Here is a 57,364-nt window from a genome sequence, read left to right as displayed (position 1 = left end):
GTTGTACGGGCTCTTGGTCTTCGTCTCCGGGATCGAGGCGGCCGTGCCGTACTTGTTCAGCGCATACATGACCGTGCTGTCCATCTCCAGCTTCATCTGCGGCTTGCGCTCCAGCCGGTTGTAGATGACGCGGGCGATCTTCGGCATGTCCTCCTGGCGACCGGCCTCGGCCTGCACGATGCTGGCGATGACCATGATCTCGTGCGGCGTGTGGCCGAGTGCCTTGGCGCCGCCCTCGAGGTCCATCTGCTCAGCCGTCTGGTTGAACCGCTTGACCATCGCTCCCAGGATCTGCGACGCCGTGGTCTTGGGCTGGACCTCGTACGTGGCCGGGAAGGCGTATCCCTCCAGCTTGCCCTTGGCGTATTTCGGCAGGTCGAGCTGATCCACGTCCTTGGCCGCCGCGGCGAAGTCCTTGACGGGTTTGCCGGTCTCCTGCGCCAACGTCTTCAAGGTGTCGGACAGGCGCAGGCCCTCCTTGAGGGTCACCGTGGCGCGCATCCGGTTGTCCGGGATGAGCAGCGCCACCGCGCTCGCGGCCGACATGTTCTTGCGCAGCTTGTACGAGCCGGGCTGCAGCGAGCCGCTCCTGTTGGCGTTGGCGATCGCGTTGGTGAACGCCCTGGCGCTGGCCACGACCCCCTGCTTCTCCAGCTCCTGCGCCACGTCCGAGGCGCTCTGGCCGTCCTTGATCTCCACGACGACCTCGCCGGTGCCCTGACCGGTGTAGTCGTCGGGCACGAGCGCGTCATTGAGCCACATGTAGCCGTAGTAACCGCCGCCGCCGATGATGCCCGCCAGCACGACGAAGGCGAGCAGCGGCGCGACGAAGCCGCCACGGTTGCGGCGTCGGCGCCGTCGGCGGCCGCCACGGCCGCCGCGAGTGCGCCGGGTACGACCGCCGTCGTCCTCGGCGCCGAGGAGAGTGTTCAGATCGAGATCGTTCATAGGTGCGCTGGCCAATCTCCCGGTATGACCGGCCGGGCGTCAAGCGAAACCGCCAAACCGGCTTGGGTCACCGAGCGGAACTGGGGGGTCCGCCGGACATGCTCCCACGACCAGCGGAGATCACTCTGGGTAGCCATGCTAAGGGATGGAAAGAGGACGCATGACCCGTTTTGGGGCATTTGCGCCGGGATGGAGGGGGTCCCGCCGAACATCAACTCGTCCCGAGGTTCTTATTCAGCTCTTCCCGGTATCTCACGAACTCGCTCTCTTTGTCGGTGAATTTGGTGATTCTATGCGCCGGATCTGTCGTCACAAACCAGTGCCAATCGCCTTGGGCTGGGTTCAGGGCCGCCATCAGCGCCTTCTCCCCGGGATTCGCGATGGGCCCGGGCGGCAGCCCTTTGTGCTGGTAGGTGTTGTAAGGAGAGTCGACCTTGGTGTCACGCTCCGTAATCTTCAGACTCCGCCGGTTCTGCGCGTACAGGACGGTGCTGTCGATCTCCAGCGGGGTGCCCTTCTGGAGGCGGTTGTAGATCACCCTGGAGATCTTCGGGTAATCCGCGTCGACCCCGCCCTCGGCCTGGATCATGCTGGCCACCGTGACCGCCTCCAGCGGCGTCACGTGCTTGCGGGCCGCCTCCTTCTCCAGGCCGATCTGGCGGGCCGCGAGCTGGAAGCGCTCGACCATCGCCGCGAGCACGTCCACGGCCGTGTCGCCGGGCTCGATCTCGTACGTGGCGGGGAACAGGAACCCTTCGAGCCCCTCCGCGTACGAGGGCAGGCCGACGAGAGCCTTGTCGACGCCCTGCAGCTCCTTGAGCGGCAGCCCGGCCAGTTTGGCGACGCGGGCCAGCACCTCGGACGTCCGCAGACCCTCGGGGACGGTGACGCGCCGCACGACCCTGGACGAGGGCGCGAGCAGCAGGTCGAGCGCCGCTTTGGCGGCCATGCCCTTGCGCATCCGGTAGTGCCCGGGCCGCAGCCGGTTGGTGACCGCGCGCTCCTCCGTCACCCGTACGAACGACTGCGCGCTCGCCACCACCCCGGCCTCGGCCAGCACGGAGCCGATGGCCTGCGCGCTCGAACCCGGCGCGATCCGCACCGTCACGGCGCCGCTGCCGGGCCCGTCGAAGTCTTCGGGGCTCAGGTACGGCTTGAGCACCGCGATCCCACCCGCCCCCAAGGCCACCAGGGACACGATCAGGCCCGCGGAGACCATCCCGGCCTTGCGCAAGGCCCGCTGGCGGGGCGCGGCCGGCACCCCAACCTCCGCCTCCCCCGCCGTCCCGGCCTCCACCGTCCCGGCTTCCGCAGCGCCGACCTCCGCCGCGCCGACCTCCGCTGTGCCTACTTCCGCCGCGCCGACCTCAGCCGCGCCTACTTCCGCCGTCCCGGCTTCCGCTGCGCCGACTCCCGCCGCCGCATCAGGCCCCGCCGCCGCATCAGGGCCGGCCGTCGCATCAGGGCCAGCCGTCGCATCGGGCTCGGGCCGCTGTCGCTCCGGGTTCGGCTCGCGCGCGGCCGGGTCCTCCGGCCTGTCCTGCTCGGAGTCACCGGAGGAGAACGGGATCATGTCGCCGAGGTCGTCCTCGCCATCGGGCCTGCCGTTCACGCGGCCACCCCACCGTCAGCGACGCGGACGGCCAGAACCCTCACAGCCGCCGAGCCGTCAGCCCTGCGATCGACCCGGCAGCGGACCTGCGGCCACGTCGTGGCCATGCGTCCTGCCGTGTACTCCGCCTGCGCGGGCGCGACCCCCGTGTCGCGCGCGCTCATGAGGCAGGTCCGTCGGCCGCTGGGGGCGGTACGACGGGCCTGCCTGGGGGTCTTTCGGTGGCGCGTTCGGAGTCGAGCGCGTCCTGCAGCAGCACGACGGCCGCGGCCTGATCCACGACGCCGCGCTGCTTCTTGGCTTTCATGCCGCTGGCACGCAGCCCATGCGTGGCGGCGACCGTGGTCAGCCGCTCGTCGAACAGCCGCACGGGCGTCGGCGCGAGCCGGACCGCGAGATCGGCGGCGAACTGGCGGGCCAGCCCCGCCGCCTGCCCCTCGCGTCCGGACAGCGAGGTGGGCAGCCCCACGATCACCTCGATCGCCTCGTGCTCCGCGGCGATCGCGGCGATGCGGTCGAGGTCACCCTTGCCTCGCCTGACGGTCTCGACCGGCGTGGCCAGAAACCCGGAAGGGTCACTGCGGGCCACGCCGATACGTACGGATCCGACGTCCACGCCGATCCGCGTGCCGAACCTCATATCAGCCGAGCTGATCCGCGACAGCCTGCTCGACCTGCTGCAGCGCGTCGCCGATCGCGTCCGGCCGTGTGCCGCCGCCCTGCGCGACGTCGTCCTTGCCGCCACCGCCACCCCCAAGAGCCTTGGCGGCGACGCCGACCAGCTTCCCGGCCTTGAGCCCGCGCTCGCGCCCCGCCTCGTTGACCGCAGCAACCACCACAGGTCGGTCGGAGGGGACGCCGGCGATCACGATGACCGCCGGCCGGTCCGCCGGGAACCTGCCACGCACATCCAGCGCGAGCTTACGCAGATCATCCGCACCGGTGCCATCAGGCGCGCGGTGTGTCACAACGGAGACTCCACGCAGGTCGCCCGCCTTGGCGGCGAGATCACCGGCCACCTGGAGCACCTGGGCGGAGCGGATCTTCTCCAGCTCCTTCTCCGCCGTGCGCAGCCGGGTGACGATGCCGTCGATGCGCTCGGGCAGCTCCTCGCGGCGCGCCTTGAGCTGCTCGGTGAGCTGCGCGACCAGCACGCTCTCGCGGGCCAGGAAGCGGAAGGCGTCGATGCCGACGAGCGCCTCGACGCGGCGCACGCCCGCGCCGACCGACTGCTCGCCCAGCACCTTGACCAGGCCGAGCTGGCCCGAGCTGTGGACGTGGGTGCCACCGCACAGCTCTCGCGAGTAGTCGCCGATCTCGACGACGCGGACCTCGTCACCGTACTTCTCGCCGAACATCGCCAGCGCGCCCATCGCCCTGGCCTCCGCCTGCGAGGTGTAGAAGGCGTTGACCTTGAGGTCGTTGATGAGCACGGCGTTGACCTCGTCCTCGACGTCGCGCAGCACGCTGGCCGGCACCGCGCCGGCCGCGGTGAAGTCGAAGCGGAAACGGCCGGGCGAGTTCTCCGAGCCGGCCTGGGCCGCCGTCTCGCCGAGCGCGTTCTTGAAGCCGCGGTGGACGAGGTGGGTGGCGCTGTGGCTGCGCGAGATCGCGCGGCGGCGCTCGAGGTCGATCTCCGCCTGCGCGTCGTCGCCGACCTTGAGCTCGCCACTGCGGATCTTGCCGCGGTGCACGACCAGGCCCGCGAGCGGCGTCTGCACGTCGACGATCTCGACCTCGGCGCCGCTGGTGCGGATCACGCCCTGGTCGGCGAGCTGGCCGCCGCCCTCGGCGTAGAACGGGGTGCGCCCGAGCACGACCTCCACGGTCGCGCCCGCACCGGCCGCCGGGACGGGCACGCCGTCGACGAGGATGCCGACCACGCTCGTGTCGGCCTCGGTCTGGTCGTAGCCGAGGAACTCGACCTTGCCCGCCTTCTCCAGCAGCTGCCCGAAGACGGAGATGTCGGCGTTGCCGGTCTTCTTCGCCGCGGCGTCGGCCTTGGCGAGCTGCCGCTGCTCCTTCATGAGCCGGCGGAAGCCCTCCTCGTCGACCTTGAGCCCGTGCTCGGACGCCATCTCCAGCGTCAGGTCGATCGGGAAGCCGTAGGTGTCGTGCAGCTTGAACGCCTGGTCGCCGGAGAGCGTGGTGCCGGACTTGCGCTTGGTCTCCTCGACGGCCACGTCGAAGATCGCGGTGCCGGTGCGCAGCGTGCCCAGGAACGACGCCTCCTCGGCGTCGATGACCGCGTGGATCTGCGGCGCGTCGACCTTGAGCTCGGCGTACTGCTCGCCCATGACGTTGATGGCGACGTCGGTCAGCTCGTGCATGTAGCGGTCGTCGCCGGAGCCGAGCAGGCGCAGGTTGCGGATGCTCCTGCGCAGGATGCGGCGCAGCACGTAGCCCCGGCCCTCGTTGCTGGGCAGCACGCCGTCGGCCACCAGCATGGTGCCGGTGCGGACGTGGTCGGCGATCACGCGCAGGCTCACGTCGGCCCGCGGGTCGCGCCCGTAGCGGGTCTTGGTGAGCTCGGCCGCCTTGTCGAGGATCTTGTACGTGGTGTCGATCTCGTAGATGTTGTCGACGCCCTGCAGGATCGCGGCCATGCGCTCGAGGCCCATGCCGGTGTCGATGTTCTTCGCCGGCAGCTCGCCCGCCACGTCGAAGTCGACCTTGGTGCGGACCTGGCTGAGCTGGTACTGCATGAAGACGAGGTTCCACACCTCGAGGTAGCGGTCCTCGTCGGCGACGGGGCCGCCCTCCTTGCCGTATTCGGCGCCGCGGTCGTAGTAGATCTCCGAGCAGGGGCCGCCGGGGCCGGGCACGCCCATGTGCCAGTAGTTGTCCTCCAGGCCGCGCCGCTGGATGCGGTGCTCGGGCAGGCCGACGCGGTTGCGCCAGAGGTCGTAGGCCTCGTCGTCGTCCTGGTAGACGGTCGCCCACAGCTTGTCCTCGGGGAAGCCGAAGCCGCCGTCGGACTCGGAGCGGGTGAGCAGCTCCCACGCGAACGGGATCACTTCGGCCTTGAAGTAGTCACCGATGGAGAAGTTGCCCAGCATCTGGAAGAACGTGGCGTGCCGCGTGGTCTTGCCGACCTCGTCGATGTCGGGGGTGCGCACGCACTTCTGCGCGGTGGCCAGCCGGGACGCCGGAGGCTTGCGCTGCCCCAGGAAGTACGGCTTGAACGGCACCATACCGGCATTAACCAGGAGCAGCGTGGGGTCCTCAGCGATCAGGCTGGCCGAGGGCACTACCTTGTGCCCACGCTCCTCGAAGAAGCGCAGGAAGCGGCGGGCGATCTCTGCCGACTCCATGTTGGCCATCCTTTGCGTTAGTTGTTGTCTTCAGCGTTGCCGAGCCCGAAGCGGGCTCGCAACTCGGTTTCGCGCTCCGCGGCCTCGCCGAGCGCGTCGGAAGTAAAGTCTCTCACCTGCCGGAGCATCCCCGCGGCGCCGTTGGCCGTCCTGCGGGCCACGTGATCGGGGTGGAGCGCCTGCAGCCTGCGCATCACCCAGAAGGTGAGGAACGCGCCCAGCGACAGGTAAAACAGCCGCCTGATCATCGCGCCTGCCCCTGACGCGTCCTCGGGACGGCCTTGCGGGGCCTGCGGGCCTCGATGGCTCGGCGGACGCCGTACGCGAGCGAGGACACCTTGATCAGCGGCCCGGTGAAGATGGTCTGCGTCACCGCGCTGAGCTTGGCCGCGTGACCGCTGACCTGCTTGACGTCCTTGGTGATGGCCTCGACGGCGATCAGCTGCCGGTTGGTCTCGTTGACCGTGACGCTCATGTCGTCGAGCAGCGGCGTCAGGCGGTCGTTCAGGTCGGAGACCGCCTTGGTGGTTTCGGTGAGCAGCCTGGCCAGCTTGATGAGCACCATGGCGAGCACGCAGACCAGGACTATCCAGCCGGTGGCCGCGATCAGGCCGGCGACCTCTCCAGCGGTAAGCATGCGCTCATCTCCCTCGTACGCTGGGCCGGAACGGCAAGACCTTATCGCGTTCGAGTGACAACCTTGGTGAGGACGCCGGCCTTGACCGTGCTGCCGCGTCGGTGCCCGGCGCTCCCACGACCGCCCGCGTGCCGCCCCGATCCCGTGCGCCACCAGCCGTCCCCGGCCCGGGCCGTGTCCCAACGCCCGCGCACCCCAAACCTACGCCATCCCCCACCCTGCCACACACGCCTCCCCCAACGGCCTCCACACTCCCGGACGTCTGGAACACCCCGGCCACCGGCTCCGACCCACCCACCGCACGACCTTTCGCCGCCCGCCACCGCACCGCACACGTTGCGCCGAACGCCATTGCACCCCGACCCGCCGACCCGGCGCCGGGAAAGTGAAAGCGGCGGCTTCAGCGGCCCTGACCCGCCACGCCGGCACCACCACCCCGCCGCGCGTGCACCAGCACCCCACCGACCGCATTGCGCCGAACGCCACCGCACCACCACCCCGCCGAGACGGGGGTCAGGAGCCGCGGAGGAAGTCGCGGATCTTGGCCCAGCGGTCCGCGACCGGGCCCTCGGCGCCGTGGCGGGTCGGCTCGTAGTAGCGGCGATCCCGCACCTGCTCGGGCGCGTACTCCTGCCGCACCAGCCCATGGTCGAAGTCGTGCGGGTACTTGTAGCCGTCCCCGTGCCCCAGCTTGGCCGCCCCCGGGTAGTGGGCGTCGCGGAGGTGGCCGGGGACCTGGCCGATGAGGCCGCGGCGGACGTCGCCGATGGCCGCCCCGATGGCCTTGACCACGGCGTTGGACTTGGGGGCCATCGCGCAGTGGATGACCGCGTGCGCCAGGTTGATCTGCCCCTCCGGCAACCCGATGAGCTGCACCGCCTGGGCCGCGGCCACCGCGGTCTGCAGGCAGGTGGGGTCGGCCATGCCGACGTCCTCGGAGGCGAAGATGACGATGCGGCGGGCGATGAAGCGGGGGTCCTCCCCGGCCTCGATCATGCGGGCCAGGTAGTGGAGGGCCGCGTCGGCGTCGGAGCCGCGCATCGACTTGATGAACGCGCTGATCACGTCGTAGTGCTGGTCGCCCTGCCGGTCATAGCGTACGGCCGCCTTGTCGACGGCCTTCTCCACCACCTCCACGGTGATGTCGTCGGCCAGCAGCGCGGCCGCCTCCAGGTACGTCAGCGACCTGCGCGCGTCGCCGCCCGCCAGGCGTACGAGATGCTCCAGGGCCTGGGGCGCGAGCGTGGCGCGCCCGCCGAGGCCGCGCGGGTCGGAGACGGCCCGCTCCAGCACGGCGCGGATGTCGTCCTCTGTCAGGGACTCCAGGGTGAGCAGCAGCGAGCGCGACAGCAGCGGTGAGATGACCGAGAAGAACGGGTTTTCGGTGGTCGCGCCGATGAAGGTGACCCAGCGGTTCTCGACGGCGGGCAGCAGCGCGTCCTGCTGGGCCTTGTTGAAGCGGTGCACCTCGTCCACGAACAGCACCGTCTGCCGTCCGCTCATGCCGAGCTCGCGCCGCGCGTTGTCGATGGCGGCGCGTACGTCCTTGACGCCCGCCGACACGGCGGAGACCTCGACGAAGCGGCGTTCGGTGACGTTGGAGACGACGTAGGCGAGCGTGGTCTTGCCGGTGCCGGGCGGCCCCCACAGGAACAGCGACATGGGAGCCTCGCTCTCGACCAGGCGCCGCAGCGGGGTGCCCGGGCCGAGCAGGTGCCGCTGACCGATCACCTCGTCGAGCGTGCGCGGTCGCATCCGCACCGCCAGGGGCTGCGGGGTGGCCTCTTCGGCCGCGGAATCGAACAGGCTATCCACATCATGAGATTACACGCGCGGACTACGCTCCCCAGACCGCTCGCGCGCCCGAGTCCCCTGCGCGGAAGACGTAGTAGCCCGCCACCGCGGCCAGCACCAGCGTCAGCGCCGACAGGGTCAGCGTCGTGGCCCGGCCGAACCGGTCGCGGCCGACCGAGTCGCGTGCCGGGCTGGTGGCGTACACGAGCAGCAGCGCGGCCACGGCCAGCCCCAGCACCGACAGCAGCAGCGGGTTGGCGAAGCTCTGGTGCGTGGTGATGCGGGACCCCAGCGCGCCGTCCGCCGTGGCGAAGCGGGCCGCCTTGAGGCTCTCGCCGCTCTCCTTGGCCGCGAAGACCGCCACCGGAGAGGCCAGGGAGAGCAGGACCACCGCCCACGCCACGTACGTGCGCCAGCGCGAGACGATCGCGTAGACGGCCGCCGCGGCCACCAGCAGCGGGGTCAGCACGACGGCGAAGTGAATGATCAGTGGATGCGCCGGCAGGCCGAGGATCTGGTCGAACATGAGGTGCTCCTTAGTTCTCATTTCAACTACGAATCTCAGCACCATATGGTTCGCGACCTCACATGTCGTCCTCTGCCGCTTTCACCACTTACGTCCGGCACATATCGAAGGCCGGTAGCATGCGCGGAGTTGTTTGGTCATGCACGGGCAAAGTGAGAGGACATAGCGGTGAGCGGCGACGACCGCCAGAACGAGGAAGACCGCCAGAGCGAGCTGGCGCGGGAGCACAAGGAACGGCAGGCGAAGCGCGCCGCCGCCCAGACCACCAAGTCACGGCGGAACACCTTCATCGGCGCGGGCGTGGCCGTCGTCGTGGTCGCGGGCGGCATCTTCGCCGCGACCACGCTGGTCAACAAGGAACCCGGCAAGGCCTCGGCGGAGAGCAGCCCTTCCGCCTCCGCTTCCGCTTCCGCCTCCACGGAGCCGTCGGCCACGCCGACGGCCAAGACCGGCCCGGTCTCCTGCACCTACAAGCGGGAGACGGGGGTGCCGAACAAGTTCGTCGGCCTGCCGGGCAAGAAGCCCAACATGAAGCTGAAGAAGATGACGATCGTCACCAACCGCGGCACCGTCGTCGTCGATCTCATGACCGACGCCGCGCCGTGCTCGATCAACTCGCTCAGCTTCCTGGCGAAGAAGAAGTTCTACGACAACATGAAGTGCCACCGCCTGGTCACGCCCGACGTGTCCGGCGTGCACCTGCTGCAGTGCGGCGACCCGCAGGCCAAGGCCGACGGCAAGAACCCGACCGACGGCCAGGGCACCGCGGGGTACGTCTACGGCGACGAGAACACCGAGATCCCCCTGGTCAAGGGCGCGGTGTTCATGACCCAGGCGGGTGACGCGATGGGCCAGAACAACAGCCAGTTCGCCATCTCGCTGTCGGACGAGAACACCCAGCTCAACGTCGGCTACAACGTCGTCGGCATGGTCAGCGAGGGCATGGACATGCTGCTGGGGCTGGCCACCAGCGGCAAGGACCTGATCATCAACGAGGCCGACATCACCGGCGACGGCGGCACCACGGCGCCCAAGAACCCGGTGATCATCAAGAACATCACCTTCAAGTAGGGCGACAACGAGAACGGCGGGCACCGGCTCCGGTGCCCGCCGTTCTCACATGCCTAGACCTCGGCCTTGGGCTTGGCGTCGACGCCCGCCTCCTTGCGCTGCTCGCCCGTGATCGGCGTGGGCGCGCCCGTGAGCGGGTCGAAGCCGGAGGCCGTCTTCGGGAACGCGATCACGTCACGGATCGAGTCGCCGCCGGACAGCAGCATGCAGATGCGGTCCCAGCCGTAGGCGATGCCGCCGTGCGGCGGGGGCCCGTACTTGAACGCCTCCAGCAGGAAGCCGAACTTGCTCTCCGCCTCCTCCTTGGAGATGCCCAGCACGTCGAAGACGCGCTGCTGCATCTCGGCCCGGTGGATACGGATCGAGCCGCCGCCGATCTCCATGCCGTTGCAGACCATGTCGTACGCGTACGCCAGCGCCTCGCCCGGGTGGTCCTGGAAGTTGTCGGCCCACTCCGGCTTCGGCCCGGTGAACGGGTGGTGCACGGCGGTCCAGCCGATCTCGCGGCCCACCTCGTCGTACACGGGCTCGAACATGGGGGCGTCGACGACCCACAGGAACGCCCACGCCGACTCGTCGATCAGGCCGCAGCGGCGGCCGATCTCCAGGCGGGCCGCCCCGAGCAGGTCGCGCGAGGAGTGCTTCGGGCCGGCCGCGAAGAAGATCGCGTCGCCCGGCTCGGCGCCGACCTTGGCCGCGAGCCCGGAGAGCTCCTCCTCGGTGAGGTTCTTGGCGACCGGGCCGCCCAGCGTGCCGTCCTCCTGGACGAGCACGTAGGCCAGGCCCTTGGCGCCGCGGCTGCGCGCCCACTCCTGCCAGCCGTCGAGCTCCTTGCGCGTCTGCGAGGCGCCGCCCGGCATGACCACGGCGCCGACGTACTCGGCCTGGAAGACGCGGAAGGGCGTGCCGGCGAAGTAGCCGGTCATCTCGACCAGCTCCTGGCCGAAGCGCAGGTCCGGCTTGTCGGAGCCGTAGCGGGCCATCGCGTCGGCGTACGTCATGCGCGGCAGCGGCGTCGACAGCTCGTAGCCGGCGATCTCCTTCCACAGCCGGCCGATCAGCTTCTCGCCGACCTCGATGACGTCTTCCTGGTCCACGAAGGACATCTCGACGTCGATCTGCGTGAACTCCGGCTGCCGGTCGGCCCGCAGGTCCTCGTCGCGGTAGCACTTGGCGAGCTGGTAGTAGCGCTCGAGGCCGGCGACCTGGAGGAGCTGCTTGAACAGCTGGGGCGACTGGGGCAGGGCGTACCAGTTGCCGGGCTGCAGGCGCACCGGGACCAGGAAGTCGCGCGCGCCCTCGGGCGTGGAGCGGGTCAGGGTCGGCGTCTCGACGTAGACGAAGCCCAGCTCGTGCATCACCTCGTTGGCGAGGTAGGTGGCCTTGGAGCGGGTGCGCATGGCGCTGGCCACCTGCTGGCGGCGGATGTCGAGGTAGCGGTACTTGAGCCGGGCCTCCTCCGAGACCCCCACGTTGCCCTCGATCGGGAAGGGTAGCGGCGCGGACTCGCTCAGCACCTCGACCTGCTCGGCCACGACCTCGATCGCGCCGGTGGGCAGGTCGGGGTTCTCGTTGCCCTCGGGGCGGACCCTGACCTGGCCGACGACCTTCACGCAGTATTCGGCGCGCAGGTCGTGGGCGTGGTCCTCCTCGCGGAAGACCACCTGCGCCGAGCCGGAGGCGTCGCGCAGGTCGATGAAGACCACGCCGCCGTGGTCACGGCGGCGGGCCACCCATCCTGCGAGCGTCACCTGCTGCCCGGTGTGCTCCTCGCGGAGCGACCCGGCCTTGTGCGTGCGGATCACTGCAGTTTCCCTTTCAAAACGTCGACGACCTCGGCCAAGGGCACCTCGGTCTGCTCAGCGGTGGTCAGGTCCTTCACTTGCACGGCCTTGGCCGCCAGGTCACGCTCGCCCAGGATCAGGGCGAAACGGGCGCCGGAACGGTCGGCCCCCTTCATCGCGCCCTTGAGCCCCTTGCCGCCGAAGGACATGTCGGCGGCGACACCGGCCGCGCGCAGCTCGCTCACGAGCTTGAACATGGTCCGCGCCGCCTCGTCGCCCAGCGCCACACCGTACACCTCGCAGCGGGCCGGGGTGTCGAGCACGATGCCCTCCCGCTCCAGGGCGATGACGGTGCGGTCGAGACCGAGCCCGAAGCCGATGCCGGGCAGCGCCGGCCCGCCGATGGCCTCGGAGAGCCCGTCGTAGCGGCCGCCGCCGCCGATGCCGGACTGCGCGCCCAGCAGCGGGTGGTCGAACTCGAAGGTGGTGCGGGTGTAGTAGTCGAGCCCGCGCACCAGCCTGGGTGTGTCCTCCCACGGGATGTCCAGGTCGGCCAGGAGCTGCTTGACCCGGTCGTGGTAGTCCGTGCAGTCGGCGCAGAGGTGGTCGCCGATGAGCGGCGCGTCCTCGAGCTGGGCGCGCACCTCCGGACGCCGGTCGTCGAGCACGCGCAACGGATTGATCTCGATGCGGGCCCTGGTGGCCTCGTCGAGGTCGAGCGCGCGCAGGAACTCCTGCAGCCGGGCCCGGTAGATCGGGCGGCACTCCTTGCAGCCCAGCGAGTTGAGCAGCAGCCGCACCCGGGTGAGGCCGAGCGCGGTATACCACTGCCAGGCCAGCGCGATCGTCTCGGCGTCGACGGCCGGGTCCTCGCTGCCGATGGCCTCCAGGTCGAGCTGGTAGAACTGTCGGTAGCGGCCCTCCTGGGGCGCCTCCGCGCGGAACACCGGGCCGTCGGTCCAGACCTTCGCCGGGAGCTGGCCGCGGTGCAGGCCGTACTCCAGGACCGCGCGCAGCACGCCGGCGGTGAACTCCGGGCGCAGCGTCAGCGACCGGCCGCCGCGGTCGGTGAAGGTGTACATCTCCTTGCTCACGACGTCGGTGGACTCGCCGACGCCACGGGCGAACAGCTGGGTGTCCTCGAAGACCGCGGTCTCCAGGTACGAGTATCCGGCCCGCCTGGCCGTCTCGGCGAAAGCTCCGCGAATCGCGTAGAACGTCGAGGCCTGCGGTGGAACGTACTCTTTGACACCTTTAGGTGCTTGGAAGCTCATTAGATCCCTCGTGTGGGACCGGACTGCGGCGCCGCTTCCTTCAAATATGGGTTGGTAGCGCGCTCGCGGCCGATCGTCGTCTGTGGTCCGTGGCCCGGCAGGACGACCGTATCGTCAGGCAGCGTCAGGCACTTGGCAGCCAGGCTGCGCAAAATGGTCGTGTAGTCACCGCCGGGCAGGTCGGTGCGGCCGATGGAGCCGGCGAACAGCAGGTCGCCCGAGAACATGATCTCGTCGCCGGGCAGCCGGAAGCTCACCGACCCCCTGGTATGGCCGGGCGTGTGGTCGACCACGAGCTCGAGGCCCGCCAGCTCCAGCACGGCCCCGTCGGAGAGCTCGCGCACGTCGTCGGGCTCGCTCAGCGTCAGCCCGCCGAACATCGAGGCGCTCGTGCCCGACCAGCCGGCGGCCGGGTCGCTCAGCAGGTGGCGGTCGTCAGGGTGGATCCACGCGGGGACGTCACGCGCGCCGCAGACCGGGGCCACCGACCAGACGTGGTCGAGGTGGCCGTGGGTGAGCAGGACCGCGACCGGCTTGAGCCGGTGCTCGCGCAGCAGCTCGTCGACGCCCTCGGTCGCGTCCTGACCTGGATCGACGATCACGCATTCCTCGCCGGCCGCGGGCGCGACAACGTAACAATTGGTCTGGAAGGCCCCTGCGGGGAAGCCGGCGATGAGCATCTGCCTCAGGTGATCTCGTCGAAAAGCCAATGGGAATGTAACCGAAGGGTACCGGTGCGGGTCGCCGGGCTGCGAATCATTACCCGTTGGCCGATACGATTCGCCCACCTCAGTTGATTGACTATGGGAGGCAAAGCGGTGGCCACGGGGAAGGACCGGCAGAGGCAGCTCGCTCGTGAGCACTACGAGCGGCAGATGCATCGCCGGGTCGAACGCGAGCAGAAGGCCAAGCGCACGGCGATCATCGGCTCCTCGGTGGGCGTCGTGATCGTGATCGGCGGCATCGTCGCCGCGGTCGCGCTGCTGGGCGGCAACGACGCGGGGACCGACGCGGCCTCCTCGCCCACGGCGTCGGCCGCCGACACCGCCGCGCCGTCGGCCTCGGCCTCGGCTTCGGCCGCGGCGGGGCCCAAGCCGTACGACGCGGCGACGGGCACGTGCGACTACGTCAAGGACGCCGGAGGCGGGCAGGTCAAGGACGTCGGCATGCCGCCGGCCAAGGTCAAGACCACGCCGGCGACCAAGACGATGACGCTCAGGACCAACCAGGGCGACATCGTCGTCGAGCTGAACAACGCCAAGGCGCCCTGCACGACCAACTCGCTGGAGTTCCTGGCGAAGAAGAAGTACTACGACGGCAGCAAGTGCCACCGGCTCGGCAGCGCCCAGTTCCCGATGCTGCAGTGCGGCGACCCGTCGGCCAAGGCCGACGGCAAGAGCCAGGACGGCACCGGCGGCCCCGGCTACGTCATGGCCGAGGAGAACCTCCAGGGCGCCCAGTACAAGCGCGGCGTGATGGCCATGGCCAAAACGCAGGCGCCGGGCAGCACGGGCAGCCAGTTCTTCCTCGTTTTCGGAGACATCGGACTCACGCCGGATTACACGCCGGTGGGTACGATCACCAAGGGGCTCGACATCCTGGACAAGGTGAACAAAGCAGGCGTCATCGGCGACGCCGGCGACGGGACGGGGGCGCCGAAGCAAACCGTCGAAATCAAAGACGTGACAATCGCCAGCAAGAGCTGACGTAATACAAACTAGGGACGAAGTAGTCCCGAAGGGTCTGATGGAAAGTGCGGGAGGACACGGTGAGCACCGACCCGTGGGGCCGGGTAGACGACGACGGCACCGTCTACGTGCGTACGGCTGAGGGAGAGCGGGCCGTCGGCTCCTGGCAGGCCGGTGAACCCGAAGAGGCACTGGCCTACTTCCATCGCAAGTACGACGAGCTGGCCGGTCAGGTGCAGCTGCTGGAACAGCGCGTCAAGGGCACCGACCTGGCTCCTGCCCAGGCCGAGGCGAACATCGCCAAGCTGCGTGAGGCCGTCGCCGACGCCCACGCCATCGGCGACCTCGACGCGCTGACGGCCCGGCTCGACGGCCTGACGGAGCTGGTCGCCCAGCGCCGCGAGGAGGTCAAGGCGGCCCGCGAGCACGCGCGCGCCGAGGCCAGGTCGGTCAAGGAGCGCATCGTCGCCGAGGCCGAGCGCATCGCGGACGAGACCACCCACTGGAAGTCGGGTGGCGAGCGGCTGCGCCAGCTCGTCGAGGAGTGGAAGGCCGCCGACCGCATCGACCGGGTCACCGAGGCCGCGCTGTGGAAGCGGCTCTCGGCGGCCCGTACGGCGTTCGCCAAGCGGCGCAAGACGTACTTCGCGGGGCTCGACGAGCAGCGCGAGGGCGTGCGGGCGGCCAAGGAGCGCATCGTCGCCGAGGCCGAGGCGCTGGCCGACTCGACCGACTGGGGCCAGACCGCGGCGATCTACCGCGAGCTGATGCAGCAGTGGAAGAGCGCCGGCCGGGCCTCGCGCGAGGCCGAGGACGAGCTGTGGGCCCGCTTCAAGGGCGCGCAGGACCAGTTCTTCCAGGCCCGTTCCGCCGTCTTCGCCGAGCGCGACGCCTCGCTGGCCGCCAACGCGGAGGTCAAGGAGGTGCTGCTGGCCGAGGCCGAGAAGATCCTCCCGGTCACGGACGTGCGCACGGCCCGCTCGGCGCTGCGGAACATCCTGGAGCGCTGGGAGGCCGCCGGCCCGGTGCCGCGCGAGCAGCGCGACCGGCTCGAAGGCGGGCTGCGCAAGGTGGACGATGCCGTGCGCAAGGCCGAGGACGCCGAGTGGAAGCGCTCCAACCCGGAGGCCAGGGCCCGCGCGCAGAGCACCGTCGACCAGCTGCGCACCTCGATCGATCAGCTGGAGAAGCGGCTGTCCAAGGCGCAGACGGCCGGTCGCGCCAAGGACATCAAGGAGACCGAGGAAGCGCTGATCGCCCGGCGCTCGTGGCTGGAGGAGGCCGAGCGCACGCTCGCCGAGTTCAGCTGACCCAGTGGAAATGCCCGTGGAGGCCTCTTCGGGCCTCCACCGGGCCCTGCCAACCGTGCGCCGACCGTGCGCCGACCGTGTGGCGACCGTGCGCGAGCGAGTGGCGGCGGTGCGTGAAATGGGGCGGCGGCGGAAGGGGCTGAGACCTAGGCTGGCGGGCATGGATCCCGTCAGCGCCGCACGTGCCCTCGTCGAGGAGATGTTCCCGGGGGCCCTGTACGCCTTCGTCGGCGGCAGCGCCCTCACCGAGCGCCGCACCAGCACCTCCGACCTCGACGTCGTCGTGGTGCTCGACGGCCTGCCCACCCCCTACCGCGAGTCGCTGCGGTGGCGCGAGTGGCCCGTGGAGCTGTTCGTGCACAGCGAGACCAGCCTGCGCGCCTACCTCGACAAGGACTTCGACCGGCGCCAGCCGAGCCTGGCCCGGATGTGCGCCGAGGGCGCGGTGCTGACCGACCGGACCAGCGGCCGGGCCAGCGACCTCCAGGCGGCGCTGAGCGAGCGCCTGACGGCCGGACCGGGCGGTCTGACCAGCTCACAGGCCGAACGGGCCAGATACGCCCTCTCCGACCTCCTGGACGACCTCTCGGGGGCCACGGACGCCGGCGAGCGGACGTTCATCCGGTGGCAGGTGGCGCAGGAGACCGCCAGGATGGCGCTCGGGCTGGGGCGCAGGTGGCAGGGGAGCGGCAAGTGGCTGCTGCGCGAGCTGCGCGCCCACGACCCGGTGCTGGCGGAGGCGCTGCTCGGCGCCGTCGACGACTCGGCACGGCTGGCCGCCGTCGCCTCGGACGTCCTGGAACGCGCTGGAGGGCGTCTCTGGGAGGGTTACAGGGCCGAGGGTGACCCGTTCCACCAGCCGCTGCGTCACGTGCCCTCAGGGGAGCTCTCGGGCGAGACGGCGCAGAGCTCCGGCATGCACAGGCTCGCGGCGATCAGCGGGGCCACGGCCGGGTCCGTCCGCCTCTGGATGGGCCAGACCCACGTCGCGCCCGCCACGCGCTCGTCCGACCACCACCACGGGGCCTCGGAGACGGCCATCTACGTGGTCAGCGGCACGCCGTCGTTCGTGTTCCTGGAGGACGGGCGGGAGGTGCGGCTGGACACCAAGCCCGGCGACTACATCTTCGTGCCGCCGTACGTGCCCCATCGCGAGGAGAATCCGGACCCGTCGCAGGAGGCCGTGGTCGTCATCGCCCGCAGCACCCAGGAGGCCATCGTCGTCAACCTCCCCGACCTCCGCCCCCGCTGACCCGCCGCCGGGGCCCGGCGCCCCGGAGCGGTCAGTTGCCGGCGCCGCTGACGCGGTAGACGTCGAACACGCCCTGGATGCTGCGCACGGCCTTGAGCACGTGCCCCAGGTGCTTGGGATCGCCCATCTCGAACGTGAACTTGCTGATCGCCACCCGGTCCCGGGACGTCGTGACCGACGCGCTCAGGATGTTGACGTGCTGGTCGGAGAGCGTACGCGTGACGTCGGACAGCAGGCGCGGCCGGTCCAGCGCCTCCACCTGGATCGCGACCAGGAACACGCTGTCGTCGCTGGGCGACCAGCTGACCTCGACGAGCCGGTCGGGCTGCTCCTTGAGCTGCTGCACGTTGGTGCAGTCGCCGCGGTGCACCGACACCCCGTGCCCCCTCGTGACGAACCCGACGATCTCGTCACCGGGCACCGGGGTGCAGCACTTCGACAGGCGTACCCACACGTCGGCGTCGCCCGCCACGACCACGCCCGCGCCGCCACCGCGGGGGCGGCCGCGCAGCCGGGTGGGCAGCGAGGTCTCGGCGATGTCCTCCTCGGCGCTGTCGACGCCGCCGATCGAGGCCACCAGCTTCTGCACGACGGCCTGCGCCGCGATGTGCCCCTCCCCCACGGCCGCGTAGAGCGCGGAGACGTCGGGGTAGCGCAGGTCGCGGGCGAGCGCCAGCAGCGCCTCGCCGGACATCAGCCGCTGCAGCGGCAGGCCCTGCTTGCGCATGGCCCGCCCGATGGCCTCCTTGCCCGCCTCGATCGCGGTCTCGCGGCGCTCCTTGGAGAACCACTGCCGGATCTTGTTACGGGCCCGGCCCGACTTGACGAACTTGAGCCAGTCGCGCGACGGCCCGGCGTCCGGCGACTTGGAGGTGAAGATCTCGACCGTGTCGCCGTTGCCGAGCCGCGACTCCAGCGGCACCAGCCGCCCGTTGACCCGGGCGCCGATGCAGCGGTGGCCCACCTCGGTGTGCACGGCGTACGCGAAGTCGACCGGCGTGGCCCCCTCGGGCAGCGCGATGACCTGCCCCTTCGGGGTGAACACGTAGACCTCGGACACCGACAGGTCGAACCGCAGCGACTCCAGGAACTCGCCCGGGTCGGAGGTCTCCTTCTGCCAGTCGAGGAGCTGGCGCAACCAGGCCATGTCGCTGCCCGGCTTGACCTTGCCGGTGGGGCCGGGGCTGCCGACCTCCTCCTTGTACTTCCAGTGCGCGGCCACGCCGTACTCGGCCCGGTGGTGCATCGCGTGGGTGCGGATCTGCAGCTCCACCGGCTTGCCCTCGGGACCGATCACCGTGGTGTGCAGCGACTGGTACATGTTGAACTTGGGCATCGCTATGTAGTCCTTGAACCGCCCCGGCACCGGGTTCCACCGGGCGTGGATGGTGCCGAGCGCGGCGTAGCAGTCACGCACGCTGTCGACGAGGACGCGGATGCCCACCAGGTCGTAGATGTCGTCGAAGGCCACGTCGCGGGCGATCATCTTCTGGTAGACCGAGTAGTAGTGCTTCGGCCGGCCCTTGACGACGGCGCGGATCTTGGCCTCGCGCAGGTCGCCGGAGACCTTCTCGATGACCTCCTGCAGGAACAGGTCGCGGCGCGGCGCCCGCTCCGACACCATGCGCGCGATCTCGTCGTAGCGCTTGGGGTAGAGCATGGCGAAGGCCAGGTCCTCGAGCTCCCACTTGATCGTGTTCATGCCCAGGCGGTGGGCCAGCGGGGCGAAGATCTCCAGCGTCTCGCGCGACTTCTGGTGGCGCTTGTGCTCGGGGAGGTAGCGCATGGTGCGCATGTTGTGGAGCCGGTCGGCGAGCTTGATGATCAGCACGCGGATGTCGCGCGACATGGCGACGACCATCTTGCGCACGGTCTCGGCCTGCGCGGCGTCGCCGAACTTCACCTTGTCCAGCTTGGTCACGCCGTCGACCAGGGAGCCGATGGTGTCGCCGAAGTCGCCGCGCAGCTCGTCGAGGCTGTAGGCGGTGTCCTCCACCGTGTCGTGGAGCAGCGCGGCGCACAGGGTCTCGTCGTCGGTGCCGAGCTCGGCCAGGATCGTGGCCACGGCCAGCGGGTGGGTGATGTACGGGTCGCCGGACTTCCGCTTCTGGTCGCGGTGGTGGTAGGCGGCGACGTCGTACGCACGCTCGATCACGCGCAGGTCGGCCTTGGGGTGGGTGGCGCGGACCGTGCGGAACAACGGCTCCAGCACCGGATTCATGGCCCCACCCCCAAATCGCCTTCGACGCACCGCAGGAACGCCGGACGCCTCGGCGTTGCCGGAGTCGGTTACGTCGGGCACGACCACATCACGGGGCACACAGACTCCTCACGCAATGGCTCCTCACGTTCGAGTCCAGATCCCCCAGTGTATCCAGGCGGCGAACCTGGGCCGTCGCGGGGCGGGCTCAGACGATCACGAGGGAGTGCAGGTCCACTCCCGTCACCCGCTCACGTCCCTTGAGAAAGGCCAGTTCCATGAGCACGGCGATGCCGACGACCTCGGCGCCGGCCCTCTTCACCAACTCCACGGCAGCCCTCGCGGTGCCACCCGTGGCCAGCACGTCGTCGACCACGAGAACGCGGTCGCCGGGCGTGAAGGCGTCACGGTGGACCTCGATGGTCGCGGAGCCGTACTCCAGATCGTAGGACTCTTCGAGGGTTTCGGCGGGCAGTTTCCCCTTCTTCCGTACCGGTACGAAACCCGCCCCCGCCCGGTACGCCACCGGAGCCGCGAGGATGAACCCGCGCGCCTCGATGCCCACGATCTTGTCCACCTGGTGGAGCCCGGCCAGCTCGTCCACCACGGCCGCCATGGCGACCGGGTCGCCCAGCAGCGGGGTGATGTCCTTGAACATCACGCCCGGCTTGGGGTAGTCGGGCACGTCCCTGATCCTGTCCAGGATCATCGTGCTCAGCTCGGTCATGGCGTCTCCTCGCAATCGTGCACCGGCGGTGTGCCGGGCTCCATGATGGTGCATCTTGCGCGCACGCAACGACGCCCCCGACCCCGTGAAGGGCGAGGGCGTCGTGGCGTACGCGTGCTTGCTATCCCTTGGCTACGGCCGCGCTTTTGGAACCCTTCGGCCCCTTGCCGCTTCCCGTCGAGGCCAGCCTCCTGGCGATGGCCTGGTACTTCGGCTCCCGCTCCTTCAACGTCACCAGCAGCGGCGTGGCGACGCACAGCGAGGAGTACGTACCGACGATCATGCCGACGAACAGCGCCAGCGACAGGTCCTTCAGCGTGCCCGCGCCGAGCAGCGTGGTGCCGATGAACAGGATCGCCGCCACCGGCAGGATCGCGACCAGCGAGGTGTTCAGCGACCGGATCAGCGTGTGGTTGAGCGCGTTGTTGGCCGCCATCGAGTACGTCATCTTCGACGTGTGCCCCAGCTTGGCCGTGACCTCCTTGATCATGTCGAACACCACGACCGCGTCGTAGAGCGAATAACCGAGGATGGTCAGGAAGCCCAGCAGCGTAGCCGGCGTGACCTCGAAGCCCGACCAGGCGTAGATGCCGGCCGTGATGACGAGGTCGTGGATGAGCGCGACGATCGCCGACATGGCCATCTTCGGCTCGAACGCCATCGACAGGTACAGGATGATCGCCAGCATGAACACGCCCAGGCCGATCCAGGCCTTCTGCGAGACCTCACCGCCCCAGGACGGGCCGATGGCCTGCACGCTGACCTGACCGACCGGAGTGTTGAAGTCCTTGGCGATCTGGGACTGCACCTGCTCCCTGGTGTTCTCCGGCAGGCTCTCGGTGGTCACCCGCCAGCCGCCGGTGCCGGCCGACTGGACGATCGCCTGGTGCGCGCCCTGATCGAGGACGGCCTCGCGGACCTCCTGGACGGTGGCCTGCTCGGACTTGAACGAGAAGACCGTGCCGCCCCTGAACTCCACGCCCAGGTTGAGCCCGTTGATCAGCAGACCCGCGATCGAGATGAGCAGCAGAATGCCCGACAGGCTGTACCAGAGCCTCCATTGGCCGACGAAGTCGACATTGATCTCGCCGCGGTAGAGGCGACGCGCCAGTCCCATCTCAGGCCTCCTGCGGAGTGGTCGGGCGGTCGGACGAGCCGACCTCGCTCATGCGCTCGGCGTCGAGGCCGGACAGCGGGTGCCCCTTGGCGAAGAACTTCAGCCTCGCCAGCAGGGCGATGAACGGCTTCGTGAACAGGAACACCACCACGATGTCGATCAGCGTGGTCAGGCCCATCGCGAAGGCGAACCCGGCCACACCGCCCACCGCCAGGAAGTAGAGCACGATCGCGGCGATGAACATGACGGCGTCGGCGATCAGGATCGTGCGCCGGGCACGGACCCAGGCCACCTCGACGGCCGCGCGGAGCGTCCGGTGACCCTCCTTCATCTCGTCACGTATGCGTTCGAAGTAGACGATGAAGGAGTCGGCGGTGATGCCGATCGAGACCACGAGGCCGATGATGTGCGGCAACGAGAGCCGGAAGTTGGCGTTGTGGCCGAGCACGACCACCGCCGTGTACGTCAGGATCGTGGCGACCACGAGGCTCAGCACCGCCACGATGCCGAGGCCGCGGTAGTAGAGCATCGAGTAGACCACGACGAGCACGAGGCCGATGAGGCCCGCGATCAGACCGCCCTGCAGCTGGTCCTGGCCCAGCGTCGAGGAGACCGTGTCGACCGAGCTGCGGTTGAACTTCAGCGGCAGCGCGCCGTACTTGAGCTGGTCGGCCAGCGCGGTGGCGCTGAGCTGGTCGAACCCGCCGGTGATCTCGGCCCGACCGCCGGGGATCGGGCTGATGATGTTGGGGGCGGTGATGACGACGCCGTCGAGCACGACCGCGACCTTGTTGCGCGGCTCCTGGGAGTTGTAGGCGGTCGTGGTGAGCTTGCTCCACTCGGCCGCGCCCTTGCTCTTGAAGTCGAGCTGGACGACCCACTCGACGGTGCCCTGCCGGACGCCCGCCGAAGCCGTGTCGATGTCGGTGCCGACGACCTTGGCGACGTCGAGGACGTACTTGTAGCTGCCGTCGGTCTCGCAGCCGGCGAACTGCTTCTTCGGGTCGTCCTGGACGCCCTGGCCGCGGTTGGCCGGGTTGGCGCAGTCGAGCTTGTTGAACTGGGCCAGCACCGCCGGGTCGATGCCCTGGGTGTTGACGCCGGCGTTGGGGTTCTGCGCGGGCGGCGTGCTGGGCTGGCCGGACGGGGCCGCCGTCGGGCTGGCCTTGGCGTCCTGGCCCTTCTTCTGCTGCTTCTGAGGGTTGTCCGTGGCGGCCGGCTGCTGGGGGTTGTCCGTGGCGGCCGGCTGCCCCGACGCGGCGGGCGTCGGCGCGGTCAGCGCGGACGACAACGCCTTGCCCGTCGGCGACGCACTGGGCTTGGGCGTGGAGACCGCGGGCGAGCCGGACTTGTCAGACTTGGGGGTGGCGGACTGGCTCGCCGAAGCCGACGGGTTCGGCGTCGGCGCGTTCGTGGCCAGGTTCTGCGGAACCTGCGTGGCCTCCATGGCCAGCACCTGGCGGAAGCGCAGCTCCGCGGTGGTGGCGACCAGCTTGATGGCCTCGCTCTGTCCGACGCCCGGGATCGAGATGATGATGTTGCTGCCGGACCTGGCGACCTCCGCGTCGGAGATGCCGTTGCCGTTGACTCGATCGCGGATGATGTTGACTGCGCGATCGAGAATCTCATCCGGCGGTGCCGTGTTGTTCTGGGTCACCGGGGACAGAGTCACCGTCGTGCCGCCGGCGAGGTCGAGACCCAGCTTGGGCGTGAACGCCTTCTGCAGGAACATCGTCCCGCCCAGGGCGAGGATGAGCGCCAGCAGCACCAGGAGCGTTCGCCCCGGTCGGCTGTGGCGGCTGGTCGGTCGGGCCACTGGTCGTCAGTTCTTTCAGATAGAGGTTTGTCGCAGAGCTTAGTCAGGACTGCTTGGTGCTGGAGTCCTGGTCGTCGTTGCGATCCACGGTGGCCTCGGACTCCTTCTTGCCCTCCTCACCCGGTGCGGCGTCGTCGTCGGAGGACTCGTCCGCCGCGGGAGCGTCCCCGGGCGTGACCACACGGCCGATCGCGGCCTTCACCCAGCGGGTCTCGATCCCCGGTGCGATCTCGAGGACCACGTCCTCATTGTCCACCGACACCACGGTGCCGAACAGCCCGGTCGTGGTCATGACCCGGGCGCCCGGAGCCAGGGAGTTCTGCATTTGGATCGCCTCTTGCTGACGCTTGCGCTGAGGGCGGATCAGCAGGAAGTAGAACACCACCACCAGCAGAATCAGCGGCAGGATGCTACCGAGTTGTCCCATGTCCATAAGGGGCGACCTTCCATTGTCGTACAAGAAGTTGACACCGGCCTCGCGCCGGAAATTCCGTGCGTTGCGTCGGGGCCGCGCCGCTCAGCCCGTCAGCCTACACAGCCAGCCAAGCCACGGAGTGTAGGCCGTTGTTGCGAAACGCGGCAACGAGGCAGCGTTTCGGCGCGCGGGGAAGTTCCCATTTTGAAACGGTTGCAACCGTTCTGTGATCAGCCGTCTGAGTCGAATACCGCTGCTCCGAACGCGTCGGGGGGCGGGGTCATGCCGAGATGGCTCCAGGCGGCCGCCGTCGCGACCCGGCCGCGCGGGGTCCTGGCCAGCAGGCCCTGGCGTACGAGGAACGGCTCGGCCACCACTTCGACGGTCTCCGGCTCCTCCCCCACGGCCACGGCCAGCGTCGACAGGCCGACCGGGCCGCCGCCGAACTTCTTCAGCAGCACGTCCAGGACCGCCCTGTCGAGCCGGTCGAGCCCTTCGGCGTCGACTTCGTACAGATTAAGGGCCGCCGCCGCTATTTCCCGGTTTATCACCCCGTCGGCCCTTACGTCCGCGAAATCCCGCACTCGCCTGAGCAGCCGGTTCGCGATACGGGGCGTCCCCCGGGACCGCCTGGCGATCTCGTGCGCCCCGTCCCCGGGCAGGACCACGCCGAGCAGCCTGGCCGACCGGTAGAGCACCTGCTCGAGCTCGCCGACCTCGTAGAAGTCCATGTGCGCGGTGAACCCGAACCGGTCGCGCAGCGGCGCGGGCAGCAACCCGGCGCGGGTGGTGGCGCCGACGAGCGTGAACGGCGCGATGTCGAGCGGGATGGCCGTGGCTCCCGGGCCCTTGCCGACGACGATGTCGACCCTGAAGTCCTCCATGGCGAGATAGAGCATCTCTTCGGCGGGCCTGGCCATCCGGTGGATCTCGTCGATGAACAGCACCTCGCCCTCGGCGAGCGTGGACAGGATGGCGGCCAGGTCTCCGGCCCGCTCCAGCGCGGGGCCGGAGGTGATCCTCAGCGGCGCGTTGAGCTCAGCGGCGATGATCATGGACAGCGTGGTCTTGCCGAGCCCGGGCGACCCGCTCATCAGCACGTGGTCGGGCGGCCGCTGCCTGCGCAGGGCGCTCTCGAGCACGAGGGAGAGCTGCTCGCGCACCCGGCCCTGGCCGATGAACTCGCCGAGCCGCTTGGGCCGCAGCGCCGCCTCGATCTGCAGCTCGTCGCCACCGGCCTCGGACGACACCAACTCCCGCTCAAACCCCACCCCCACACCCCCTCACACCGGCCGCACCGTCAACGTCGCACCACACCTTCACACCGGCACCCACCCACCGCGACGGCGCCGTGACGAGCGCTCCCTGCACCCGGCCGGAGCCCACCGCGCCGCGACGGCGGGACGTGGTGCGGTGGAGACCGGCGCAACGCGGTCGGCGCCCGGCCGGGCCACGGTGCCGGGCCTGCGACTCGCTCGTCACGGCGAGCAGCCCGTGAGCCTTCACGACCGGCCATGACAGACGGAAACCGGCGTCGGCGCGTGCGGTTACCTTGGCCCCGCCGTAAAAACCGGGCTTGAGCGCGGCACGCGCGGTCACGCTGGCGAGCGCGGCACACGCGGGCACCTTGGCCAGCGCGGCGCACGCCGTCACCTCGACGAGAACGGCACGCGCGGTCACGTCGGCGGCAGCGGCATGCGCGGTCACATCGGCGCGAAAGAGCGCGGCGCGCGGACGGACGGGGCGGCGGGTCATCGGACGCTCAGGGATTGCAGGGCGGCCTTCAAAAGCGCGGCGACCTGGGGACGGCGTCCGGCGGCGAGGTCGGCGTCGGCGACCGGCTCCACGACGGCGACGGCCTCGTCTGCGTCCTTGCTGGAGTAGCCCAGCCCCACCAGCCCCGAGTGGACCTGATCGCGCCACGCCGCCACGCGCCGCTCCCCGTTGAGCGCGGCGTTGACCGCCTCCTCCGGCGTGCCGAGCCGGTCCTTCAGCTCCAGCACGATCCGCTGCGCCCCCTTCTGCCCGATCCCCGGGACCTGCGTGAGCGCCTTGAGGTCCGCACTGGCCACGGCGACGCGCAGCGCGTTGGGCGGGTGGACGGCGAGCATCGCCAGCGCCAGCTTGGGCCCGACCCCGCTGGCCGTCTGCAGCAGCTCGAACACGGCTCGCTCGTCGTCCGTGGCGAACCCGTAGAGGGTGAGCGACTCCTCCCGCACCACCAGCGACGTGGCCAGGCGCGCTTCCTCCCCGATCCGCAGCGTGGCGAGCGTGCCCGGAGTGCAGTGGGTGAGGATGCCGACGCCACCGACCTCGATCACGGCTCCGTCGGGAGCGATCGCGGCCACCTTGCCCGAAACCGACGCGATCACAGCCCACCATCCTTCCACGCCGCCGGGGCCCGCACACCACCGGCGAGGGTCACAGCCCGACATCCTCCCGCATGATCACGGACGACACGCCGCGGGCGCGCGGACCGGCCGCGCGGCGCGCCATCCCCAAAGCCGCCAGAGCCCCCGAAGCCCTCAGAGCCGCCAGAGCCCTCAGAGCCGCCAGAGCTCCCGAAGCCGCCCCCGAAGCGGATGATCACGGCCGGGTGTCCTTCCGGGTGGCCTTGGCGAGGGCGGCGGCGAGGCGGTGCTGGGCGCCGCCGCGCCACACGTGGCAGATCGCCAGGGCCAGCGCGTCGGCCGCGTCGGCGGGCTTGGGCATCTCGCTCAGGCGCAGCAGCCGGGTGACCATGGCGCCGATCTGCTTCTTGTCGGCGGTGCCGCTGCCGGTGATGGCCGCCTTGACCTCGGACGGCGTGTGCAGCGCCACGGGAAGCCCGCGCCTGGCCGCGCACAGCACGGCTATCCCGGCCGCCTGCGCGGTGCCCATGACGGTGCGTACGTTGTGCTGGCTGAAGACGCGCTCGACCGCCACCGCGTCGGGCCGTACGTCGTCGAGCCACTGCTCGATGCCGGCCTCGATGCCGACGAGCCGCGCGCCGAGCTCCTCGTCGGCCCCGGTGCGCACCACCCCGACGGCCACGAGCGTCAGCGGCGCGCCCGGCCGCCCCTCGACAACGCCCAGGCCGCACCGGGTCAGCCCCGGATCGACGCCCATCACCCGCACCGGCCCGCCCTCCCGTCGCCGAACACCTGTTCGGCACGAGACTTTACCCCGGCGGGGGCGCCCACGCACCGGTAATCGCCCGCACGCCGGGGAAGGGAGCCGCCGGCGCGCCTCCGATCAGAAGTAGTCCAGCATGTACGGCCTGGCGGCGAAGGCCGCGTCGAGCGCCTCGTCGTACCGGTCGTCACCGGACATCAGCCCGCTCAACCGCAGCGTGGCCGTCGGCACCCCCGCGTACAACGCCGAGAACCCGTTCACCGAGAGCGTGACCCCGGGCTCCTCGACGGGCGTCACCGCACCGGACCCGCCCGCGACCTCCAGCCGCCACGACCCCCCGCCGCTCAGCGGATCGTCCACGGTCACCACGGCCTCGCAGCTCACGTACGCCGGATAGCCCCGCCGCTCCACCGCGGCGGCCACGTCCAGCACCCTGAACATCCACCGCGACTGCCGCACCTCCTCGTTGGACCGCTCCCGCAGCATCCACAGCACCGGGTCGTCCGGAGCCACGGCGGCGACGACATGGCGCGCGATCGACGACGCGCTGCCGACCAGCGACCACAATGCCCGGGCGGTCTCCCCCGACCCGGCGACCAGGTTCTCCACCTGCATGTCGTCGCCGCGCCACCGGTAGACGACGAAGCCGTCCTCGGCCAGGTAGAGGAAGTCGTCCTTGTTCTCCAGCCACAGGGCCCAGGTGCCCTCGTCCCAGGAGATGGGGCCGCTGGCGCGGGTGGCCGAGTGGACGCGGTGCAGCAGGGAGACGACCTCGCCCGCGTCGTCCGGGCCCATCCTGCGCAGCTTGACCTGCCCGGACGGCCGGATCTGGCGCAGCCCCTCGGCCGGGAGCCGCACCTTGTACTGGCCTCCGGCGTGCTCGTAGCCGATCGAGCGGTAGATCGGCGTGGTGGCCGGAAAGAGCGCGGAGACCGCGTCGCCGAGGGAGGCGGCCCGCTCCACGACGGCCCGCATGAGCAGGCTGCCGACACCACGGCCACGATCCTCGGGATTGACGGTGACGCCGGCGACGCCCGCCATCGGCTGCGGCCTGCCGTGCCACCACTGCGTGAACCGGCGCAGCCGCGCGGCCCCGGCGAGCCTGGAGCCGTCGAACGCGCCCAGATAGCGGCCCTCACCGAGCGCCGGGAGCACCGCCCGGCGCCACTTCTCGTTGTCGCCGGGGGGCAGCGGCCCGAAAGAGCGCCTGCGCAGGTCAAGAACGTCGTCGAGGTCTTCGGCGATCAGGTTGCGAATCTCCACGAGGACCCAACCTATGGCGGGCCGCGCCGCCGGTCCACTTTGGGCGGCGGGGTGCCGCGCCTACGCGGCGGCGGTGCGCGCCCGCGAGCCGTTCGTGGTGATGGCGAGCCTGTCGAGGTAGAGCAGCTGGGCGGCCACGACGGCGACCAGCGCGACGGCGACGACGAGCAGCGGCGTGGCGGCGCCGACGTCGGGCTTCGCCGCGGTGAAGGAGCCGAGCTGGGCCATCTGCGCCACCGGCGCGGTGAACAACGTCGGCTTCTGGGCGACCAGCAGCGGCCAGAGCAGGTCCTGGGCGTTCATCAGGGCGACGGCCCCGGCGAGGATGCCCGCCATGGGGAGCGACGGGAGGAACACGCCGCCGAAGAAGTCCTTGTCGGTGCGCTCGGCCAGCCCCTTGCACAGGAGCGTGAGCACGAGCAGGGCCGGGACGCTGACGAGAAGGGGTGGGACGAGGGCCAGGAAGGAGTCGATGAGGCCCATGTTGCGCATGTTCTGCCAGTTGGCGACGCCGAGGGGCCCCGTACCGACGAACAGCCACGGCGCGAACACCAGCAGCAGCCACTCGCTCCCGCGCCCCAGCGGTCGCAGGCCGCCGATCCCGAGCGCGGCCAGGTAGGCGACGCCCACCGAGACGACCGCTCCGCCGATCGCCGGGACCCACGTGTTCACCTGGGAACGCAGGGAGCCCGCCTCCGAGGTGGGCGAGGCGAGCACGCCGTCGATCCACGGCCAGGCGCACACGAGCGCGACGGCGAGGAAGACCACCAGCGCCACGATCCCGACGGCCATGCCGACGGTCCCGGCACCACGTCCAGCGGCCGCGCCCGGCGCCACCACAGGAGCAGCCACAGGAGCCGCCCCCGGCACGATCGGCCCCGCCGCAGGGGCGGTCGGCACTCCCGCAGGGGGCGCAGGTGAGGTCGGCACGGTCGTGCCCGGCTCAGGCGCGGTACGCGGGATCAGCGTGACGCTCAGCCGGGAGGCCGCCACGACGACCGTCGCGACGATGCCCAGCACGCCGAGGATCACCCCCGTGAGGGTCGCAACGGACGCGCCAGGGCCGAACTCGGCCATCCGGAAGGCGGAGTCGTACTCCAGCCCTGCGAGCGTCTCTGTGGAGCGCTCAGGGCCGCCCCGGGTGAGCACGAGGCCGAAGGAGAACGTCTGGAGCCCGACCGCGACCGTGGCGATCGCGACGAGCACCCCCACCACGAGCATCGCGGGCCCCACACCACCGCGAGACGGCCCGGAAAAGCCCCGCGCATCGGAGAAGCCCTGCGGGGCGGAGCCGGCGCGCAGGGCGGGCAGGAACGCCATGACCGCCAGCGCGCACACCACCCCGAAAGTGCCGGCCGCGACGATCAGCCGGAGCGTTCCAGGCGCGGTCGCGGGATCGCGCAGCCCTTCGGCCAGCCCCGCCAGACCCGGCGCGTCCGGCGCCAGCCCGCGCATCCAGGCCGCCGCCACCCCCACCGGCGAGAACGTGACGATCGCCAGCGACAGCGCGATCCGCCCGGTCCTCCGCGGCCACGTGCCCGCCCGGTCGAGCGCCACCGCCAGCAGCGGCGCCACCACCACGGCCACCAGCAACGGGATCGCGACCAGCGACAGCGTGAACCACGCCGCCCGCCAGAACTCGCCGTCGCCCAGCAGCCTGCCGTAGTTGGCGAACCCCACGTACGTGCTCTCGCGCAGGACGCCGCCCCTCTGCAGGCTGAGCCAGATCGTCTGGGCCGTGGGCAGCACGAGCGAGATCAGCGTGCCGAGCAGCGCTGGCACGGCCAGCAGCCAGCCGAGCGCCGGAGAGGGGGCCTGTGGAGGGGTGGGGGAAGTCACGTCGCCCGACCCTACGCTGCCCCGTCCCTTCTCGCACCCGAAGAAAGCCCCGGAACCCACCCGCGCCGAAGAAAGCCCCGGAGCTCCTCTCACGCCCGGAGGAAGCCCCGGAGCGCCGCACGAGGGCGGGCACGCATGAGTAAGGGCCCGGCGTGGCCGAGCCCTTACGTCGTGCGATCGCTAGTCCAGCGCCGCCAGCACGTCGTCCGGCACGTCGAAGTTGGCGAAGACGTTCTGGACGTCATCGCTGTCCTCCAGCGCGTCGATGAGGCGGAACACCTTCTTGGCGCCCTCCTCGTCGAGCGGCACGCTCATCGTCGGCAGGAAGCTCGACTCGGCCGAGTCGTAGTCGAGCCCGGCCTCCTGCAGCGCCTTGCGGACCGGCACCAGGTCACCGGCCTCGGAGACGACCTCGAACGACTCGCCCAGGTCGTTGACCTCCTCGGCGCCCGCGTCGAGGACGGCCATGAGCACGGTGTCCTCGTCGAGCCCGTCCTGCTTGGGCACGATCACGACGCCCTTGCGGTTGAACATGTAGGAGACGGACCCGGGGTCGGCCAGCGAGCCGCCGTTGCGGGTCAGCGCGACGCGGACCTCGGAGGCGGCGCGGTTGCGGTTGTCGGTGAGGCACTCGATGAGCACCGCGACGCCGCCGGGCGCGTAACCCTCGTACATGATGGTCTGCCAGTCGGCGCCACCGGCTTCGAGGCCGCCGCCGCGCTTGCGGGCGCGCTCGATGTTGTCGTTGGGCACGGAGTTCTTCTTCGCCTTGAAGATGGCGTCGAAGAGCGTGGGGTTGGCGTCCGGGTCGGGGCCACCGGTCCGTGCCGCCACCTCGATGTTCTTGATGAGCTTCGCGAACAGCTTGCCGCGCTTGGCGTCGAGCGCGGCCTTCTTGTGCTTCGTCGTCGCCCATTTGGAGTGGCCGGACATTACCTAGAGCTCCCTCACCATGTCTACGAAGTAACGGTGCACGCGCGCGTCCCCGGTCAGCTCGGGGTGGAACGACGTCGCGAGCAACGGCCCTTGACGGACCGCGACGATCCTATCCCCAGGCTCGCACCTGCCCAGCACTTCGACGTCGCCGCCGATGGATTCGACCCAGGGAGCGCGGATGAACACCGCGTGCACCCGCTCCCCCGCGAAGTCCAGGTCGGACTCGAAGGAGTCGACCTGGCGGCCGAACGCGTTGCGCCTGACCACCATGTCGATGCCGCCGACCGTCTGCTGTCCGGCGACGCCGTCCTCGATCCTGTCGGCCAGCATGATCATGCCGGCGCAGGACCCGTAGGCGGGCATGCCTTCCTTGATCCGCATCCGCAGCGGCTCCAGCATGTCGAAGGTCTCGGCGAGCTTCCACATGGTGGTCGACTCCCCACCGGGGATGACCAGGCCGTCGACCGCGTCCAGCTCGGCCGGCCGGCGCACGGCGGTGGCCGACGCTCCTGCCTCCTGAAGCATGCGCGCATGCTCGCGCACGTCTCCCTGGAGAGCGAGTACACCGATCGTGGGCACAGTCGATCCTTCCGTCTCGGTGCGGGTTCCGACAATTCAACACCAGGATGGCCTGGGATCTTCCTAAGGGGCCACTTTGACGTGGACGGGCTTGTGGTCGGACAGCGTCACGTCCCGCCCGACGCGGCAGCTCCGCACCGTGCCTTTGGGCGCGAACAGGTAATCGAGTTTTTTACCCTCCCTGGTCCACCGGCCGGTACGCCGCGTGCCGCGCTGGTCGCATTCCTGGTACGCGCGGTAGAGCGGAGCGACGGCCCGGCGGCCGGCGGCGCTGCCGTATCCGCTGTCCGGGGGCGCCACGTTGAGGTCTCCGCCGAGGATCGTGCGATATCCCGGCTCGGCCGCGATCTCGAGCAGCCGCCTGATCTGCCTGGTCCGGTAGGGGGCGCCCGGTTGGCGGTCGTCGTCGGCCCGGCCCGAGGACAGGTGGGTGCCGCAGGCGCGCACCTTCCTGGCGGGGACGGTGGCGCAGAGGACGGCGCGCGTGACGTACCAGGGCGGGGCGGGCAGCGGGTGGGCCTCGAAGGTGGCGGCATCGCCCGCCACGGCGACCGCGATGCTCTGCGCGCCGCGCGGGCGGCCGAGGCGGTCGGGGTGGCAGGCGTACGGGGTGCCGTCGTGGGAGGTCAGACCCCACGAGCCGATGGTCCAGTTCCGTCCGGTGCGCTGTTCGAGCCAGAGTTCGAGCGTGCCGGCCGCGCCCGTGCAGAACTCCTGCAGGAAGATCACGTCAGGAGGGCCGTTCTTGATCGCGTACCCGCCGATGCTCTGCGCCAGTTCGAGCGCGCCCGCGCGGTAGAGGGGGCACGCCGAGTTGGTGCCCGCGCAGACGTTCCAGGTCATCACGGACAGCTCGGCTCTCGGGGGAGCCGCGAGCAATCCGGCCACGAGTAACAGGACAGGTCCCACCATGTCGGGAAACTATCAACCAGCGGGAGCCGCGGCGTCCTGGAGCGTGTGGTCGGTGTCCACCCGGCTCAGGACGCGCAGGTGGTGGCGCCGGACGTAGAGGATGGCCATGCCGACGAAGCAGCAGGCGGCGCCCAGCGCGTACGGGACGGCGACGCCGATCTCCTCCCCCAGCTTGGTCGCGATGAACGGGGCCAGTGCGCCGCCCATCCAGCGCACGAAGTTGTAGCCCGCGGAGGCGACGGGCCTGGGCGCGTCGGAGACCTCCATGGCCGACTCGGTGAAGACGGTGTTGTTGAGGCCGATGGGGATGCCGGAGAGCACGGTGAACACGATGATCCCGACGTGCCCGGACAGCGCGATGCCGATCTGGAACACGGCCAGCAGCGCCAGCGCCAGGTGCAGCACGTTCACCGAGCCGATCTTGCGCTGCAGCGGCGGCGCGCCGAACACCGAGGCCAGCGCCACGCAGACGCCCCACCCGAAGAAGACGGCGCCGATGCCGTAGGGCGACATGTGCAGGATGAACGGGGTGAAGGCCAGCACGGTGAAGAACGCGAAGTTGTAGAAGAGCGCGGTGAAGGCCGTGGTGGACAGGCCGCCGTGGGCGAGCGCCTTGATCGGGGCGGCGAGACTGGTCCTGGCCGCGGGCTTGGGGGTGGCCTTGAGCAGGGTGACGATCAGGACGAAGCCGACGGCCATGAGAGTGGCGGTGCCGAAGAACGGGGCCCGCCAGTTCCAGTCGCCGAGCAGGGCGCCCACCAGCGGGCCGGCGGAGATGCCCAGGCCGAGCGCGGCCTCGTACAGGATGATCGCGGCCTCGGCGCCGCCGCTGGCCGCGCCCACGATGACGGCCAGCGCGGTGGCCACGAACAGCGCGTTGCCCAGGCCCCAGCCCGCGCGGAAGCCGACGAGCTCGCCGACGCTGGTGGAGGTGCCGGCGAGCGCGGCGAAGACGATGACGAGCGCGAGCCCGGCCAGCAGCGTCCGCTTGCCGCCGATGCGGCTGGAGACCCAGCCGGTGATCAGCATCGCCACCGCCGTCACCAGGAAGTAGCTGGTGAACAGCAGCGACACCTGGCTGGGGGTGGCCTTCAGACCTTGGGCGATGGAGGGGAGGATGGGGTCGACGAGGCCGATGCCCATGAAGGCCACGACCGCGGCGAACGCGGTGGCCCAGACGGACGTGGGCTGGCGAAGAATTCCGCCGCCGGATTGCATGGGGCTCCTTTACCGGGGGTTGCGGCTTTACCGGGCTTTGCCGGGCTTTATCGGGGGTTGCGGCCGAGCTTGGCCAGGACGGGCAGCGCGGCCGCCAGCGTGGCGCGCTCGTCGTCGGTGAGCGCGGCCAGCTCCTGGCTGAGGTGGGCGATCCTGGCCCGCCGCACGGCGAGCAGCCGGTCGCGGCCCTCACCGGTCAGCTCGACCGTCCTGACGCGGGCGTCGGCCGGGTCGGAGCCACGCGCCACCAGGCCGGCGTCCTCCAGGCGGTTGATCTGCACGGTCATGGTGGGCAGCTGGACGGCGTGCTCCTCGGCCAGCTCGGTCATGCGGCGGGGGCCGGGTTCGAGCGAGCCGAGCACGGCGTACTGCTGGCTGGTGACGGGTTGGCCGGCGACGGTGCGCCTGAGCAGGAGGACCAGGTGGCGCAGCACCGTGGAGACCTGCTCGGCCAGGCGGGTGGGGTCGTCCCTCATGCTTAGCCCAACTAACTTAGCCTGGCTAATATTCCGCCGAAAGAAAAGCGGCACCCCGGGCCGGGGTGCCGCTCTCCGGAGCGATCGTCAGGGACGCTCGGTCTCCAGGCGGACCGTCTCCTCCACGGTCAGCTGCTGCTGGGCGCGCAGCGTCGGGTCGAGCGGCCGCAGGTACGTCTGCTGCACCCCCGGCACCCGGTTCTCCACGACGAACGTGGCCCGCGTGTAGACCTCGGCCCCCGGGGTCTGCACTTTCGGCACCACCCTGAAGTCCGCGGTCATCTGGTCCCGCTCGATCTTCGTCAGCACGTAGCCGCGCTGGTTGTTGTAGAACTTCAGGTGCGGGTTGATCGCCAGGAACGGGTGCGTGGACGGGTCGGAGTCCGCCCCGTTGCCGCCCGTCGAGATCGAGGTGGCCACCAGCTCGGAGCCCACCGACGGCCCGGTCGGGTCGTCGTAGTTCAGCTTGAGGTCGCTGGCCCAGTGGGCGTGCACGTCGCCGGTCAGCACGACGGCGTTGCGCACCTTGGCGTCCACCCAGCCCTGGGTGATGCGCTGCCGGGAGGCGACGTAACCGTCCCAGGCGTCCTGGCTGGTGATCTTGGCGGGGCCGGCGTTGTTGTCGCGCTGGGCGAAGAAGACCTGCTGGCCGATGATGTCCCACTGCGCGCGGGAGTGGTGGAAGCCGTCCAGCAGCCAGGACTCCTGCTCGTTCCCCGTGATCGAGCGCGCCGGGTCCACGGCGGCCGGGCAGTCGCGGTAGCCGTCGCCGCAGCCCTGGTCGTCGCGGTACTGGCGGGTGTCGAGCATGTGGAACATGGCCATCCGCCCCCACCGGATCCGCCGGTAGAGCTGCATGTCGATGCCGCGCGGGATGGAGGTGCGGCGCAGCGGCATGTTCTCGTAGTAGGCGCGGAAGGCGGCCTCGCGCCTGGCCAGGAAGTTCGGCTGGGGGACCTCGGGCTTCTCGGGGATCTCGTCGGCCCAGTTGTTGTCGACCTCGTGGTCGTCCCATACCACCAGCCACGGCGCGGCGGCGTGCGCGGCCTGCAGGTCGGGGTCGGCCTTGTACTGGGCGTGGCGCTGGCGGTAGTTGGCCAGGGTCTCGGTCTCGGGGCCCTCGTGGTCGCGGACGTTGCCGCCGGGGATGGTGTAGGTGTCCTTGGTGTACTCGTACTGGTAGTCGCCCAGGTGCAGGACGAGGTCCGGGTTGTCCTCGGCCAGCCTGCGGTACGAGGTGAAGTAGCCGTGCTCGTACTGGGCACACGAGACGAACGCCATGGCCAGCGAGCTCCCGTACGAGAGCGGGTGCGGCGCGGTGCGGGCCCGCCCGACCGGCGAGACGTACTTGCCGACGCGGAAGCGGTACCAGTACTCGCGGTCGGAGCCCAGCCGGTCGACCTCGACGTGCACGCTGTGGCCCCACTCGGGCGTGGCCACGCTCACGCCGGAGCGGACGACGCGGCGGCAGTTCTCGTCGGCGTACACCTGCCACTGCACCGGGAACGGCCGCTGCGGCATGCCGCCGAACCCGTCCTCGGCCAGCGGCTCCTGGGCGAGCCTGGTCCACAGGACGAAGCCCTCGTGGTCCGGGTCGCCGGAGGCGACGCCGAGCGTGAAGGGGTCGGTACGCAGCTCGCGCGAAGCCGCCGCGACGTCGGGATCGGTGCCGGGATCGGCGAAGGCGGCGGTCGCGGGGATGGTCACGGCGGCGCCCGCCGCTAACCCTGTGACCAGAAAGTGCCGGCGGTTCAGCTTGGACACGAGACGCTCCTGTGACGATCAAGGGTGAGGGGGACGCCAGGTAGCTTTACTGAAGATCATGACTACTTGGTGAACGCCACACAACACCAAAAAGGCGACATCCTTCGCGGATGCCGCCTTATCTGGCGATTTTCATCGTCACGCTGTGGTGTGCCCCCGCCTGCCGTACGTGATCATGTCACACGGGCAGGCCGGGCGAGCTGCAACGACGCGCCGCCTACCAGCCGCGCTCGGCCAGGCGGTGCGGCTGCGGGATCTCGTCGACGTTGATGCCGACCATGGCCTCGCCCAGGCCGCGCGAGACCTTGGCGATGACGTCGGGGTCGTCGTAGAAGGTGGTGGCCTTGACGATGGCCGCGGCGCGCTTGGCCGGGTCGCCCGACTTGAAGATGCCCGAGCCCACGAACACGCCCTCGGCGCCGAGCTGCATCATCATCGCCGCGTCGGCCGGGGTGGCGATGCCGCCCGCGGTGAACAGCACGACCGGCAGCTTGCCGGTCTTGGCGACCTCGACGACCAGCTCGTACGGGGCCTGCAGCTCCTTGGCCGCGACGTAGAGCTCGTCCTCGGGCAGCGAGGTGAGGCGCTTGATCTCGGCGCGGATCGTGCGCATGTGGGTGACGGCGTTGGAGACGTCGCCGGTGCCGGCCTCACCCTTGGAGCGGATCATGGCCGCGCCCTCGGTGATGCGGCGCATGGCCTCGCCCAGGTTGGTGGCCCCGCACACGAACGGCACGGTGAACTGCCACTTGTCGATGTGGTTGGCGTAGTCGGCGGGGGTCAGCACCTCCGACTCGTCCACGTAGTCGACGCCGAGCGCCTGCAGGACCCTGGCTTCGACGAAGTGGCCGATGCGGGCCTTGGCCATCACGGGGATCGACACGGCCGCGATGATGCCGTCGATCATGTCGGGGTCGCTCATCCTGGACACCCCGCCCTGGGCGCGGATGTCGGCGGGCACGCGCTCGAGGGCCATGACGGCCACCGCGCCGGCGTCTTCGGCGATCTTGGCCTGCTCGGGGGTGACGACGTCCATGATGACGCCGCCCTTGAGCATCTCGGCCATGCCACGCTTGACACGGGCGGTTCCGGTGACGGGGGTGCTTTCAGGCGTGCTGGTCGACACGGTCATCCTCACGGCTCTCACGGCTTCGGTAAGTTATCAACCCCATGGTAGGTCCTGAAGGACCCCTCCCCCGACATGCCAAGATGTCAGGATTTATCGCCATACTTGGACAGATAGGCGCTAGGGGATGACGGGTTTGCGGCTGGCGAGCGCCACCCAGACCTGGCCGGGCGCGAAGTTCATCGGGTCGCCGCTCTCCGTGGTGAACGTCGTACCGGTGTCCTCGGATTCCCGCTCCCAGTTCGCCTTGTACGCCTTGCCGTCGCGCAGCACGATCGCCTTGCCCTTGCCCGTGGTGTGCACGAGCGGCGTGTAGCTCTGGTTCTTGTCGTGGAACTCCGAGCGCTCGGTCTTGGTGTACTGGATGACCACCGTGGGCGCGCCGAGCTGGCCGCCCTCCGCCGCCATGTCCTTCTTGCCGTCCTGCCAGATCAGCCACTGCTTCTTCTCCTCCGACCAGGCGAAGGTGAAGCGCGCCGCGGGCCACTTGACGCTGTACGACTTCTTGTCCACTCCGCCCTCGGCCGGGGCGTCGCCGAAGGTGAAGCCGATGTCCTTGGCCTTGCTCGCCTTGGGGGCCTTGCCGAGGAGGTCCTTGGTGTTGGCGAAGAGGTTGTAGGGGGCGAAGCGGCCCGGCTGGCGGAAGTACGCGCCGGGGTTGCGCGTGTCGCCGACGTCGAACAGCGACGCCTTGGCCACGAAGGGCAGCATCTTGGTCTGCACGCCCGAGTAGGCGAAGGCCGGCTTGCCGAACTGCGGCGTGATGTGCAGGTCGGAGATGCGGGCGCTGCGGACGGGGCCCACCTTCGCCGGCACCTTGGAGGAGAAGATCGCCATGAGCCGGGTCAGGCCGGCCTCGACCTGCTCGATGTAGACGATGTCCGCGCTCTTGAGGCCGAGCTGCGGCTTGCCCGCCGCGGTGTTCTCGATCTTCACCGCGAGCACCGGCTTCAGGCCGTCGTACGGCTTGCCGGTGAACGGGTGGCCCTCGGGCGCCTCGGTGGGCTCCTCGCTGGGCGCGGCCGTGGCGGCCTGGGGCGCCTTACCCGGGGCGGGCGCCTCCGAGGAGGAGCAGGCCGCGACAGGCAGCAGCACCGCCGCTCCGGCCAGTGTGACCGTGATCATCCGGGGTAGCCGCACGTGAACACTCCTCGCTTCAGCCCGAAAACGGGATGAAGCTTACTGGCTTCCCCAAATGAGGTCATTCAGTTGCCATAGCCGCCGGCGGATTGTCATCGATTTCGAAGAATTGCGGATATTCGGTATGGCCCGCCAGGCGGAGGGTTCTGGCCAGCCAGCGCCGCTGCGCCGCCCGCGTGACCGCAACCGCATTGTTGTAGAAGCGGCGCGAGTAGACGACCTTGGCCACCGCCGAGTCGAGCTCGTCCAGCAGATCGCCACCGCCGGGCGACTCCGCCAGCTTCTCCCTGAACCGCTCCTGGTCCACGACCGCGCGCAGGGTGCGCGACAGGTCGCTCTCGGCGTGCTCGCGCTCCTCCGGGCCCGCGCTCCTGGCCTCGTGCGCCGCGGCGGCCAGCACCAGGGAGGTCGCGGGGTCGAGCAGGCGCGAGCCGGCCAGCTCCAGCACCACCGCCCTGCGCCGCATCAGCGCGGCGTCCAGCGACTCCTGGGCCAGCTCCAGCCGGATGTGCAGGCGGTCGAGCCGGCCCGCGCGCCAGGAGATGTAGACGGCCGTGAGCACCACGACGAGGCCCACGACCAGCACGATGATGGTGGATGTCACAGATCTTCCTCCACGCGCCCCGCCCCGCTCGTGGCGACCGTCTCGTAGACGCGTACGACGTCGCGCGCCACCGTCGACCAGTCGTACTTCCGTACCGCCACCAGCGCCTCGGCGGCCAGCTTGGCCCGCCGCTCGGGCGCGTCGAGCAGCGCGCCGGCCTCACGCGCCAGCGAGCCGGCGTCGCCGTTGGCGAACAGCGCGCCCGCCTGCCCCTCGCCCAGCACCCTGCGGAAGGCCGGGATGTCGCTGCCCAGCACCGTCGCCCCGGACGCCATGGCCTCGGCCAGCACGATGCCGAAGCTCTCCCCGCGCGTGTTGGGCGCGCAGAACACGTCGACCGAGTGGTAGGCGCGGATCTTGTCGGCCTCGCTCACCATGCCCAGCACGGTCACCCGGTCGTGGAACTCCTTCGGCACCCGCTCGTAGACGTCCTTGGCGTCGCCGGGCCCGGCCAGGAGCAGCTTCAGGCCCGGCCGCTCGGCCGCGAGGGTCCTGAACGCGTCGAGCAGGATCGGCAGGCCCTTGCGCTCCTCGTCCATCCGGCCGAGGAAGCCGATCGTGGCGCCGTCGGGCCCCCAGCCGTCGAGCGGCTCGGCGTCGGTGTAGCGGGAGACGGTGACGCCGTTGGGGATCAGCACGGCGTCGCCGCCGAACTGCTCGACCAGGCTCTTGCGGGCCGCGTCGGAGACCGCGATGCGGCCCATCAGCTTCTCCAGCGCGCTGCGCAGCAACGGCTCGGCCACCGCGATGGCCCGCGAGCGCGTGAACGACGCGTGGAACGTGGCCACGATCGGCCCCCTGGCCGCCCAGCAGGCCAGCACGCCCAGGCTCGGGATCAGCGGCTCATGGATGTGCAGCACGTCGAACCCGCCCGTACGCACCCACCGCCGCACGCGCGCGGCCGACAGGAAGCCGAACGACATCCTGGCCACCGACCCGTTGTACGGCACCGGCACCGCCCGGCCCGCGCCCGTCACGTACGGGGGCAGCTCGTCGTCGTCGGCCGCCGGCGCGATCACCGACACCTCGTGCCCCTGCGCGATCAGCGCCTGGGCCAGGTCGTCGATGTGCTGCTTGACCCCGCCCGGCATGTCCCACGAGTAGGGGCAGACGATGCCGATCCTCATCGCGCGAGGTCTTCCAGCCAGAGCCGCTGCAACATGTGCCAGTCCTCCGGGTGCTCGGAGATGCCCTTCTCGAACACGTCGGTCAGCCCCTGCGCCACCGCCGCGACCTTCTCCTGCCGGGTGCCCTCGGCCGGGACCGGGACCTCCTCGTGGATGTGGATGCCCCAGTCGTCGCCCACGTTGTAGAGGATGGCCGGGAGCAGCGCGGCCCCCGTCTGCACGGCCAGCAGCGGCGGCCCGGCGGGGACCTTGGTGGTCGCGCCGAAGAAGCGCACCTCGACGCCGCCCTTGGTCAGGTCGCGCTCGGCGGGCAGGCACACGACGCCGCCCTTGCGCACGCGGGTGGCCAGCGTGCCGAAGTTGTGCCCGTCGCCGCCGGTCAGCGGCAGCACCTCCATGCCGAGGCCCTCGCGGAAGGCCACGTACCGGCGGAACAGCGACTCCGGCTTGAGCCGCTCGGCCACGGTCGTGAAGGGATGGCCGATGCCCACCAGCCACGCCCCCGCCTGGTCCCAGTTGCCCATGTGGGGCAGCGCCAGCACCACGCCCCGCCCGGCCGCCACGTTGGCGTGGACGTGCTCGGCCCCGATGGTGTGGCTGCGCCGCACGATCTCCTCGACGCTCATCGACGGCAGCCGGAAGATCTCGTGGAAGTAGCGGAAGTACGAGCGCATGCCTGCCCTGCTGAGCTCGCGCATCTCGCGGCTGCCCACGTCGAGCCCGGTCACCCTGGCCAGGTTGGACTCCAGGCGGCGTACGGACTTGCCCCGCCTGCTCCAGATCCGGTCGGCCAGGAAGCGGAAGACCGCGGCCGTCGGGCGCTCGGGCAGCAGCGGCACGAGCTTCCAGCCCGCCGCGAACCCCGCGGCCACGACACGATCACCGAAGGACGCCTTGTCGCTCATCTCTCCCTCGTCTGCCGGTGGACGGCCACCACGCGCTGCCCCACGGTGAACACGCTGGCCGCGGCGAGCAGCCACATGCCCACGGGAAGAATGTACGGAACGCCGAGCCCCGCGAAACAGGCCGCGACGAGCGCGACGACCAGCCGCTCGGGCCGCTCGGCCAGCCCCACGTCGGCCGTGAGCCCGAGCCCCTCCGCCCTGGCCTTGGCGTACGACACCAGGGAGCCCGCGATCAGGCACACCAGCGTCACGGCCGCCATGAGCGTGTCGTGCTTGGAGATGAAGTAGAGGATCAGCCCGGCGAAGATGGCCGCGTCGGCCACCCTGTCGAACGTCGAGTCGAGGAACGCGCCCCAGGTGGAGCCGCCCTTCCCGCCGAGCCTCGCCACCACGCCGTCGAGCAGGTCGAACAGCACGAAGACGGTGATCGCGAGAGCCCCCCAGGTCAGCTGACCCAGGGGGAAGAAGAGCAGGGCGGACACGACCGTGCCGAGGGTGCCGATCGCCGTGACGGCGTTCGGGCCAATCCCGCGGCCGACGAGGGCCCTGCCCAGCGGGGTGAGTATCCGGGTCATGGCCGGGCGCAGGAGTTTGAGCATCGCGGTCCGATCGTAGGCCATGGAACGCCTGACAACTTTCTTTGCCCCACCCCCCTTGTGATATCCGCCACAGGGGTATTTGGTGAACACACCGCGTCCATGCGGTTTCCAGACACCCTCCGCTGGGGCGCGGTCGTTGGAACATCCGGCGACGTGGGAGGCTGTTGTGGCAGAGAAGAACACCGGTGGCACTGCGGGAGCCGCGGGCAGGGCACCCACGGCCGACAGGGCGGATGCGATACGCAATGTCGTGCTGGTCGGCCACTCAGGAGCGGGTAAGACGACCCTCGCCGAGCAGCTGCTGGCCGCGACCGGCACCGTCCAGCGCGCCGGCCGGGTGGAGGACGGCAACACGGTCAGCGACTTCGACGAGGTGGAGGTCCGTCAGCAGCGGTCGGTCAACCTCGCCGTGGCACCGCTGGTGCACAACGGCATCAAGATCAACCTTCTCGACACCCCCGGTTACGCCGATTTCGTGGGCGACCTGCGCGCGGGACTGCGCGCGGCGGACGCCGCGCTGTTCGTGGTCTCCGCCTCCGAGGGGATCGACGGCCTCACCCAGATGCTGTGGGAGGAGTGCGCCCAGGTCGGCATGCCGCGGGCGGTGGTGATCACCAAGATCGACCACCAGCGGGCCGACTTCGACGAGGTCCTCGTGACGTGCCAGGACGTCTTCGGCGACGGCGTCGCGCCCCTTTACCTGCCCGTCATCACCAACGGCCACGTGAACGGCCTGATCGGGCTGCTGTCGCAGAAGTTCTACAACTACGCCACGGGCACCCGCACGGAGAAGGAGCCCGGGCCGGACTACGCGGCGCAGATCGAGGAGCGCCGTGGCGAGCTGATCGAGGGGATCATCCAGGAGAGCGAAGACGAATCGCTCATGGAGCGCTATCTCGAAGGCGAGCCCATCGACACCAAGGTCCTGGTGGAGGACCTGGAGAAGGCCGTCGCGCGCGGCAGCTTCTACCCGGTGCTGTGCAGCGGGCTCGGCGTCGGCGCGCCGGAGATCCTCGAGATCATGACCCAGGGCTTCCCCTCGCCCCTCGAACACCCGCTGCCCGAGATCACCGACCTGTCGGGCAAGCCGGTCAAGAACATCGCCTGCGACCCCGACGGCCCGCTCGTGGCCGAGGTCGTCAAGACCACCAGCGACCCGTACGTGGGCCGCATCAGCCTCGTACGCGTCTTCTCGGGCACGTTGCGCCCCGACATGACCGTGCACGTGTCCGGGCACGGCCTGGCCGACCGCGGGCACGAGGACCACGACGTGGACGAGCGCATCGGCACCCTGACCTGCCCGCTGGGCAAGCAGCAGCGTCCCGCGGCCAAGGGTGTCGCGGGCGACATCATCGCGGTGGCCAAGCTGTCGCGGGCCGAGACCGGTGACACCCTGTCCGAGGTCGAGCAGCCGCTCCTGATGACCGCCTGGGCCATGCCCGACCCGCTCCTGCCGGTGGCGATCAGGGCCAAGTCGAAGGCCGACGAGGACAAGCTGTCGCAGGCCCTGGCCCGGCTGGTGGCCGAGGACCCGACCCTGCGGCTGGAGAACAACGCCGAGACCAGGCAGCTCGTCCTGTGGTGCATGGGTGAGGCGCACACCGACGTGCTGCTCGACCGCCTGGCCAAGCGCCATGGCGTCGAGGTCGAGCGGGTCGACCTGCGGGTGCCGCTGCGCGAGACGTTCGGCGGCAAGTGCCAGGCGATGGGCCGCAACGTCAAGCAGACCGGCGGCCACGGCCAGTACGCGATCTGCCACCTCGAGGTCGAGCCGCTGCCGTCGGGCGGCGGGTTCGAGTTCGTGGACAAGATCGTGGGCGGCGTCGTGCCGCGGCAGTTCATCCCGTCGGTGGAGAAGGGCGTGCGGGCCCAGATGGAGCGGGGCGTCGTGGCCGGCTACCCGATGGTGGACGTGCGCGTCACCCTGTACGACGGCAAGGCGCACTCGGTCGACTCCTCCGACATGGCCTTCCAGATCGCCGGCCAGCTCGCGCTGAAGGAGGCGGCCGCGAAGGTGCCGACGCTGCTGCTGGAGCCGGTGGACGAGCTGTCGGTGCTCGTCGCCGACGACTACGTGGGGTCGGTGATGTCCGACCTGTCGTCGCGGCGCGGGCGGGTGCTCGGCACGGAGCCCGTCGGCACGGGACGTACGCTGGTCAAGGCCGAGGTGCCCGAGCTGGAGATCACCCGGTACGCCATCGACCTGAGATCCATGTCGCACGGCACCGGGACGTTCCAGCGGGCCTTCCTGCGCTACGAACCCCTTCCGCCGAACCTCGCGAGCAAAGTGGCCGTCACCGCGGACTGAGGCTGGACGGAGCCGGGAGGGCTTTGCTCCCTCCCGGCCCAGCCGTTTACTTTTGTCACAGAAGCATCACGAGTCGATTTCTTTTTTTCGTACCGAGCATGCCGGAGCAACTGCCACACTGGGTGGCATTATGCGAACTGGACGCCCACTCCTAGCCGCTGCTGCTCTCGCGGTCGTCACCACCTCCGCCGCCTACGTCTTCGGCCCGGGGGCCGGGGAGAGCCCAGCAGCGACCAAGAAGAAGACGGCCGTCGCCGCCGCACCCGACGCATCCGCCGCGGCCTGCAAGGCCGACGCCGGCTATCCCAAGCGCGAGCTGCGCGGGGTGTGGATCGCCACCACCCAGAACATCGACTGGCCCTCCAAGGCCGGGCTCTCGCCCGACCGGCAGCGCGCCGAGTACGTCAAGATCCTCGACGGCGCCGCCAAGCGCAACCTCAACGCGGTCTTCGTCCAGGTCCGGCCCGCCTCCGACGCGCTGTACAAGTCGTCGCTGGAGCCCTGGACCCAATATCTGACGGGCACGGCCGGCAAGGACCCCGGCTGGGATCCGCTGCCGTTCCTCATCGACGAGGCGCACAAGCGCGGCATGGAGTTCCACGCCTGGTTCAACCCGTACCGCGCCTCCTACGGCGACAGCACCGCCAAGCTGCCCGCCGGCCATCCGGCGCGCAAGCACCCCGACTGGACGATCAAGTACGGCGGCCGCCTCTACTACAACCCCGGCCTGCCCGCCGTCCGCGACCACGTGACCAAGGTCATCACGGACGTGGTGTCCCGGTACGACATCGACGGGGTGCACTTCGACGACTACTTCTACCCGTATCCGGCGGCGGGGCAGAAGTTCGACGACGCGGCGGCGTTCGCGAAGTACGGCGACGGCAAGAAGCTCGCCGCCTGGCGGCGCGACAACGTCAACACGCTCGTCGCCCAGGTGGACAAGGCCGTCCACGACGCCAAGGGGTACGTCAAGTTCGGGATCAGCCCCTTCGGCATCTGGCGCAACAAGTCGAACGACCCGACCGGCTCGGACACTTCGGGCATGTCCGCGTACGACTCGATTTATGCGGACGCGCGCGCCTGGATCAAGTCGGGCACCGTCGACTACGTGCTCCCGCAGCTCTACTGGCCGCGCGGCCACAAGCTGGCCGACTACGACACGCTGGCGGCCTGGTGGTCCGACGAGGTCAAGGGCACGGACGTGCAGCTGTACATCGGCCAGGGGCTCTACCGGGTGGGCGCCAAGGACGACCGGGCCTGGACGAAGCCCGGCGAACTGGCCGCCGAGGTGGGCGTCAACCGTGATCACAAGCAGGTCAAGGGCGAGGTCTACTTCAGCGCCAAGAACTTCCTGGACAACCCCCTCGGGTCCGTGGACCGCGTCGCCAAGAACCACTACTCTCGCCCCGCCCTGCTGCCCTTGATCAAGGAACGCGGCGGCTCCGCCCCTCCCGCCCCCGCCGGGCTCAAGGCCAACGGCACCCAGTTGTCCTGGAAGCCGTCCCAGGGGGCGCGGACGTACGCGGTGTACCAGGTGCCGAAGTCCGGCAAGGACTGCCACGGCACGGACGCCCGCAACTTGGTCGCCGTCGTGACGAGCCCGTCGTTCACGGCCGCGCCGGACGGGACCTACGCGGTCACGGCCGTGGACCGGCTCGGCCACGAAAGCAAGACCACCAAGGTCAAGACCCCGGCCCCCTGACGCCTCCACCCACGCAGAGAGCGCGCCCACACCGGATGCGCGTCACGCCGGGGACGCCCTCAACGTCACGTCCCCGGTACCACCCCAAACCGCGCCGCGACGGCGGGACGTCGTACGGCGGAGCCCGGCGCAACACGCACGGCGCCCACCCACAACCACCCAGAGCGGGAAAAGCTCACCCGAATGAAACGGCGCACGTGATACATGCACCGCATGAGAGGGTAGTCGGGTCCGGTGGCGCCGGAACATGACCTTGCTCTACCGTGCCACGGAATCATTCGATCACGGAAGGTCATCGGGATGAGGCGCACGCTGGCCGTGCTGGCCGTGCTGGTCGGGCAGGTCCTGCTCGGCCAGGGACTGTTCACCGGCCCGGCCCAGGCCACGAAGGACGCGAGCGCGGGCCGGGTCGCGCTCATCGGCGTGTCCGGCCTGCACTGGAACGACATCACCCAGGCGGACTCCCCCAACCTGTGGGAGCTGGCCAGCTCCAGCGCGATCGGCTCGCTGTCCATTCGTACCGTCGGCGGGGTGACCTGCCCCTACGACGGCTGGCTGACCGTGTCGGCGGGCACCAGGTCGGCGGCCGGATACAGCTGCGGCGCGCCCCCCATGCCCGAGCAGCAGGGCGCGGGCGCGGTCATCCCCGACTACCGCTACCTCCTCGACGTGGCCGGGCAGCGCAACGCCGGCACGCTGGGCGAGTCGCTCAAGGCCGCCGGGCAGTGCTCGATCGCCATCGGCCCCGGCGCCGCGCTGGGCCTGGCCGACCGGCAGGGCGCGGTCCAGGAGTACCACTCCTCCCCGCTCCAGGTCGGCACGCCGGACCTCGAACGGTGCCGGATGATCGCCATGGACGTGGACGACCTCGTCCGCCCCTACCTGGCCGGCGGCAAGCTGCCCAAGGTGCCCGACCAGCTCAGCGCCGCCGAGCGGCGTGACGCGCTGCGGATGGCCGACGCCAAGGCGGGCGCGCTGCTGTCGGTCCTGCCCGCCGACACGACGGTGCTGCTCGCGGGCCTGTCCGACCACGGCTCCGTACCCCACCTGCGGGTGGCCGCGCTGCGCGAGCCCGGCGCGCAGGGCCACCTGCTCGGCGCGGCCTCCACCCGCCGCGAGGACATCTCGATCCTGCCCGACCTGACCTCCACGATCCTGACCAAGCTCGGGGTGCCGGTCCCGAGCACCGTGATAGGCGTCCCGCTGCAGGTCGGCGGGCCGGGCGCGACGTTCGAACAGCTCCAGCGGGCCGACGCCACCGCGCAGGCCATCCGCTCGATCAAGGGCATCTACTTCACGGTCGTGGCCGTGCTGCAGGTGCTGTTCTACGTGGTCGCGTTCCTGCTGCTGCGCCGCCGCAAGGGCCTGGCACCGGTACGTTTCGCGGCCGTCGCCCTCGCCTCCCTGCCCGTCTCCAGCTACCTGGTCAACCTGCTGCCCTGGTCGAGCCTGCCGCAACTGGTGGCCGGGGTGCTCGGGTGGGCGGCGGTCGTCACGGCGGTGGCGTTCGCGGGGCCGTGGCGGCGATGGCCGCTGGGACCGCTGGCGGTGGTGGCCGGGATCACCGCGCTCACGCTGGCGGGCGACCTGCTGACCGGTACGACGTTGCAGCTCAACAGCATCATGGGCTACAGCGCGGACGTCGGGGCCCGCTACTACGGCCTGGGGAACATCCCGTTCGCGCTCCTGGCCACCGGCACCCTGCTGGCCACCACGGTGATCGCGCACCGGTGGCCGGGCAAGGTGGGGCTGGCCGCGATCGTGCTGCTGGGGACGTTCGCGATGGTGCTCGGCGGCTCCGGGATGGGCAGCGACTTCGGCGGCGTGATCGCGTTCGTGCCGGGCATCGCGGTGACCGCGCTGCTGCTGGCGGGCAAGCGAGTCTCGCTGGTGAAGCTGGGCGCGTTCCTGGTGGCCGGCGGGTTGATCGTGATGACGTTCGCCTGGCTCAACTACCTGAAGCCGGCGGACGAGCAGACGCACCTGGGCAGGTTCGTGGGGCAGGTGCTGAGCGGTGAGGCGTTCGACGTCATCCTGCGCAAGCTACAGGCCATGCTGGCCACCCTGCTCAGCCCCAACCTCATGCCGATCGTGATCGCGGCCGCCGCGTTCCTCGTCTACGCGATCCTGCGGCCCGAACAGGCGTCGGCCGGGGTGGTGCCCGCCGCGTTCAAGCACTCCCCCGCGCTGCGCGCCGGGCTGATCGGCACGCTCGTGAGCGGCGTGGTCGGGATGCTCGTCAACGACTCGGGCGCGGCCGTGCTGTCCATGGCCCTGGCGCTGGCCGTACCTCTGCTGCTGGCCACCGGCATCGGCGCGCTCCGGCGCGACCGCGAGCCGGTCACCGGCCCCGTGTCGTCGGACTTAGCGACCGCGACGAAGTGACGCGGCACCGGACGGAGTAGCCCGCCTCCCGGAAGCGGCCACGAACGTCCGGACAGCGGGCGCTGCCCCAGAGCGGGTCAGTCCCAGGCGTCGGCGAGCAGCTGGCGGGTGTCGCGGAGCAGCTGCGGCAGGACCTTGGTCTGGCCCACGACCGGCATGAAGTTCGTGTCGCCACCCCACCTGGGCACCACGTGCTGGTGCAGGTGAGCGGCGATGCCGGCGCCGGCGACGTGGCCCAGGTTCATGCCGACGTTGAAACCCTGCGCGCCGCTGGCCTTGCGCAGCGCGCGCAGCGACTTCTGCGTGAACTCCCCCAGCTCGACCAGCTCGGCCGGCACCAGCTCGTCGTAGTCGGACACGTGCCGGTAGGGGACCACCATCAGGTGGCCGGAGTTGTACGGGTACAGGTTGAGCACGGCGTAGACCGTCTCGCCCCGGGCGACGATCAGGCCGTCCTCGTCGCTCATCTTGGGGATCGCGTCGAACGGGCACCCGTCATCGGGGCCGCTGCCCGTCGGTTTGTTCTCGCCCTTGATGTAGGCCATGCGATGCGGGGTCCACAGACGCTCGAAGTTGTCGGGGGACCCTGCCCCTGCCTGATCGTGCATACCTAGCAGCATAGGACCACGGACAAACGGCCCGCTCTTCCGGCACAATCCCAAGCATCGCCTACAGGAGGCCGCGATGAGTGACGCTTTAGCCGAGCACGACTTAGCCGAGCACGACTCCCTGCCGACCGTCCACTCCACCCCGTCCGCCGACACCCCGTCCGGCGACACCCTCGACCCGGCCACGGCCCCCGCTCCTGACCCGGTCGAAGACGTGAGCTCCGCCCCCACCGGCGTACCACCCTCGGAGGCGCCCTCCTTCGGCGCCGTCGTCAAGGGCCGGATCAAGGTCGCCGACGAGGTGGTCGAGAAGGTCGCCGCCCTGGCGGCTCTCGAGGTGACCGGGGTCGCCGACCTGGGCGGCGACCTGGCGCGGGCCTTCGAGTCCGTACGCGACCGCATCGGCATCGGCTCCCGGCGCGCCAACCAGGGGGTCAGCGCGCAGATCCAGGACCGTACGGTGGCCGTGAGCGTGACCATCGTGGTGGAGTACGGGCATGTGGTGATGGAGGTGGCCTCCGAGGTCAAGACGAACGTGGCCAGGAGCGTCAGCCACATGCTCGGGATGCGGGTCGCGGAGGTCAACGTGACGGTCGACGACGTCCGCCTCCCGGGCGAGCCCCGCCGCCCCCTCCACGACACCTCCGACGACGCCCACCCCTCCCCCCTCTGACGCCCCTCCGCCCCCGTCTCCCTCCGCCGCCCCTTGAGCCCATCAGCCGCGCCCTCGGGGTGATCGGGCGTTCCTAAGCAGCGGCCCTCACGCCGATCGGACGCGCCCCGCCGACACCCGTCCGGACGGCCAAGCAACGCGTCTTGAGACGAACGGACGCGTCCGGCGACAAGCGCTGAGGCGGACGTGCGCGCCCAGACGACGGCCCTCAGGGCCCAATCCCGGAGGCGGCCTGGTTACTGCCGCGCGTTCAGTTGCGCCTCAGGCGGCCGTGGCCTCGTCTGGGGCGGGTGCCCCGTCCGAGCGACCATCCATTCGGTGCGCATGCACCCGAAGGCCACGATCCCCGGGCTTCGAGGGACGGCCAGGGCACCGCGTGAAGCCAACGCCCGCGCAGGCACCCCTTTAGGGTGTGGGCCATGACCGATCGACTGGAGCCCATGCCCGACGACTGGCAGCGCGCCCTCGCCATCGTGGCGCACCCCGACGACCTCGAGTACGGCTGTGCCGCCGCCGTCGCCACCTGGACTGACCAGGGCCGCGAGGTCGCGTACCTGATCGTCTCCAGGGGCGAGGCGGGCATCGACACGCTCTCCCCGGCCGAGGCCGGGCCGGTGCGGGAACGGGAGGAGCGGGCCAGCGCGGCCGTCGTCGGAGTGACGAGCGTGGAGTTCCTCGACCACGCCGACGGGGTGATCGAGTACGGCACCGCGCTCAGGAAGGACATCGCCGCCGCCATCCGCAGGCACCGCCCCGAGCTGGTGATCACTCTGAACCCGGACGACACCTGGGGCGGAACGTACTGGAACACTCCCGACCACCGGGCCGTGGGCCGCGCCGTCCTGGACGCCGCCGGGGACGCGGGAAATAGGTGGATATTTCCGGATACGGACGCAGAGCCCTGGAACGGCGTCCGCTGGGTCGCCGTCGCGGGCACCGACTCCCCCACCCACGCCGTGGACGTCACCGACGGCCTGGAGCGCGGCGTGCGCTCGCTCGTCGAGCACCGCGCCTACATCGAGGCGCTCACCGATCAGGACCCCGAGTCGTACGCCCGCGACCTCATCGAAGGCTTCGCCCACCAGGCGGCCGAGCGCTTCGGCGGCCGCCCCGCCATCACCTTCCGCCTGTTCACCCGATGACCCCCGAGCCGGCGGCCGGACAACGAAAAACGGCGGAGCCGTGAGACTCCGCCGTTCTCGTCATCGCGTCAGACCTGGACGCGCCGCTCCACGGCGTTGACGATCTCCGCCACGGCCTCCTCGATCGGGACGCCGTTCTTCTGCTCGCCGTTCCGGTAGCGGAACGACACCGCGCCGTTGGCGATGTCGTCGTCACCGGCCAGCAGCATGAAGGGCACCTTGGCCTTCTGCGCGTTGCGGATCTTCTTCTGCATCCGGTCGTCGGAGGCGTCGACCTCGATCCGGATGCCGCGCTCGCGCAGCTTCTTGGCGACGTCCTGCAGGTAGGACACGTGCGCGTCGGCGATCGGGATGCCCGTCACCTGCACCGGCGAGAGCCAGGGGGGGAAGGCGCCCGCGTAGTGCTCGGTGAGCACGCCGAGGAAGCGCTCGACGGAGCCGAACAGCGCCCGGTGGATCATGACCGGAGTCTGCCGGCTGCCGTCGGCCGCCTGGTATTCGAGGCCGAAGCGCTTGGGCTGGTTGAGGTCGAGCTGGATGGTGGACAGCTGCCAGGTGCGCCCGATCGCGTCCTTGGCCTGAACGGAGATCTTCGGGCCGTAGAAGGCCGCGCCGCCCGGGTCGTCGACCAGGTCCAGCCCCGACTCGGTGGCCACCTGGCGCAGCGCCTCGGTCGCCTCGTCCCACTCGGCGAGCTCGCCGATGAACTTGTCGGACTCGTCGCGGGTCGACAGCTCCAGGTAGAACTCCGGCAGGCCGAAGTCGCGCAGCACGCTGAGCACGAACCTCAGCAGCGACTTGATCTCATCGGCCATCTGCTCCCGGGTGGTGTAGATGTGCGCGTCGTCCTGCGTCATGCCGCGCACCCGGGTCAGGCCGTGGACCACGCCCGACTTCTCGTAGCGGTAGACCGAGCCGAACTCGCACAGCCGCAGCGGCAGCTCGCGGTAGGACCGCCCGCGCGCCCGGAAGATCAGGTTGTGCATCGGGCAGTTCATCGGCTTGACCCGGTATTCGATGCCCTCCAGCTCGAACGCCGGGAACATGTCGTCGGCATACCACGGCAGATGCCCCGAGGTCTCGAACAGCGACGACTTGGTGATGTGCGGCGTGTTGACGAACTCGTAGCCCGCCTCCGCCTGCCGCCGGCGCATGTAGTCTTCCATCTCCTTGCGGATGATCCCGCCCTTGGGATGGAAGATCGGCAGGCCGCTGCCCAGCTCCGGCGGGAAGCTGAACAGGTCGAGCTCGACACCCAGCTTGCGGTGGTCGCGCTTCTCGGCCTCCTCCAGCAGCTTGAGGTAGTCGTCCTGCTTCTCGCGGGACTCCCAGGCGGTGCCGTAGATGCGCTGGAGCTGCGGGTTCTTCTCGCTGCCGCGCCAGTAGGCGCCGCCCGAGCGCATGAGCTTGAACGCCGGGATCGACCGGGTGGACGGCACGTGCGGGCCGCGGCACAGGTCCTTCCACTGCAGCTCGCCGGTCTTGGGGTCGAGGTTGTCGTAGATGGTGAGCTGCCCGGCCCCCACCTCGACCGACTCCTCGTCGGCGGCGCCGCCCTTGAGCCCGATCAACTCCAGCTTGTACGGCTCCGCCGCCAGCTCCTCGCGCGCCTCGTCGTCGGAGACGGGCCGGCGGGAGAACAGCTGCCCCTGCTTGACGATCTCCCGCATGCGCTTCTCGATGCGCTTGAGATCGTCGGGGTGAAAGGCCTGGGCGACGTCGAAGTCGTAGTAGAACCCGTTGTCCACGGGCGGTCCGATGCCCAGCTTGGCCTCGGGGAACAGCTCCTGCACCGCCTGCGCCATGACGTGGGCGGTGGAGTGGCGGACGATGGCCCGGCCGTCCTCGCTGGAGACCTCGACCGGCTCGACCGCGTCACCCTCGGACAGCGGATGCGCCAGGTCACGGAGCTCGCCGTTGACCCGGGCCGCGATGACCGAGCGGCCGTCGGCCTCGAGGGCCGCTCCGGCCGTCGTGCCGGCCGCGACCACACGCTCGGCTCCGGCGAGGGTGATGCGTAGCTCGGCTGACACGGTGACTCCCTTGGATCGCGCCCCGGCGCTCGGCACCGGAGCTGCTTCGATGGTGAACACCGATGCTATCGCGGGTCAAACCCAATATTTGTCAGCTCTTGCCGGGTCCCGTGGAACACGTTGCGGTCGAGCGGGCTGTGGACGTACTGATGAACGGCCCAGTCGCGCCAGGGTGACGGCACCGCGGGCTCGCCGCGCGGCTTGTCGGGGGCGGCGATCCATAACGGGTACTCGCCCAGGCCCGCGCAGTGTCCGCCACGCGCGAACGCCCGGAAGGTGTGGACGAACGGCCGCGCGCCGCCGTGCCGCTCGACGTGGTGGCACCAGCGGCGCGCGTGGCGGGCGACCTGCTCGGGGCGCAGGCCGTCATCGTTCTCCAGGTCGAGGGCCACCAGGTCGCCGGCGCGTAACCCGCCCGCCGCGTCGATCGCGGCCAGGAAGTGGCGCGCCTGCTCGATCGGGTCGCCCCCGGGCCTGGCGCAGTGGTAGGCGCCGCGGACGATCCGGCTCTCGCGCATGCCGGTCCAGTTGCGTTCGAACAGCTTGTCGGTGAAGTCGCCGCCCTCGGTGGCCTTGGCGAACGCGAAGGTCACCCCGTCCGCCGCGTGGCCGGCCCAGTCGACGGGCCCCTGCCAGTCGGACACATCAACGCCATGCAGCAAGCGATCTTCACCCCGCCGGAGAATTATGGAGATGTCTTGGGGTCAGCCCTTCGCCGCGCCGATCAGCAGCGCCCGCGTGCGTTCCTTGCTCGCGAACACCGAGCCCACGAAGTCGGTCACACCGGCTTCCCGCAGCACGTCGAGCTTGGCCAGCACCGCGTCCTCGTCGCCCACGATGGCGACGTCTCCCGGAGTGGCCGCGCCTTCCCTGTCGAGCATCGCACGATATGAGGGGAGGTGTCCGTAGACAGCGAAGATCTCGTTCGCGCGAGCGACGGCGGCTGCGGGGTCGTCGGTGACGCAGATCGGCAGCGCGCAGACGATCCGGGGCGCCTCGCGGCCCGCCTCGGCGGCGGCCGTGGTGATGGTGGGCGCCACATGCTGGGCGACCGTCTTGGGGCCCGTCATCCACAGGACGGTGCCGTCGGCCACGGTGCCGGCCAGCCTGAGCATGCGCGGGCCGAGCGCGGCGACGAGCACCGGGAAGCCGCCGCCGGGCGTGGTGAGCTGGAGGTCGGCCTTGAGCGTCTCGCCCTCGTACTTGACGTGCTCGCCCCGGCTGAGCGGGAGCAGGATGTCCAGGTATTCAGACATGTGCCGGTACGGGCGCTCGAAGCTGTGGCCGTACATGCCCTCGATGACCATCTGGTGCGACAGGCCGATGCCGAGCGCGAGGCGCCCGCCGAGCGCGGCGTTGGTGGTCATGGCCTGCTGCGCCAGCACGGCCGGGTGGCGCGGGTAGGTCGGGACGACGGCGGTGCCGAGCTCGATGCCGGGCACCTGGCCCCCGGCGGCGGCCAGGGCGGTGAGGGCGTCGAGGCCGAAGATGTTGGAGAGCCAGGCCGAGGTGAAGCCGTCCTCCGCCGCCTGGGCGATCTGGGCGCGCAACCCGCCGATCGGGTCGTCTCCTTTGGGCTCTGTCAGGTAATAACCGAATCGCATAGGAACCGAACTCCGTTCTAGTAATCGACGGAACTGTACCTTCCCACACCCGGCCGCGCCCATCCTCCGTCCGGAGGCGGATTTGTAAAGTGGCCTACATGACGCACGAACGCGCAGGACAGCCAGCCCAGCCCGCCGACCTCGTGGCCGTCGACAGGCTCGTGACCTCCTATTACGCGCTGCATCCCGATCCCGGCGACCCGGGGCAGCGGGTGGCGTTCGGCACGTCGGGGCACCGGGGGTCGTCGCTGAGGACGGCGTTCAACGAGGACCACATCCTGGCCACCACGCAGGCCATCTGCGAATACCGGCGGATGCAGGGCACCGACGGGCCGCTGTTCCTCGGCGTCGACACGCACGCGCTGTCGGAGCCCGCGCGGGTGTCCGCGCTGGAGGTCCTGGTCGCCAACGGGGTCCAGGTGCTGATCGACTCCCGCGACGGCTACACGCCGACCCCGTCCGTCTCGCACGCCATCCTGCGGCACAACCACGGCCGCACCACCGGGCTCGCCGACGGCATCGTGATCACGCCGTCGCACAACCCGCCGGGCGACGGCGGGTTCAAGTACAACCCGCCGCACGGGGGTCCCGCCGACACCGACGCGACCACGTGGATCCAGGACCGTGCCAACCGGCTGCTGGCCGCCGGGCTGGAGAGCGTGCTGCGGGTCTCGTACACGAAGGCTCTCGAGGCGGCGGGGCGTTACGACTTCCTCGGGATGTACGTGGACGACCTGCCGTCCGTGGTGGACCTGGACGCGATCCGGGCGGCCGGGGTGCGCATAGGGGCCGATCCGCTGGGCGGGGCGAGCGTGGCGTACTGGGGGGAGATCGCGGAGCGGCACCGGCTCGACCTGACCGTGGTCAATCCGCTGGTGGATCCGACGTGGCGGTTCATGACGCTGGACTGGGACGGGAAGATCCGGATGGACTGCTCGTCGCCGTACGCGATGGCCTCTCTCATCGCCAATCGCGATAAGTACGACATTTCCACCGGAAACGATGCCGACGCGGACCGGCACGGCGTCGTCGCCCCCGACGGCGGCCTGCTCAACCCCAACCACTACCTCGCCGTCGCCGTCTCCTACCTCTACACGCACCGCGACGGCTGGCCCGCGGCCGCCGGGGTGGGCAAGACGATGGTCAGCAGCGGGGTCATCGACCGGGTCGTGGAGTCCATGGGGCGGCGGCTGTACGAGGTGCCGGTCGGGTTCAAGTGGTTCGTCCCAGGGCTGCTGGACGGGTCGCTGGGGTTCGGGGGCGAGGAGAGCGCGGGAGCGTCGTTCCTGCGGCGCGACGGGTCCGTCTGGTCCACGGACAAGGACGGGATCATCCTGGCGCTGCTGGCCTCCGAGATCCGGGCCGTCACCGGCAAGTCGCCGAGCGCGCACTACCGGGGGCTGGTCGAGCGGTTCGGGGAGCCCGCGTACGCCCGGGTCGACGCCCCCGCCACGCGCGAGGAGAAGGCGGTGCTCGCGAAGCTCTCGGCCGCGCAGGTGAAGGCGTCGTCGCTGGCGGGCGAGCCGATCACCGCCGTCCAGACCACGGCGCCCGGCAACGGGGCCGAGCTCGGCGGGGTGAAGGTCTCGACGGAGAACGCCTGGTTCGCGGCCCGGCCGTCGGGGACGGAGGACGTCTACAAGATCTACGCCGAGTCCTTCCGCGGCCCCGACCACCTGGCCAAGGTACAGGAGGAGGCCCGCTCGCTGGTCTCCGACGCCCTCGGCTGACCGCACGGCCTGGTGTCCGGTCGGTCCGGCGGCCGGACGGGGTCAGCGGCCGGTGGCCAGTTCGGGGGCGGTGTCGGTGGTCATTCCGGTACGGCCGAGGTCGGCGCGGCGTCCGGCGGCCACCCCGTCCCGGTAGCCCGTGCCGCTCGTCCTGGGCACGCTCACCCGGATGTCCGGATAGTGGGCGGACACCGCCCGCTCCACCTCGGCCCGGCGGTCGGCCAGGACGAGCTCGGCGCCCGTACTGGCCTGCTCCGCCTGTGCCTCGGCCACGCACAGCAGCCGGTACACCTCGTCCGTGAACCCCAGCAGCCACGACCGCCGGTACGCCCGCACGGCGGTCACGCCGTCGGGCACCCGCATCCGCGCCAGCCCGCTCGCCATCTGCAGCAGCAACGACGTGGCCAGCAGGTCGGCCCGCTCCAGATCGGCCGCGAACCCGAACACGTGCACCCGCTGCCCGCCCTCGCCCCGCCCGATGAGCAGGGGGCGGCAGCGCACGGCCTGCGCGACCAGGCTGACCAGCCGGGCCTTCTCCCTGGCCCAGGGGTTGGGCAGGGTGACGACCCGGTCGCCGGGCGTCTGCCGGGTGCCCGCCGGGGGGAGCGAGTCGATGCCGTGCTTGGCCATCAACGCCGACGCGGCCGCCATGAACGTCGCCCGCTCGTGCTCGTTGTCGGTGCGTTCGGCCTTGGCCAGGAGTTTCCTGACGCGCTCGAGCGTGCGCTCCCGCAAACGTGCTCCTCTAGGACTTGGTGGTCAGCACCCGCCCGTCGTCCGCGATGGCGGGGAAGGCACCCGTGTCGACGATGCCGTGCTGCTGGAACAGCGCCTCGATGAGGGCGTGCGCCTGCGGCTCGAGCTTCCACAGGGCACGATACTCGCGCGCCGTGGCCAGCGAGATGCCGATCTCGTGGGCGATGTCCACCGTACGCGGCACGATGCCCTTGGCGATCTGGCGGTCCCAGAACGCGCGGGCCTGGCGCATCAGTGCGGCCCGCTGGGCGGTGTCGACGACCTGCGGGGTGGTGTCGAGCACCTCGATGTCCTCGTCCTCCTCCTCGACGAGCTCGGCCAGCGCGGGCGGCAGCGCCGGGCGGGCGGGAACCGGCTGCTGCTCGGGCTCGGGCTCCCACGGCACGCGGGGGGCGGCGTCGATGAGGGCGGTGGTGTTGTAGAGGGCGGCGATCTGGGCCAGCAGCGCCTCCTGGCGGGCCTGGTTCACCGCCAGCCCGGTGTGCTCGACGGCCTGGTCCATGGCCTTGTCGAGCTTGGCCAGCGCCACGCGCATCTTGCGCTCGGAGGCCCCGTTGTCGCGCAGCGCCTTGGCCCGCTTGGCGGCCAGCGCGACCCTGGTCAGCCGGCGGTGCGCGTCGACCTCGCTCGCCGTACGGTCGCTGACCTCGGCCAGCCCGACCCGGACCAGCAGCCGCTCAGGCGTCAGACGCCAGTTGATGCGGCCGGTGCCACGGATACGGTGCCGCTCGATGGCCATGCCGCGCTCCCACAGCCAGGCGGCGACCAGCGGCGCGGCGAGCCTGAACACCGCCTCGGGCAGGCTGCGCGCGTCCATGCTGGACAGTACGGCGGTCAGGCAGGTCAGCGCCCACACGGCGATGCCGTCGATGCCGGCGGAGAAGTTCTCGCGCATGTTGCGGCGGGCCCGCACCGCGCTCGTGATGATCGCGACCTCGATGAACGCGAACAGCAGCAGCCGCAGCGGCCCGTCCAGGCCGAGCACGTCGCCGGAGAAGCGCCACATGCCCTGCGCGGACACGCCGGTGGCGATGGAGGCGGCGACGATGGTCAGCACGTCCTCGATGGGACGGGCGGCGACGTACCGGGAGACCAGCCAGGCGGTGGCCCGCCAGGCGATCCTCAGCACCAGGAACGCCAGCGCCAGCCCGGCCAGGCTCAGCAACGCGATGACGGCGGTGGCGAGCGGCTTCTCGGTGACGAAGGCTGCTATTTCCTCAAATGTCGGCATCTGTCACTATCCGTGGGGGCTCAAACTCCGGCTCTATGCGACGAGATCATCGCAGAATGTCGCCATCTTGTACGCCAAACGCCATCTGCCGCCCCATTTTGCCCC

Annotated in this window: 50 protein-coding genes and 1 pseudogene (1 of these 51 running past the window's edge); 11 read left to right on the top strand and 40 right to left on the bottom strand. The window is 70.4% G+C overall.

Translation table 11 applies throughout. From position 1 onward, the window contains the following. Positions 1–948, bottom strand: partial view of an endolytic transglycosylase MltG gene (gene mltG, locus ACIHFD_RS37040; RefSeq protein WP_397370951.1) — the 5' portion only. The gene continues 198 nt to the left of window position 1, outside the view; only the first 948 of its 1,146 coding nucleotides appear in the window; its start codon is at positions 946–948; its stop codon lies off the left edge, out of view. A 211-nt stretch (positions 949–1,159) separates the two neighbouring features. Then, positions 1,160–2,167 (bottom strand): endolytic transglycosylase MltG, encoded by a 1,008-nt coding sequence (gene mltG, locus ACIHFD_RS37035; protein WP_364257629.1) that lies wholly within the window; start codon positions 2,165–2,167, stop codon positions 1,160–1,162. A gap of 21 nt (positions 2,168–2,188) precedes the next feature. On the opposite strand from mltG (ACIHFD_RS37035), the pseudogene ACIHFD_RS37030 reads away from it, so the two are divergent. Then, positions 2,189–2,299, top strand: a pseudogene (locus ACIHFD_RS37030) (hypothetical protein); the annotation flags it as partial. 421 nt (positions 2,300–2,720) lie between these two features. Here the strand turns inward: ACIHFD_RS37030 and ruvX are convergent. The 6 genes from ruvX to ACIHFD_RS37000 all read right to left on the bottom strand — a co-directional run bounded on the left by ruvX (position 2,721) and on the right by ACIHFD_RS37000 (position 8,831). After that, positions 2,721–3,200 (bottom strand): Holliday junction resolvase RuvX, encoded by a 480-nt coding sequence (ruvX, locus tag ACIHFD_RS37025; protein ID WP_397370950.1) that lies wholly within the window; start codon positions 3,198–3,200, stop codon positions 2,721–2,723. A 1-nt stretch (position 3,201) separates the two neighbouring features. Further along, positions 3,202–5,874 (bottom strand): alanine--tRNA ligase, encoded by a 2,673-nt coding sequence (alaS, locus tag ACIHFD_RS37020; protein ID WP_397370949.1) that lies wholly within the window; start codon positions 5,872–5,874, stop codon positions 3,202–3,204. 17 nt (positions 5,875–5,891) lie between these two features. Next, positions 5,892–6,122, bottom strand: coding sequence for a hypothetical protein (locus tag ACIHFD_RS37015; protein ID WP_350727189.1), 231 nt, complete (start codon positions 6,120–6,122; stop codon positions 5,892–5,894). Beyond that, a complete protein-coding gene (locus tag ACIHFD_RS37010; RefSeq protein ID WP_350727188.1) occupies positions 6,119–6,511 on the bottom strand; it encodes a DUF948 domain-containing protein in 393 nt (130 codons plus the stop codon). Before ACIHFD_RS37010 ends, ACIHFD_RS37015 begins: the two co-directional genes overlap by 4 nt. Before the next feature lie 513 nt (positions 6,512–7,024). Further along, positions 7,025–8,266 (bottom strand): replication-associated recombination protein A, encoded by a 1,242-nt coding sequence (locus ACIHFD_RS37005; RefSeq protein WP_350727259.1) that lies wholly within the window; start codon positions 8,264–8,266, stop codon positions 7,025–7,027. An 82-nt stretch (positions 8,267–8,348) separates the two neighbouring features. Further along, positions 8,349–8,831: a DUF2231 domain-containing protein gene (locus tag ACIHFD_RS37000; protein ID WP_397370948.1), complete on the bottom strand. Its 483-nt coding sequence runs from the start codon at positions 8,829–8,831 to the stop codon at positions 8,349–8,351. A gap of 168 nt (positions 8,832–8,999) precedes the next feature. Between ACIHFD_RS37000 and ACIHFD_RS36995 the strand changes: the two genes are divergently transcribed. Beyond that, on the top strand, positions 9,000–9,902 hold the full coding sequence (locus tag ACIHFD_RS36995) for a peptidylprolyl isomerase (RefSeq protein ID WP_397370947.1): 903 nt from the start codon (positions 9,000–9,002) through the stop codon (positions 9,900–9,902). A 53-nt stretch (positions 9,903–9,955) separates the two neighbouring features. Here ACIHFD_RS36995 and aspS read toward each other — a convergent pair whose 3' ends face one another. The 3 genes from aspS to ACIHFD_RS36980 are packed head-to-tail and all read right to left on the bottom strand — an operon-like array spanning position 9,956 to position 13,640. Then, a complete protein-coding gene (gene aspS, locus ACIHFD_RS36990; protein ID WP_397370946.1) occupies positions 9,956–11,707 on the bottom strand; it encodes an aspartate--tRNA ligase in 1,752 nt (583 codons plus the stop codon). Continuing rightward, positions 11,704–12,960, bottom strand: coding sequence for a histidine--tRNA ligase (hisS, locus tag ACIHFD_RS36985; RefSeq protein WP_397370945.1), 1,257 nt, complete (start codon positions 12,958–12,960; stop codon positions 11,704–11,706). Before hisS ends, aspS begins: the two co-directional genes overlap by 4 nt. Next, positions 12,960–13,640, bottom strand: a complete 681-nt coding sequence (locus ACIHFD_RS36980; protein WP_350727183.1) for an MBL fold metallo-hydrolase — start codon at positions 13,638–13,640, stop codon at positions 12,960–12,962. Before ACIHFD_RS36980 ends, hisS begins: the two co-directional genes overlap by 1 nt. 138 nt (positions 13,641–13,778) lie before the next feature. Here ACIHFD_RS36980 and ACIHFD_RS36975 point away from each other — a divergent pair, with 138 nt between their 5' ends. The 3 genes from ACIHFD_RS36975 to ACIHFD_RS36965 all read left to right on the top strand — a co-directional run bounded on the left by ACIHFD_RS36975 (position 13,779) and on the right by ACIHFD_RS36965 (position 17,210). Beyond that, positions 13,779–14,666 carry a peptidylprolyl isomerase gene (locus ACIHFD_RS36975; RefSeq protein WP_350727182.1) on the top strand — a complete coding sequence of 296 codons (888 nt, stop codon included), beginning with the start codon at positions 13,779–13,781 and terminating at the stop codon, positions 14,664–14,666. Positions 14,667–14,728: 62 nt separating this feature from the next. Next, complete coding sequence (locus ACIHFD_RS36970; RefSeq protein WP_397370944.1) at positions 14,729–15,958, top strand: DUF349 domain-containing protein; 1,230 nt, start codon at positions 14,729–14,731, stop codon at positions 15,956–15,958. A 160-nt stretch (positions 15,959–16,118) separates the two neighbouring features. After that, a complete protein-coding gene (locus ACIHFD_RS36965) occupies positions 16,119–17,210 on the top strand; it encodes a cupin domain-containing protein (RefSeq protein WP_397370943.1) in 1,092 nt (363 codons plus the stop codon). Between the two features lie 31 nt (positions 17,211–17,241). Here the strand turns inward: ACIHFD_RS36965 and ACIHFD_RS36960 are convergent, their stop codons facing one another. The 23 genes from ACIHFD_RS36960 to pgsA all read right to left on the bottom strand — a co-directional run bounded on the left by ACIHFD_RS36960 (position 17,242) and on the right by pgsA (position 41,108). Then, positions 17,242–19,431, bottom strand: a complete 2,190-nt coding sequence (locus tag ACIHFD_RS36960) for a bifunctional (p)ppGpp synthetase/guanosine-3',5'-bis(diphosphate) 3'-pyrophosphohydrolase (protein ID WP_355198457.1) — start codon at positions 19,429–19,431, stop codon at positions 17,242–17,244. Positions 19,432–19,618: 187 nt separating this feature from the next. After that, positions 19,619–20,137, bottom strand: a complete 519-nt coding sequence (locus ACIHFD_RS36955) for an adenine phosphoribosyltransferase (protein WP_350727178.1) — start codon at positions 20,135–20,137, stop codon at positions 19,619–19,621. A gap of 121 nt (positions 20,138–20,258) precedes the next feature. Further along, positions 20,259–21,254 carry a protein translocase subunit SecF gene (gene secF, locus ACIHFD_RS36950; protein ID WP_350727177.1) on the bottom strand — a complete coding sequence of 332 codons (996 nt, stop codon included), beginning with the start codon at positions 21,252–21,254 and terminating at the stop codon, positions 20,259–20,261. A 1-nt stretch (position 21,255) separates the two neighbouring features. After that, positions 21,256–23,070 (bottom strand): protein translocase subunit SecD, encoded by a 1,815-nt coding sequence (gene secD, locus ACIHFD_RS36945; RefSeq protein WP_397370941.1) that lies wholly within the window; start codon positions 23,068–23,070, stop codon positions 21,256–21,258. Between the two features lie 43 nt (positions 23,071–23,113). Further along, positions 23,114–23,497: a preprotein translocase subunit YajC gene (yajC, locus tag ACIHFD_RS36940; RefSeq protein WP_397370940.1), complete on the bottom strand. Its 384-nt coding sequence runs from the start codon at positions 23,495–23,497 to the stop codon at positions 23,114–23,116. Between the two features lie 218 nt (positions 23,498–23,715). Then, on the bottom strand, positions 23,716–24,756 hold the full coding sequence (gene ruvB, locus ACIHFD_RS36935) for a Holliday junction branch migration DNA helicase RuvB (RefSeq protein WP_397370939.1): 1,041 nt from the start codon (positions 24,754–24,756) through the stop codon (positions 23,716–23,718). Beyond that, positions 24,746–25,240: a hypothetical protein gene (locus ACIHFD_RS36930; protein ID WP_397370938.1), complete on the bottom strand. Its 495-nt coding sequence runs from the start codon at positions 25,238–25,240 to the stop codon at positions 24,746–24,748. The genes ruvB and ACIHFD_RS36930 overlap by 11 nt, the downstream gene beginning before the upstream one ends. Further along, positions 25,237–25,857 carry a Holliday junction branch migration protein RuvA gene (gene ruvA, locus ACIHFD_RS36925; protein ID WP_350727173.1) on the bottom strand — a complete coding sequence of 207 codons (621 nt, stop codon included), beginning with the start codon at positions 25,855–25,857 and terminating at the stop codon, positions 25,237–25,239. The genes ACIHFD_RS36930 and ruvA overlap by 4 nt, the downstream gene beginning before the upstream one ends. A gap of 214 nt (positions 25,858–26,071) precedes the next feature. Next, complete coding sequence (ruvC, locus tag ACIHFD_RS36920; protein WP_397370937.1) at positions 26,072–26,602, bottom strand: crossover junction endodeoxyribonuclease RuvC; 531 nt, start codon at positions 26,600–26,602, stop codon at positions 26,072–26,074. A gap of 117 nt (positions 26,603–26,719) precedes the next feature. Further along, positions 26,720–27,862 carry an enhanced intracellular survival protein Eis gene (gene eis / locus ACIHFD_RS36915; protein ID WP_397370936.1) on the bottom strand — a complete coding sequence of 381 codons (1,143 nt, stop codon included), beginning with the start codon at positions 27,860–27,862 and terminating at the stop codon, positions 26,720–26,722. A gap of 60 nt (positions 27,863–27,922) precedes the next feature. Continuing rightward, positions 27,923–29,701 carry a hypothetical protein gene (locus ACIHFD_RS36910; protein ID WP_397370935.1) on the bottom strand — a complete coding sequence of 593 codons (1,779 nt, stop codon included), beginning with the start codon at positions 29,699–29,701 and terminating at the stop codon, positions 27,923–27,925. 180 nt (positions 29,702–29,881) lie between these two features. Further along, entirely contained in the window at positions 29,882–30,634 is a 753-nt protein-coding gene (locus tag ACIHFD_RS36905) for a YebC/PmpR family DNA-binding transcriptional regulator (RefSeq protein ID WP_350727170.1), read from the bottom strand. A gap of 3 nt (positions 30,635–30,637) precedes the next feature. Further along, positions 30,638–31,216, bottom strand: coding sequence for a pyridoxal 5'-phosphate synthase glutaminase subunit PdxT (gene pdxT / locus ACIHFD_RS36900; protein ID WP_350727169.1), 579 nt, complete (start codon positions 31,214–31,216; stop codon positions 30,638–30,640). 63 nt (positions 31,217–31,279) lie between these two features. Further along, positions 31,280–32,128: an endonuclease/exonuclease/phosphatase family protein gene (locus tag ACIHFD_RS36895; protein WP_397370934.1), complete on the bottom strand. Its 849-nt coding sequence runs from the start codon at positions 32,126–32,128 to the stop codon at positions 31,280–31,282. Positions 32,129–32,140: 12 nt separating this feature from the next. Further along, positions 32,141–33,346, bottom strand: coding sequence for an MFS transporter (locus tag ACIHFD_RS36890; RefSeq protein WP_397370933.1), 1,206 nt, complete (start codon positions 33,344–33,346; stop codon positions 32,141–32,143). A 47-nt stretch (positions 33,347–33,393) separates the two neighbouring features. Then, complete coding sequence (locus ACIHFD_RS36885) at positions 33,394–33,822, bottom strand: MarR family winged helix-turn-helix transcriptional regulator (protein WP_185077116.1); 429 nt, start codon at positions 33,820–33,822, stop codon at positions 33,394–33,396. An 87-nt stretch (positions 33,823–33,909) separates the two neighbouring features. Beyond that, the gene (locus ACIHFD_RS36880) at positions 33,910–35,586 is read right to left on the bottom strand and encodes an alkaline phosphatase D family protein (protein WP_397370932.1); all 1,677 of its coding nucleotides are present in this window, start codon (positions 35,584–35,586) and stop codon (positions 33,910–33,912) included. A gap of 217 nt (positions 35,587–35,803) precedes the next feature. Beyond that, positions 35,804–36,718 carry a pyridoxal 5'-phosphate synthase lyase subunit PdxS gene (pdxS, locus tag ACIHFD_RS36875; protein ID WP_350727165.1) on the bottom strand — a complete coding sequence of 305 codons (915 nt, stop codon included), beginning with the start codon at positions 36,716–36,718 and terminating at the stop codon, positions 35,804–35,806. A 114-nt stretch (positions 36,719–36,832) separates the two neighbouring features. Beyond that, positions 36,833–37,852 (bottom strand): DUF3048 domain-containing protein, encoded by a 1,020-nt coding sequence (locus ACIHFD_RS36870; RefSeq protein WP_363972127.1) that lies wholly within the window; start codon positions 37,850–37,852, stop codon positions 36,833–36,835. A 61-nt stretch (positions 37,853–37,913) separates the two neighbouring features. Beyond that, a complete protein-coding gene (locus ACIHFD_RS36865) occupies positions 37,914–38,456 on the bottom strand; it encodes a hypothetical protein (protein WP_355198438.1) in 543 nt (180 codons plus the stop codon). Next, a complete protein-coding gene (locus ACIHFD_RS36860; RefSeq protein WP_350727162.1) occupies positions 38,453–39,583 on the bottom strand; it encodes a glycosyltransferase family 4 protein in 1,131 nt (376 codons plus the stop codon). The genes ACIHFD_RS36865 and ACIHFD_RS36860 overlap by 4 nt, the downstream gene beginning before the upstream one ends. Next, positions 39,580–40,488 (bottom strand): phosphatidylinositol mannoside acyltransferase, encoded by a 909-nt coding sequence (locus ACIHFD_RS36855; RefSeq protein WP_397370931.1) that lies wholly within the window; start codon positions 40,486–40,488, stop codon positions 39,580–39,582. The genes ACIHFD_RS36860 and ACIHFD_RS36855 overlap by 4 nt, the downstream gene beginning before the upstream one ends. Then, positions 40,485–41,108 (bottom strand): phosphatidylinositol phosphate synthase, encoded by a 624-nt coding sequence (gene pgsA, locus ACIHFD_RS36850; RefSeq protein WP_350727160.1) that lies wholly within the window; start codon positions 41,106–41,108, stop codon positions 40,485–40,487. The genes ACIHFD_RS36855 and pgsA overlap by 4 nt, the downstream gene beginning before the upstream one ends. A gap of 145 nt (positions 41,109–41,253) precedes the next feature. Here pgsA and ACIHFD_RS36845 point away from each other — a divergent pair, with 145 nt between their 5' ends. The 3 genes from ACIHFD_RS36845 (at position 41,254) to ACIHFD_RS36835 (ending at position 47,482) form a co-directional block, all read left to right on the top strand. After that, entirely contained in the window at positions 41,254–43,395 is a 2,142-nt protein-coding gene (locus ACIHFD_RS36845; protein ID WP_355198435.1) for an elongation factor G-like protein EF-G2, read from the top strand. 130 nt (positions 43,396–43,525) lie between these two features. Further along, a complete protein-coding gene (locus ACIHFD_RS36840; protein WP_397370930.1) occupies positions 43,526–45,097 on the top strand; it encodes a glycoside hydrolase family 10 protein in 1,572 nt (523 codons plus the stop codon). A 300-nt stretch (positions 45,098–45,397) separates the two neighbouring features. Then, entirely contained in the window at positions 45,398–47,482 is a 2,085-nt protein-coding gene (locus tag ACIHFD_RS36835; RefSeq protein ID WP_397370929.1) for a hypothetical protein, read from the top strand. Between the two features lie 77 nt (positions 47,483–47,559). Here the strand turns inward: ACIHFD_RS36835 and ACIHFD_RS36830 are convergent, their stop codons facing one another. Continuing rightward, positions 47,560–48,090: an HIT domain-containing protein gene (locus ACIHFD_RS36830; protein WP_350727156.1), complete on the bottom strand. Its 531-nt coding sequence runs from the start codon at positions 48,088–48,090 to the stop codon at positions 47,560–47,562. A 76-nt stretch (positions 48,091–48,166) separates the two neighbouring features. Here ACIHFD_RS36830 and ACIHFD_RS36825 point away from each other — a divergent pair, with 76 nt between their 5' ends. Together ACIHFD_RS36825 and ACIHFD_RS36820 are read left to right on the top strand one after the other, a co-directional pair. Beyond that, positions 48,167–48,763 (top strand): Asp23/Gls24 family envelope stress response protein, encoded by a 597-nt coding sequence (locus ACIHFD_RS36825; protein ID WP_397370928.1) that lies wholly within the window; start codon positions 48,167–48,169, stop codon positions 48,761–48,763. A 419-nt stretch (positions 48,764–49,182) separates the two neighbouring features. Further along, positions 49,183–49,905, top strand: a complete 723-nt coding sequence (locus tag ACIHFD_RS36820; RefSeq protein WP_397370927.1) for a PIG-L deacetylase family protein — start codon at positions 49,183–49,185, stop codon at positions 49,903–49,905. A 68-nt stretch (positions 49,906–49,973) separates the two neighbouring features. Here the strand turns inward: ACIHFD_RS36820 and thrS are convergent, their stop codons facing one another. From thrS to ACIHFD_RS36805, 3 genes are all read right to left on the bottom strand, one after another. Beyond that, on the bottom strand, positions 49,974–51,938 hold the full coding sequence (gene thrS, locus ACIHFD_RS36815; RefSeq protein WP_397370926.1) for a threonine--tRNA ligase: 1,965 nt from the start codon (positions 51,936–51,938) through the stop codon (positions 49,974–49,976). Positions 51,939–52,003: 65 nt separating this feature from the next. Continuing rightward, entirely contained in the window at positions 52,004–52,582 is a 579-nt protein-coding gene (locus tag ACIHFD_RS36810) for a glycoside hydrolase family 25 protein (RefSeq protein ID WP_397370925.1), read from the bottom strand. A gap of 60 nt (positions 52,583–52,642) precedes the next feature. Beyond that, on the bottom strand, positions 52,643–53,542 hold the full coding sequence (locus ACIHFD_RS36805; RefSeq protein ID WP_397370924.1) for a TIGR03564 family F420-dependent LLM class oxidoreductase: 900 nt from the start codon (positions 53,540–53,542) through the stop codon (positions 52,643–52,645). Between the two features lie 98 nt (positions 53,543–53,640). Here ACIHFD_RS36805 and pgm point away from each other — a divergent pair, with 98 nt between their 5' ends. Beyond that, entirely contained in the window at positions 53,641–55,272 is a 1,632-nt protein-coding gene (pgm, locus tag ACIHFD_RS36800; RefSeq protein WP_397370923.1) for a phosphoglucomutase (alpha-D-glucose-1,6-bisphosphate-dependent), read from the top strand. 42 nt (positions 55,273–55,314) lie between these two features. Here the strand turns inward: pgm and ACIHFD_RS36795 are convergent, their stop codons facing one another. Together ACIHFD_RS36795 and ACIHFD_RS36790 are read right to left on the bottom strand one after the other, a co-directional pair. Beyond that, positions 55,315–56,007 (bottom strand): DUF2786 domain-containing protein, encoded by a 693-nt coding sequence (locus tag ACIHFD_RS36795; RefSeq protein ID WP_397370922.1) that lies wholly within the window; start codon positions 56,005–56,007, stop codon positions 55,315–55,317. Positions 56,008–56,017: 10 nt separating this feature from the next. Beyond that, positions 56,018–57,259: a hypothetical protein gene (locus ACIHFD_RS36790; RefSeq protein WP_397370921.1), complete on the bottom strand. Its 1,242-nt coding sequence runs from the start codon at positions 57,257–57,259 to the stop codon at positions 56,018–56,020. Positions 57,260–57,364 lie beyond the last annotated feature (105 nt).

This window comes from Nonomuraea sp. NPDC051941 (assembly GCF_044593615.1).
Note: the sequence above shows the minus strand (reverse complement) of the source record. Positions and strands in the feature narration are given on the sequence as shown.

Coding starts and splice junctions, on each gene's coding strand:
- mltG (WP_364257629.1), bottom strand. CDS start 2,167: ATGGTCTCCGCGGGCCTGATCGTGTCCCTGGTGGCCTTGGGGGCGGGT.
- ruvX (WP_397370950.1), bottom strand. CDS start 3,200: ATGAGGTTCGGCACGCGGATCGGCGTGGACGTCGGATCCGTACGTATC.
- alaS (WP_397370949.1), bottom strand. CDS start 5,874: ATGGAGTCGGCAGAGATCGCCCGCCGCTTCCTGCGCTTCTTCGAGGAG.
- ACIHFD_RS37015 (WP_350727189.1), bottom strand. CDS start 6,122: ATGATCAGGCGGCTGTTTTACCTGTCGCTGGGCGCGTTCCTCACCTTC.
- ACIHFD_RS37010 (WP_350727188.1), bottom strand. CDS start 6,511: ATGCTTACCGCTGGAGAGGTCGCCGGCCTGATCGCGGCCACCGGCTGG.
- ACIHFD_RS37005 (WP_350727259.1), bottom strand. CDS start 8,266: ATGCGACCGCGCACGCTCGACGAGGTGATCGGTCAGCGGCACCTGCTC.
- ACIHFD_RS37000 (WP_397370948.1), bottom strand. CDS start 8,831: ATGTTCGACCAGATCCTCGGCCTGCCGGCGCATCCACTGATCATTCAC.
- hisS (WP_397370945.1), bottom strand. CDS start 12,960: ATGAGCTTCCAAGCACCTAAAGGTGTCAAAGAGTACGTTCCACCGCAG.
- ACIHFD_RS36980 (WP_350727183.1), bottom strand. CDS start 13,640: ATGCTCATCGCCGGCTTCCCCGCAGGGGCCTTCCAGACCAATTGTTAC.
- ACIHFD_RS36965 (WP_397370943.1), top strand. CDS start 16,119: ATGGATCCCGTCAGCGCCGCACGTGCCCTCGTCGAGGAGATGTTCCCG.
- ACIHFD_RS36960 (WP_355198457.1), bottom strand. CDS start 19,431: ATGAATCCGGTGCTGGAGCCGTTGTTCCGCACGGTCCGCGCCACCCAC.
- ACIHFD_RS36955 (WP_350727178.1), bottom strand. CDS start 20,137: ATGACCGAGCTGAGCACGATGATCCTGGACAGGATCAGGGACGTGCCC.
- secF (WP_350727177.1), bottom strand. CDS start 21,254: ATGGGACTGGCGCGTCGCCTCTACCGCGGCGAGATCAATGTCGACTTC.
- yajC (WP_397370940.1), bottom strand. CDS start 23,497: ATGGGACAACTCGGTAGCATCCTGCCGCTGATTCTGCTGGTGGTGGTG.
- ACIHFD_RS36930 (WP_397370938.1), bottom strand. CDS start 25,240: ATGACCCGCCGCCCCGTCCGTCCGCGCGCCGCGCTCTTTCGCGCCGAT.
- ACIHFD_RS36905 (WP_350727170.1), bottom strand. CDS start 30,634: ATGTCCGGCCACTCCAAATGGGCGACGACGAAGCACAAGAAGGCCGCG.
- ACIHFD_RS36895 (WP_397370934.1), bottom strand. CDS start 32,128: ATGGTGGGACCTGTCCTGTTACTCGTGGCCGGATTGCTCGCGGCTCCC.
- ACIHFD_RS36890 (WP_397370933.1), bottom strand. CDS start 33,346: ATGCAATCCGGCGGCGGAATTCTTCGCCAGCCCACGTCCGTCTGGGCC.
- ACIHFD_RS36885 (WP_185077116.1), bottom strand. CDS start 33,822: ATGAGGGACGACCCCACCCGCCTGGCCGAGCAGGTCTCCACGGTGCTG.
- pdxS (WP_350727165.1), bottom strand. CDS start 36,718: ATGACCGTGTCGACCAGCACGCCTGAAAGCACCCCCGTCACCGGAACC.
- ACIHFD_RS36860 (WP_350727162.1), bottom strand. CDS start 39,583: ATGAGGATCGGCATCGTCTGCCCCTACTCGTGGGACATGCCGGGCGGG.
- ACIHFD_RS36855 (WP_397370931.1), bottom strand. CDS start 40,488: ATGAGCGACAAGGCGTCCTTCGGTGATCGTGTCGTGGCCGCGGGGTTC.
- pgsA (WP_350727160.1), bottom strand. CDS start 41,108: ATGGCCTACGATCGGACCGCGATGCTCAAACTCCTGCGCCCGGCCATG.
- ACIHFD_RS36840 (WP_397370930.1), top strand. CDS start 43,526: ATGCGAACTGGACGCCCACTCCTAGCCGCTGCTGCTCTCGCGGTCGTC.
- ACIHFD_RS36835 (WP_397370929.1), top strand. CDS start 45,398: ATGAGGCGCACGCTGGCCGTGCTGGCCGTGCTGGTCGGGCAGGTCCTG.
- ACIHFD_RS36830 (WP_350727156.1), bottom strand. CDS start 48,090: ATGCACGATCAGGCAGGGGCAGGGTCCCCCGACAACTTCGAGCGTCTG.
- ACIHFD_RS36825 (WP_397370928.1), top strand. CDS start 48,167: ATGAGTGACGCTTTAGCCGAGCACGACTTAGCCGAGCACGACTCCCTG.
- ACIHFD_RS36820 (WP_397370927.1), top strand. CDS start 49,183: ATGACCGATCGACTGGAGCCCATGCCCGACGACTGGCAGCGCGCCCTC.
- ACIHFD_RS36805 (WP_397370924.1), bottom strand. CDS start 53,542: ATGCGATTCGGTTATTACCTGACAGAGCCCAAAGGAGACGACCCGATC.
- pgm (WP_397370923.1), top strand. CDS start 53,641: ATGACGCACGAACGCGCAGGACAGCCAGCCCAGCCCGCCGACCTCGTG.
- ACIHFD_RS36790 (WP_397370921.1), bottom strand. CDS start 57,259: ATGCCGACATTTGAGGAAATAGCAGCCTTCGTCACCGAGAAGCCGCTC.